General features: G+C 72.3%; 54 protein-coding genes and 1 riboswitch (2 of these 55 running past the window's edge). Of the genes, 26 read left to right on the forward strand and 28 right to left on the reverse strand.

From position 1 onward, the window contains the following. Window positions 1-35 carry the 3' end of a hypothetical protein gene (locus tag GON04_RS00775; protein WP_157396095.1) on the forward strand. The gene continues 139 nt to the left of window position 1, outside the view, so the window shows 35 of its 174 coding nt (coding positions 140-174); its start codon lies off the left edge, out of view; it ends in the stop codon at window positions 33-35. Between the two features lie 9 nt (window positions 36-44). Here GON04_RS00775 and GON04_RS00780 read toward each other — a convergent pair whose 3' ends face one another. Together GON04_RS00780 and GON04_RS00785 are read right to left on the reverse strand one after the other, a co-directional pair. Then, window positions 45-1,028 (reverse strand): Bug family tripartite tricarboxylate transporter substrate binding protein, encoded by a 984-nt coding sequence (locus tag GON04_RS00780; protein WP_157396096.1) that lies wholly within the window; start codon window positions 1,026-1,028, stop codon window positions 45-47. 72 nt (window positions 1,029-1,100) lie between these two features. Then, complete coding sequence (locus GON04_RS00785; protein WP_232532924.1) at window positions 1,101-2,009, reverse strand: LysR family transcriptional regulator; 909 nt, start codon at window positions 2,007-2,009, stop codon at window positions 1,101-1,103. A gap of 179 nt (window positions 2,010-2,188) precedes the next feature. Between GON04_RS00785 and GON04_RS00790 the strand changes: the two genes are divergently transcribed. Continuing rightward, window positions 2,189-2,632 carry a hypothetical protein gene (locus GON04_RS00790; RefSeq protein WP_157396097.1) on the forward strand — a complete coding sequence of 148 codons (444 nt, stop codon included), beginning with the start codon at window positions 2,189-2,191 and terminating at the stop codon, window positions 2,630-2,632. A gap of 15 nt (window positions 2,633-2,647) precedes the next feature. Further along, on the forward strand, window positions 2,648-2,797 hold the full coding sequence (locus GON04_RS00795; protein ID WP_157396098.1) for a hypothetical protein: 150 nt from the start codon (window positions 2,648-2,650) through the stop codon (window positions 2,795-2,797). 66 nt (window positions 2,798-2,863) lie between these two features. Here the strand turns inward: GON04_RS00795 and GON04_RS00800 are convergent, their stop codons facing one another. The 4 genes from GON04_RS00800 to GON04_RS00810 all read right to left on the reverse strand — a co-directional run bounded on the left by GON04_RS00800 (window position 2,864) and on the right by GON04_RS00810 (window position 6,940). Next, window positions 2,864-4,717, reverse strand: coding sequence for a phosphoenolpyruvate carboxykinase (GTP) (locus tag GON04_RS00800; RefSeq protein ID WP_157396099.1), 1,854 nt, complete (start codon window positions 4,715-4,717; stop codon window positions 2,864-2,866). A 373-nt stretch (window positions 4,718-5,090) separates the two neighbouring features. Beyond that, window positions 5,091-5,243 carry a hypothetical protein gene (locus GON04_RS26510; RefSeq protein ID WP_181653566.1) on the reverse strand — a complete coding sequence of 51 codons (153 nt, stop codon included), beginning with the start codon at window positions 5,241-5,243 and terminating at the stop codon, window positions 5,091-5,093. A gap of 66 nt (window positions 5,244-5,309) precedes the next feature. After that, on the reverse strand, window positions 5,310-5,714 hold the full coding sequence (locus GON04_RS00805; RefSeq protein WP_157396100.1) for a PaaI family thioesterase: 405 nt from the start codon (window positions 5,712-5,714) through the stop codon (window positions 5,310-5,312). Between the two features lie 26 nt (window positions 5,715-5,740). After that, window positions 5,741-6,940 carry a threonine ammonia-lyase gene (locus GON04_RS00810; protein ID WP_157396101.1) on the reverse strand — a complete coding sequence of 400 codons (1,200 nt, stop codon included), beginning with the start codon at window positions 6,938-6,940 and terminating at the stop codon, window positions 5,741-5,743. A gap of 158 nt (window positions 6,941-7,098) precedes the next feature. Between GON04_RS00810 and GON04_RS00815 the strand changes: the two genes are divergently transcribed. Then, a complete protein-coding gene (locus tag GON04_RS00815; protein WP_157396102.1) occupies window positions 7,099-9,393 on the forward strand; it encodes an ATP-binding protein in 2,295 nt (764 codons plus the stop codon). Window positions 9,394-9,408: 15 nt separating this feature from the next. Here the strand turns inward: GON04_RS00815 and recQ are convergent, their stop codons facing one another. Then, the gene (gene recQ, locus GON04_RS00820; protein ID WP_370530006.1) at window positions 9,409-11,259 is read right to left on the reverse strand and encodes a DNA helicase RecQ; all 1,851 of its coding nucleotides are present in this window, start codon (window positions 11,257-11,259) and stop codon (window positions 9,409-9,411) included. A 93-nt stretch (window positions 11,260-11,352) separates the two neighbouring features. On the opposite strand from recQ, the gene GON04_RS00825 reads away from it, so the two are divergent. Next, window positions 11,353-12,399, forward strand: a complete 1,047-nt coding sequence (locus tag GON04_RS00825; RefSeq protein ID WP_157396103.1) for a homocysteine S-methyltransferase family protein — start codon at window positions 11,353-11,355, stop codon at window positions 12,397-12,399. 28 nt (window positions 12,400-12,427) lie between these two features. Here GON04_RS00825 and GON04_RS00830 read toward each other — a convergent pair whose 3' ends face one another. Then, window positions 12,428-13,411, reverse strand: a complete 984-nt coding sequence (locus GON04_RS00830) for a Bug family tripartite tricarboxylate transporter substrate binding protein (RefSeq protein WP_157396104.1) — start codon at window positions 13,409-13,411, stop codon at window positions 12,428-12,430. 178 nt (window positions 13,412-13,589) lie between these two features. Then, window positions 13,590-13,664: riboswitch (S-adenosyl-L-homocysteine riboswitch) on the forward strand. A gap of 39 nt (window positions 13,665-13,703) precedes the next feature. Here GON04_RS00830 and metH point away from each other — a divergent pair. Together metH and GON04_RS26990 are read left to right on the forward strand one after the other, a co-directional pair. Continuing rightward, window positions 13,704-16,427: a methionine synthase gene (metH, locus tag GON04_RS00835; protein WP_157396105.1), complete on the forward strand. Its 2,724-nt coding sequence runs from the start codon at window positions 13,704-13,706 to the stop codon at window positions 16,425-16,427. Window positions 16,428-16,503: 76 nt separating this feature from the next. Further along, entirely contained in the window at window positions 16,504-16,950 is a 447-nt protein-coding gene (locus GON04_RS26990) for a glycine zipper 2TM domain-containing protein (protein ID WP_157396106.1), read from the forward strand. Between the two features lie 43 nt (window positions 16,951-16,993). Here the strand turns inward: GON04_RS26990 and GON04_RS00845 are convergent, their stop codons facing one another. Continuing rightward, complete coding sequence (locus tag GON04_RS00845; RefSeq protein WP_198349178.1) at window positions 16,994-17,809, reverse strand: ChbG/HpnK family deacetylase; 816 nt, start codon at window positions 17,807-17,809, stop codon at window positions 16,994-16,996. A gap of 6 nt (window positions 17,810-17,815) precedes the next feature. On the opposite strand from GON04_RS00845, the gene GON04_RS00850 reads away from it, so the two are divergent. After that, window positions 17,816-18,223 (forward strand): GtrA family protein, encoded by a 408-nt coding sequence (locus GON04_RS00850; RefSeq protein WP_157396108.1) that lies wholly within the window; start codon window positions 17,816-17,818, stop codon window positions 18,221-18,223. Here the strand turns inward: GON04_RS00850 and GON04_RS00855 are convergent. Both GON04_RS00855 and GON04_RS00860 read right to left on the reverse strand, forming a co-directional pair. After that, window positions 18,168-19,709: a glycosyltransferase family 39 protein gene (locus GON04_RS00855; protein WP_157396109.1), complete on the reverse strand. Its 1,542-nt coding sequence runs from the start codon at window positions 19,707-19,709 to the stop codon at window positions 18,168-18,170. The two genes, GON04_RS00850 and GON04_RS00855, sit on opposite strands and share 56 nt — an antisense overlap. Continuing rightward, the gene (locus tag GON04_RS00860; protein WP_458334851.1) at window positions 19,706-20,719 is read right to left on the reverse strand and encodes a glycosyltransferase family 2 protein; all 1,014 of its coding nucleotides are present in this window, start codon (window positions 20,717-20,719) and stop codon (window positions 19,706-19,708) included. The genes GON04_RS00855 and GON04_RS00860 overlap by 4 nt, the downstream gene beginning before the upstream one ends. A gap of 258 nt (window positions 20,720-20,977) precedes the next feature. Between GON04_RS00860 and GON04_RS00865 the strand changes: the two genes are divergently transcribed. Then, complete coding sequence (locus GON04_RS00865) at window positions 20,978-21,901, forward strand: YihY/virulence factor BrkB family protein (RefSeq protein WP_157396111.1); 924 nt, start codon at window positions 20,978-20,980, stop codon at window positions 21,899-21,901. Window positions 21,902-21,913: 12 nt separating this feature from the next. Here GON04_RS00865 and GON04_RS00870 read toward each other — a convergent pair whose 3' ends face one another. Beyond that, a complete protein-coding gene (locus tag GON04_RS00870; RefSeq protein WP_157396112.1) occupies window positions 21,914-23,437 on the reverse strand; it encodes a YifB family Mg chelatase-like AAA ATPase in 1,524 nt (507 codons plus the stop codon). 226 nt (window positions 23,438-23,663) lie between these two features. On the opposite strand from GON04_RS00870, the gene GON04_RS00875 reads away from it, so the two are divergent. Genes GON04_RS00875 through GON04_RS00885 form a run of 3 tightly spaced genes read left to right on the forward strand, consistent with a single transcriptional unit; the run spans window position 23,664 to window position 26,389 of the window. Further along, entirely contained in the window at window positions 23,664-24,485 is an 822-nt protein-coding gene (locus GON04_RS00875) for a TorF family putative porin (protein WP_157396113.1), read from the forward strand. Window positions 24,486-24,513: 28 nt separating this feature from the next. Next, on the forward strand, window positions 24,514-24,852 hold the full coding sequence (gene glnK / locus GON04_RS00880; protein ID WP_157396114.1) for a P-II family nitrogen regulator: 339 nt from the start codon (window positions 24,514-24,516) through the stop codon (window positions 24,850-24,852). 25 nt (window positions 24,853-24,877) lie between these two features. Next, on the forward strand, window positions 24,878-26,389 hold the full coding sequence (locus GON04_RS00885; protein WP_157396115.1) for an ammonium transporter: 1,512 nt from the start codon (window positions 24,878-24,880) through the stop codon (window positions 26,387-26,389). Window positions 26,390-26,634: 245 nt separating this feature from the next. Here the strand turns inward: GON04_RS00885 and GON04_RS00890 are convergent, their stop codons facing one another. Beyond that, the gene (locus GON04_RS00890; protein WP_157396116.1) at window positions 26,635-27,300 is read right to left on the reverse strand and encodes a hypothetical protein; all 666 of its coding nucleotides are present in this window, start codon (window positions 27,298-27,300) and stop codon (window positions 26,635-26,637) included. A gap of 91 nt (window positions 27,301-27,391) precedes the next feature. Here GON04_RS00890 and GON04_RS00895 point away from each other — a divergent pair, with 91 nt between their 5' ends. The 3 genes from GON04_RS00895 (at window position 27,392) to glcF (ending at window position 30,690) form a co-directional block, all read left to right on the forward strand. Continuing rightward, window positions 27,392-28,294, forward strand: coding sequence for an SMP-30/gluconolactonase/LRE family protein (locus tag GON04_RS00895; protein WP_157396117.1), 903 nt, complete (start codon window positions 27,392-27,394; stop codon window positions 28,292-28,294). 63 nt (window positions 28,295-28,357) lie between these two features. Then, a complete protein-coding gene (glcE, locus tag GON04_RS00900) occupies window positions 28,358-29,455 on the forward strand; it encodes a glycolate oxidase subunit GlcE (RefSeq protein ID WP_157396118.1) in 1,098 nt (365 codons plus the stop codon). Window positions 29,456-29,460: 5 nt separating this feature from the next. After that, window positions 29,461-30,690: a glycolate oxidase subunit GlcF gene (glcF, locus tag GON04_RS00905; protein ID WP_181653567.1), complete on the forward strand. Its 1,230-nt coding sequence runs from the start codon at window positions 29,461-29,463 to the stop codon at window positions 30,688-30,690. A 19-nt stretch (window positions 30,691-30,709) separates the two neighbouring features. Here the strand turns inward: glcF and GON04_RS00910 are convergent, their stop codons facing one another. The 3 genes from GON04_RS00910 to lplT are packed head-to-tail and all read right to left on the reverse strand — an operon-like array spanning window position 30,710 to window position 33,382. Further along, window positions 30,710-31,195: a glutathione peroxidase gene (locus GON04_RS00910; protein ID WP_157396119.1), complete on the reverse strand. Its 486-nt coding sequence runs from the start codon at window positions 31,193-31,195 to the stop codon at window positions 30,710-30,712. Beyond that, a complete protein-coding gene (locus GON04_RS00915) occupies window positions 31,192-32,106 on the reverse strand; it encodes an EamA family transporter (protein ID WP_157396120.1) in 915 nt (304 codons plus the stop codon). Before GON04_RS00915 ends, GON04_RS00910 begins: the two co-directional genes overlap by 4 nt. Beyond that, window positions 32,093-33,382, reverse strand: coding sequence for a lysophospholipid transporter LplT (lplT, locus tag GON04_RS00920; RefSeq protein ID WP_157396121.1), 1,290 nt, complete (start codon window positions 33,380-33,382; stop codon window positions 32,093-32,095). The genes GON04_RS00915 and lplT overlap by 14 nt, the downstream gene beginning before the upstream one ends. 128 nt (window positions 33,383-33,510) lie before the next feature. On the opposite strand from lplT, the gene alr reads away from it, so the two are divergent. Further along, a complete protein-coding gene (gene alr, locus GON04_RS00925; RefSeq protein WP_157396122.1) occupies window positions 33,511-34,608 on the forward strand; it encodes an alanine racemase in 1,098 nt (365 codons plus the stop codon). 139 nt (window positions 34,609-34,747) lie between these two features. Here the strand turns inward: alr and GON04_RS00930 are convergent, their stop codons facing one another. The 9 genes from GON04_RS00930 to hpaR are packed head-to-tail and all read right to left on the reverse strand — an operon-like array spanning window position 34,748 to window position 42,271. Then, window positions 34,748-35,662: an EamA family transporter gene (locus GON04_RS00930; protein ID WP_157396123.1), complete on the reverse strand. Its 915-nt coding sequence runs from the start codon at window positions 35,660-35,662 to the stop codon at window positions 34,748-34,750. Beyond that, window positions 35,659-36,639 carry a 2-dehydropantoate 2-reductase gene (locus GON04_RS00935; RefSeq protein WP_157396124.1) on the reverse strand — a complete coding sequence of 327 codons (981 nt, stop codon included), beginning with the start codon at window positions 36,637-36,639 and terminating at the stop codon, window positions 35,659-35,661. The genes GON04_RS00930 and GON04_RS00935 overlap by 4 nt, the downstream gene beginning before the upstream one ends. Before the next feature lie 4 nt (window positions 36,640-36,643). Continuing rightward, on the reverse strand, window positions 36,644-37,420 hold the full coding sequence (locus tag GON04_RS00940) for a class II aldolase/adducin family protein (protein WP_157396125.1): 777 nt from the start codon (window positions 37,418-37,420) through the stop codon (window positions 36,644-36,646). Window positions 37,421-37,430: 10 nt separating this feature from the next. Then, window positions 37,431-38,258, reverse strand: a complete 828-nt coding sequence (locus GON04_RS00945; RefSeq protein WP_157396126.1) for an aldolase/citrate lyase family protein — start codon at window positions 38,256-38,258, stop codon at window positions 37,431-37,433. A gap of 18 nt (window positions 38,259-38,276) precedes the next feature. Next, entirely contained in the window at window positions 38,277-39,077 is an 801-nt protein-coding gene (gene hpaH, locus GON04_RS00950; RefSeq protein ID WP_157396127.1) for a 2-oxo-hept-4-ene-1,7-dioate hydratase, read from the reverse strand. Between the two features lie 2 nt (window positions 39,078-39,079). Further along, window positions 39,080-39,490 (reverse strand): 5-carboxymethyl-2-hydroxymuconate Delta-isomerase, encoded by a 411-nt coding sequence (locus GON04_RS00955; protein ID WP_157396128.1) that lies wholly within the window; start codon window positions 39,488-39,490, stop codon window positions 39,080-39,082. Window positions 39,491-39,495: 5 nt separating this feature from the next. Then, the gene (gene hpaD, locus GON04_RS00960; RefSeq protein WP_181653568.1) at window positions 39,496-40,359 is read right to left on the reverse strand and encodes a 3,4-dihydroxyphenylacetate 2,3-dioxygenase; all 864 of its coding nucleotides are present in this window, start codon (window positions 40,357-40,359) and stop codon (window positions 39,496-39,498) included. A 2-nt stretch (window positions 40,360-40,361) separates the two neighbouring features. After that, window positions 40,362-41,819 (reverse strand): 5-carboxymethyl-2-hydroxymuconate semialdehyde dehydrogenase, encoded by a 1,458-nt coding sequence (gene hpaE, locus GON04_RS00965; RefSeq protein WP_157396129.1) that lies wholly within the window; start codon window positions 41,817-41,819, stop codon window positions 40,362-40,364. Next, on the reverse strand, window positions 41,801-42,271 hold the full coding sequence (gene hpaR / locus GON04_RS00970) for a homoprotocatechuate degradation operon regulator HpaR (RefSeq protein ID WP_157396130.1): 471 nt from the start codon (window positions 42,269-42,271) through the stop codon (window positions 41,801-41,803). Before hpaR ends, hpaE begins: the two co-directional genes overlap by 19 nt. 129 nt (window positions 42,272-42,400) lie before the next feature. Here hpaR and GON04_RS00975 point away from each other — a divergent pair, with 129 nt between their 5' ends. The 7 genes from GON04_RS00975 to waaF all read left to right on the forward strand — a co-directional run bounded on the left by GON04_RS00975 (window position 42,401) and on the right by waaF (window position 48,130). Further along, on the forward strand, window positions 42,401-43,180 hold the full coding sequence (locus GON04_RS00975; RefSeq protein ID WP_157396131.1) for an SDR family oxidoreductase: 780 nt from the start codon (window positions 42,401-42,403) through the stop codon (window positions 43,178-43,180). Window positions 43,181-43,283: 103 nt separating this feature from the next. Then, the gene (locus GON04_RS00980; protein ID WP_157396132.1) at window positions 43,284-44,021 is read left to right on the forward strand and encodes a DUF1223 domain-containing protein; all 738 of its coding nucleotides are present in this window, start codon (window positions 43,284-43,286) and stop codon (window positions 44,019-44,021) included. Between the two features lie 66 nt (window positions 44,022-44,087). Continuing rightward, window positions 44,088-45,464, forward strand: coding sequence for a DNA repair protein RadA (radA, locus tag GON04_RS00985; RefSeq protein WP_181653569.1), 1,377 nt, complete (start codon window positions 44,088-44,090; stop codon window positions 45,462-45,464). Window positions 45,465-45,489: 25 nt separating this feature from the next. Continuing rightward, window positions 45,490-45,912 (forward strand): glycerate kinase, encoded by a 423-nt coding sequence (locus GON04_RS00990; RefSeq protein ID WP_157396133.1) that lies wholly within the window; start codon window positions 45,490-45,492, stop codon window positions 45,910-45,912. 38 nt (window positions 45,913-45,950) lie between these two features. Beyond that, complete coding sequence (locus GON04_RS00995) at window positions 45,951-46,886, forward strand: branched-chain amino acid transaminase (RefSeq protein ID WP_157396134.1); 936 nt, start codon at window positions 45,951-45,953, stop codon at window positions 46,884-46,886. Between the two features lies 1 nt (window position 46,887). After that, window positions 46,888-47,115: a zinc-finger domain-containing protein gene (locus GON04_RS01000; RefSeq protein ID WP_181653570.1), complete on the forward strand. Its 228-nt coding sequence runs from the start codon at window positions 46,888-46,890 to the stop codon at window positions 47,113-47,115. A gap of 10 nt (window positions 47,116-47,125) precedes the next feature. After that, window positions 47,126-48,130, forward strand: a complete 1,005-nt coding sequence (waaF, locus tag GON04_RS01005; protein ID WP_181653571.1) for a lipopolysaccharide heptosyltransferase II — start codon at window positions 47,126-47,128, stop codon at window positions 48,128-48,130. On the opposite strand, the gene GON04_RS01010 is transcribed toward waaF, so the two are convergent. Beyond that, window positions 48,109-48,969: a LysR family transcriptional regulator gene (locus GON04_RS01010; protein WP_157396135.1), complete on the reverse strand. Its 861-nt coding sequence runs from the start codon at window positions 48,967-48,969 to the stop codon at window positions 48,109-48,111. The two genes, waaF and GON04_RS01010, sit on opposite strands and share 22 nt — an antisense overlap. Before the next feature lie 64 nt (window positions 48,970-49,033). Between GON04_RS01010 and GON04_RS01015 the strand changes: the two genes are divergently transcribed. Next, on the forward strand, window positions 49,034-50,242 hold the full coding sequence (locus GON04_RS01015; protein WP_198349179.1) for a YbfB/YjiJ family MFS transporter: 1,209 nt from the start codon (window positions 49,034-49,036) through the stop codon (window positions 50,240-50,242). Next, complete coding sequence (locus GON04_RS01020; protein WP_157396137.1) at window positions 50,232-50,846, forward strand: carboxymuconolactone decarboxylase family protein; 615 nt, start codon at window positions 50,232-50,234, stop codon at window positions 50,844-50,846. The genes GON04_RS01015 and GON04_RS01020 overlap by 11 nt, the downstream gene beginning before the upstream one ends. A 186-nt stretch (window positions 50,847-51,032) precedes the next feature. On the opposite strand, the gene GON04_RS01025 is transcribed toward GON04_RS01020, so the two are convergent. Together GON04_RS01025 and GON04_RS01030 are read right to left on the reverse strand one after the other, a co-directional pair. Continuing rightward, window positions 51,033-52,196, reverse strand: coding sequence for an ATP-binding protein (locus GON04_RS01025; protein ID WP_181653572.1), 1,164 nt, complete (start codon window positions 52,194-52,196; stop codon window positions 51,033-51,035). 6 nt (window positions 52,197-52,202) lie between these two features. Further along, the gene (locus tag GON04_RS01030; RefSeq protein ID WP_157396138.1) at window positions 52,203-52,913 is read right to left on the reverse strand and encodes a response regulator transcription factor; all 711 of its coding nucleotides are present in this window, start codon (window positions 52,911-52,913) and stop codon (window positions 52,203-52,205) included. 75 nt (window positions 52,914-52,988) lie between these two features. On the opposite strand from GON04_RS01030, the gene GON04_RS01035 reads away from it, so the two are divergent. Then, window positions 52,989-54,355, forward strand: partial view of a class I adenylate-forming enzyme family protein gene (locus GON04_RS01035; protein WP_157396139.1) — the 5' portion only. It continues 103 nt past the right edge of the window; the window shows 1,367 of its 1,470 coding nt (coding positions 1-1,367); it begins with the start codon at window positions 52,989-52,991; its stop codon lies off the right edge, out of view.

Genomic DNA, 54,355 nt, shown 5'->3' on the forward strand with positions numbered 1-54,355 from the left:
AGGCCGCCCAGGCCTGGCTGCGCGTCGTCCGCTGACGCGCCCGCTCAGAGCTTGACGCCGGCGCCCTTGACGGTGGGCGCCAGCTGGGCGACCTGCTCCTTGACGAAGCCGGCGAACGCCGCCGGGCTGACCGGCGAGGTGGCGATGCCCAGGTCCAGCATCTTCTTCTTGACCTCCGGCAACGCCAGGATCTCGTTGCAGGCGGTGTTCAGGCGCGTCACCACCTCGGCCGGCAGCCGGGGCGGCCCCGACAGGCCGAAGAAGTTGTCCAGCACCAGCTTGCGGTGGCCGGCCTCGACCACGCTGGGCACCTCGGGCACCAGCGGCGAGCGGTTGGCCGAGGTCACGGCCAGCGGCACCAGCTGGCCGCTCTTGAAGTAGGGCACGAAGGCGGTGAGCACGTCGATGCCGACCGGGATCTGTCCGCTGATGAGGTCGGTGGTCATGGGGGCACCGCCGCGGTAGGGCACGTGGACCATGTTCACGCCCAGCGTGGCCTTCATCAGTTCGCCGTAGACATGGCCGATCGAGGCCGGGCCGCCGGAGCCGAAGTCGAGCCGGCCGGCCTTCTTCGCCATCGCTTCCAGGTCGGCCAGGGTCTTCAGGCCGGACTTGGGGTTGGCCATCACCACGCAGGGCGCATTGCCGATCAGGGCGATGTGGGTGAACCCCTCGACCGGGTCATAGGGCTGCTTGTCCAGTGCGAACGGGCCGATCGAGATCGGGGTCGAGTTGGACAGCATCAGCGTGTAGCCGTCGGCCGGGGCCGCGGTCACCGCCAGCCCGCCCACGCTGCCGCCGGCGCCGGGCCGGTTGTCGACCACCACCGCCTGGCCAAGCCTGGTGGTGAGCTGCTCGGCCATGACGCGGGCGACGATGTCGCTGGCGCCGCCGGCCGGGAAGGTGACGACGATCTTGATCGGCTTGTCCGGCCAGGCGGCCAGCGAGGGCAGGGCGACGGCGGCGGCGCCGGCAGCGGCTGTGCGCAGGAAGGACCGGCGACTGGCCGGCAGGGACAAGCGGTTCATGGGGGCATCTCCTGGAAGCGCGAGGGGCAGCATCGCGCGCAAGCCGGGTCGACGCAAGCCCTGTGCCACCTGCTAGTCGCTGTGGCCGCTCTGGAACGCCTGCCGGGCCGCTGCCATCACCGCCAGCCGCAACCAGGCGTGCTCGCTGCGCTGGGCCTGGCGCAGGTGCCAGAGTGAATCGACGTGCACCGGCGGCACCTCCAGCGGCAGCTCGCGCAGCACCAGCTCCTCGGCCATGCCGGTCACGGGGACGAAGTGGCGGGGCAGCACCGTCAGCAGGTCGGAGCTGGACACGACCCGGCCGGCGGTGAAGAACTGGTTGACCGTCAGCACGATCCGGCGCTTGCGGCCGAGCGAGGCCAGCGCCTCGTCGGTGAAGCCGTACGGGCGGCCCGAGAAGCTCACCAGCAGGTGGTGGGCGGCGCAGAACCGGTCTAGCGTGAGCGGGCCCTGCGCCAGCGGGTTGCCGCGCCGCATCACGCAGACGTAGTGGCCGTCGTACAGCCGCTGGTGGTCGAACGGCGCCTTGCCGCCGGCCTGCGACTGCGCCGTCAGGTCGGCCAGCACCGCCGGGAAGAAGCCGACCGCCAGGTCGATCGCGCCCTCGTCCAGGATCGGGCGCGGGTCGCGCGTGGTCAGCGGCAGCACCCGCATCGAGATGCCGGGGGCGTCGCGCTCCAGGATGCCGACCAGCCCCGGCATCAGCGCCGCCGCCGTGGCGTCGGCCATGGCCAGGACGAAGGTGTTGGTGGCCTCCGAGGCGATGAACTGGCCGGGCGACAGTGCGCCCTCCAGCTGGCGCAGGGCGTCCGCGATCGACGGCCACAGCGCCAGCGCGCGCGGCGTCGGCTCGACCCCGTAGCCGCTGCGGGCGACCAGCTTGTCGCCCAGCGCCTCGCGCAGGCGGTTCAGCGCATTGCTGACGGCCGGCTGGGTCATCGACAGGTTGCGGGCGGCGCGGGTCAGGTTGCGCTCGGCCATGACCTGGTCGAACACCCGCAGCAGGTTCAGGTCGAGGGTGCGGAAATTGGGCACAACGGGAAGATATCAGACTTCTGAATGGTTCGTATCATGAACATCAATTTGCAAAATATCAGGGTCAACCCTAATCTATCGACCATGCACCAGCCATCCCGGCAGTGCGAAGGAGAGGAAAAAACATGACCACTGCATTTGCCCACGTTGAATACCCCGCCGTGCACCAGGGCGTGGCCCGTGCCGAGCGTGCCGCCGACATCCTGCGCGAGTTCGCCAGCGGCTTTGAAGGCGCCCGCGGCGCCGCGACGCTGCTGCTGGCGGCCGTCGTCGCCGCCCTGCTGGTGGTGGCCAACCAGCTGGTCGACACCTGGACCGAGGGCCACCTGCTGGCCGCCTGGGTGGTGATGTGGACGATCGCGTTCGCCGCCCTGGCGCTGCTGGCCACGCCGGCGCGCCGTGCCACCCGGAGCCTGCGCGACTGGCTGCGCGGACTGGGCGCCGCCCGCCGCGAAGCCGCCGCCGACCGCAAGCTGTGGGACGTGGCGCTGACCGACGCCCGCGTCATGGCCGACATCAGCCGCGCCATGAGCGCCGACGGTAGCCGCGACGTCCGCGCCTACTACTGAGCCGGGGAGGCAGCGATGGTCCTCGTGAACCTGCTGCGCCAGGCCTGGCTCGGATTGCTGGCCAGCCTGCCGGCCCGCGTCCTGGGTCGCCTGGACGGCTGGGCCCGGCACCAGGCCGAACGCCGGGCCGAGCGGCGCCTGCGGTCGCTGCAACCGCGCGGCTGACGGGCCCCGCACCCCCCAACGCAAAGGGCCACCCTCGGGTGGCCCTTTGTCATGGCGCGGCGCGCCTCAGGCGGCCAGGCGCTTCTCGATCTGCGCCTTGGTGGCGTCCAGCTCGCGCGGCAGGTGGTACTGCAGCTGCTGGAACAGCTCGGCGTGCAGCTGCAACTCCTTCTGCCAGGCGGCCTTGTCGATGCTGGTGACGGCCTGGAACTGCTCGCGCGAGAACTCCAGGCCGGTCCAGTTCAGGTCCTCGTAGGCCGGGGTCACGCCCACGATGTGGTCGGTGCCCGAGGCCTTGCCCTCGATGCGGTCGATCATCCACTTGAGCACGCGCATGTTCTCGCCGTAGCCGGGCCAGACGAACTTGCCGTCCTCGCCCTTGCGGAACCAGTTGCTGGTGTAGATGCGCGGCAGGGTGGCGCCCATCGCCTCGAGCTTCTTGCCGATGTCCAGCCAGTGCTGGAAGTAGTCGGACATGTTGTAGCCGGCGAACGCGATCATGGCGAACGGGTCGCGCCGCACCACGCCGACCTGGCCGACGATGGCGGCGGTGGTCTCGGAGCCCATGGTGGCGGCCATGTAGACGCCCTCGACCCAGTTGCGCGCCTCGGTCACCAGCGGCACGGTGGTGGAGCGGCGGCCGCCGAAGATGAAGGCGTCGATGGTCACGCCGGCCGGGTCGTCCCAGGACGGGTCGAGCGCCGGGTTGTTGATGGCGGCCACGGTGAAGCGGGCGTTCGGGTGGGCGGCCTTGGCGCCGGTCTCGCGCGCGATCTGCGGCGTCCAGTCCTTGCCGTTCCAGTCGATCAGGTGCGCCGGCGGGGTGTCGGTCATGCCTTCCCACCAGACGTCGCCGTCGTCGGTGAGCGCGACGTTGGTGAAGATGACGTTCTTGTCCAGACTGGCCATGCAGTTCGGGTTGGTCAGCGTGTTGGTGCCGGGGGCGACGCCGAAGTAGCCGGCCTCGGGGTTGATGGCACGCAGGCGGCCGTCCTGCCCGGGCTTGATCCAGGCGATGTCGTCGCCGATGGTGGTGACCTTCCAGCCCTCGAAGCCCTTGGGCGGGATCAGCATGGCGAAGTTGGTCTTGCCGCAGGCCGACGGGAAGGCGGCGGCCACGTGGTACTTCTTGCCCGCCGGGTTGGTCACGCCCAGGATCAGCATGTGCTCGGCCAGCCAGCCCTCGTCACGGCCCATCAGCGAGGCGATGCGCAGGGCGAAGCACTTCTTGCCCAGCAGCGCGTTGCCGCCGTAGCCGGAGCCGTACGACCAGATCTCGCGCGTCTCGGGGTAGTGGACGATGTACTTGGTCTTGTTGCAGGGCCAGGAGACGTCCTTCTGGCCCTGCTGCAGCGGCGCGCCGACGGTGTGGATGCAGGGCACGAACTCGCCGTTGACGCCCAGCACCTCGTACACGGCCTTGCCCATGCGGGTCATGATCTTCATGTTGACGGCCACGTACGGGCTGTCGGACAGCTCCACGCCGATGTGGGCGATCGGCGAGCCCAGCGGGCCCATGGAGAACGGCACCACGTACATGGTGCGGCCGCGCATGCAGCCGTCGAACAGCGGCTGCAGGGTGGCGCGCATCTCGGCCGGGGCGACCCAGTTGTTGGTCGGGCCGGCGTCTTCCTTCTTCGGCGAGCAGATGAAGGTGCGGTCCTCGACGCGGGCGACGTCGCTCGGGTCGGACCAGGCCAGGAACGAGCCGGGGCGCTTGACCGGGTCGAGGCGGCGGAAGGTGCCGGCGTCCACCAGCTGCTGGCACAGGCGGTCGTATTCCGCCTCGCTGCCGTCGCACCAGTAGACCGAGTCCGGCTTGCACAGGGCGACCATGTCGGCCACCCAGGCGATCAGCTTGGCGTTGCGCACCCAGGCGGGGGCATTGAGGTTCAGGCCCTTCATGGCGGGAGAGTTCATCGGCACAGGCTCCTAAGTTGAATCGTGCGGTGGGCGGGCTCGGGGGAGCCCGCGAACCGGGTTACAGAAAGGAGCTCTGGGGCTGCGGGGCCGAGCGCGCCTTTTTGAAACCGGGCTTGGCTCAGTCGGCGTGCGGCGCTGGGCGGGCGAAATGGCCGGGCCTCGGGGCGCTCCGCGGGTCGGCTGGAGTGTGTCGATTCTATGAACCGGGCGCTGCTCTGCACCTCGGACCGACCCCAATTCCATGCAAAACTTGCATGGGGTTATGCGGCCCATCCGAGCAACCTGAAGCCCAGCCGTGGGAGGCCCAGAAACGGCGAGGCCCGGACGGCTTGCGCCGTCCGGGCCTCGCGAAAACGGGGGGATGGCTCGTTCAGGCCATGTACACGGCGATGAACGCCAGCAGGAACATCAGCACGCCACCGACGACCGGCAGCACGAGCGGCATCAGCGGCACGATGGCTTCCACGCCGTCGGGCTGGTAGGGTTCGTCGCCGTGGCTGTGGTGGGTGTCGGGGCTGGACATGGCTTCCTCTGGTCGGTGGATACGGGTCGGTGGCCGCAATTTTAGCGGCCCGCCGCGACCCGGCCTTCAGAGCAGGGCGTAGGTCGTGCTGGCCCGGCAGGCGCTCTTGCCGTCCTGGGCGCCGCGGATGTCGATCTCGCCGAACGCCAGCGCCTTGCCGGCGCGCAGCACCCGGGCCTGCACCAGCGCGTCCTGGCCGGCCAGCGGGCGCAGGAAGCTGCTGTTCATCTGCACCGTGGTGCAGGGGCGGAAGGCACCGAAGTGGTTGACCAGGGCCAGCACCATCGCGGTGTCGGCCGCCGCCAGCATGGCCTGGCCGCACAGCATGCCGCCGGTGCGCGCCAGCTGCTCGCTGGCCGGCAGGCGCAGGGTCACGCTGTCGGCGTCGAAGGCCTGCGCCGTCAGGCCCAGCGCCTGCACCCAGGGCGCGAAGTAGGCGGGCAGCGCCGCCTGCAGCTGGTCGAGTGTCATGGCGGCCGATGATAGGCCGCGCCCGTCTACTGGCTTTCGGCCTGGAAGCCGGCCCCGCGCAGCGCCTGCAGCACCGCCTCGATGTGCTCGGGGCCGCGGGTCTGGATCACCAGCTCGATCTCGACGTTCTGCGCCGCCAGCATGGTGAAGGCGCGCTGGTGGTGGACCTCGTTCACGTTGGCGCCGGCCTCGGCCACGGTGGCGGTGATGCGTGCCAGCGAGCCCGGCACGTCGCGCGCGCACACCCGCACCCGCGCCAGCCGGCCGTTGCGCACCATGCCGCGCTCGATGATGGCCGCCAGCAGCAGCGGGTCGATGTTGCCGCCGCCCAGCAGCAGGCCGACCGTGCGGCCGGCAAAGCGCGCCTTGTCCTTCATCAGCGCGGCCAGCCCGGCGGCGCCGGCGCCCTCGACCAGCGTCTTCTCGATCTCCAGCAGCAGCACGATGGCGGCCTCGACGTCGCCCTCGTCGACCAGCACGATGTCGTCGACATGGCGCTCGATCAGCGCTGCCGGCACCCGCCCCGGGGTGCCGACCGCGATGCCCTCGGCGATGGTGCTCTGGCCCTGCGGCAGGCTGGCGTGCTTGAGCAGGTTGTACATGCTGGGAAAGCGCAGCGTCTGCACGCCGATCACCTCGATCGCCGGCTTGACCGCCTTGGCCGCCACCGCCATGCCGGCGATCAGGCCGCCGCCGCCCACCGAGACCACCAGCGTGTCGAGCTCGGGCACGTCCTCCAGCATCTCCAGCGCGGCCGTGCCCTGGCCGGCGACGATGGCCTCGTCGTCGTAGGGATGGACGAAGGTCAGCTGTTCGCGCTCGGCCAGCTCGAAGGCATGGGCACGCGCCTCGTCCAGCGTGTCGCCGTGCAGCACCACCTGGGCGCCGAAGCTGCGCGTCCCCTCCACCTTCACCCCCGGGGTGAAGCGCGGCATCACGATGACGGCGCGCAACCCCAGCCGCTGGGCGTGGTAGGCCACGCCCTGGGCGTGGTTGCCGGCGCTCATGGCGATGACGCCGCGCCGGCGCTCCTCGTCGCTTAGCTGGACCAGCTTGTTGCAGGCCCCCCGTTCCTTGAAGGTGGCGGTGAACTGCAGGTTCTCGAACTTGAGGAACACCCGCGCCGTGGTCAGTTGCGACAGGGTCTTCGATTCCACGCAGGGCGTGCGCAGCACCTGGCCCTGCAGGCGCTGGGCCGCGGCCCGGATGTCGGCGAGTTGGAGCATGCGGCCATTGTGGGGTGTGTGGGGCGGCCGCCAGCCGTCGAGCCAGCGGCGCACTTCCACGCCACGCGGGTCAAGCGCCTTCCCACGGCACCGAAAGGCGCGTTATCGTCGGCCCTGACGTCCCGGGGGCGGGACGCGACTACTGCCCGGAGCCGCCCATGGCCAAGCGAACCGTCGATGCGCAGGTGCTTCCCTCCCCGGGGCTGCGGGACGCGCCGGTGCTCGACCTCATGTGTTCGCACTTCGTGCTGACGCTGGCGGCCAAGCAGGGCGGCAAGTTCAACGTGCGGCGCGACCTCAATGGCCTGCTGGCGCTGGCCGGGCGCCATCTGGTGTGGCCGGCGCCGGCACTGGCGCGCCTGCGCGAGTTCCTGGGCCGGCGTTGCAAGGACAACGAGTTCTGGCGCGGCCACGAAGGGCTGTCCACGCCCGAGTTCCTGGAGCGGCACGGCGTCTGGCGCGGCCCCTACGAGGAAGGCACGCTGTTCTTCTACCTGGACGAATACGCGAAGGACCAGCCCAAGGACCTGCTGTCGGTGCTCACCGTCACCGGCGACTGGCTGACGCATGCGCTGAAGAAGCAGTCGACCCTGGTCGAGAAGAACATCGACGCCCTGTCCGGCCTGCTCCAGCTCAACCGCGCCGAGCGCGCCCTGCTGCTGTACGGCACCCTGGCGCGCTACCAGCGCGACCTGCGCAGCATCCTCGTCGAGTTCAAGGTGAACAACGCGCCCGAGGCCTACGCCGCCATCGCCGAGATCGCCGGCGTCAGCGCCGCCGACGTCGGCGAGGCGCTGCGCGCCGGCTCGCGGCTGGAACGCATCGGGCTGGTGGAGAACCTGATCTCCGAGCACAACATCACCGACCTGGCCGACCTGATGAAGGTCAGCGAGAAGCTGCCGCCGGTGCTGATGCGCGAATACCGCGACCAGAGCGAGCTGATGGCGGTGTTCACCCGTCCCTGCGCCAAGAGCGCGCTGGCGCTGGCCGACTTCGGCTTCGTGCAGGAAGACGCCCAGGTGCTGTGCGCGCTGCTGCGCAACGCCGTCGACCGCAAGGAGGCCGGCGTCAACGTGCTGCTGTACGGCCCGCCCGGCACCGGCAAGACCGAGCTGGCCAAAGTGGTGGCGCAGGCCGCGGGGCTGGAGCTGTTCGAGGTCGAATACGCCGACCGCGACGGCAATTCCTTGAGCGGCCGGGATCGCTACCGCTCGCTGCAGATCGCCCAGGTGTTCCTCAAGGGCAGCGCGCAGGCGGCGCTGCTGTTCGACGAGGTCGAGGACGTGTTCCCGCCCATCTCCAGCGAAGCGGCGCAGCTGATGGCGCGCGCCGAGCAGGTGGCGGCGCCGGCCACCGGCAGCGTGAGCGGCAAGGCCTGGGTCAACCAGATCCTGGAGACCAACCCGGTGCCCACGCTGTGGGTGACCAACCGCATCGAGCAGATCGACCCGGCGTTCCGGCGCCGCTTCGCCTACCACCTGGAGCTGAAGTCGCCGCCGCCCGGCGCGCGCGAAGGCCTGGTGCGCAAGACGCTGGAGGGCGTGCCGGTGTCCGACGCCTTCGTCGCCAAGCTCACCGAGCGCAAGGGCCTGACGCCGGCGCAGATCCGCACCGCGGTGCGCTTCGCCGGCCTGGCGGCCGGGCCGGCCCCGGTCGAGGACCTGATCGAGCGCCAGCTGCGCAACGCCGACCAGGCGCTGGGCAACCGGGCACCGGCCGGCCAGCGCCCCAGCGTCACCACCTACGACCTGGCGATGCTGAACGTCGAGAGCCGCTTCGAGGTGCCGCGCATCGTCGAGGCGCTGAAGGCGCGCGGCCACGGCACGCTGTGCTTCTACGGTGCCCCCGGCACCGGCAAGACGGCGCTGGCCGAACACATCGCCCGCCGCCTGGACCGTCCGCTGCTGGTCAAGCAGGCCAGCGACCTGGTGAGCAAGTTCGTCGGCGAGACCGAGCAGAACATGGCGGCGATGTTCCGCGAGGCCCAGGCCGAGAAGGCGGTGCTGCTGCTGGACGAGGCCGACAGCTTCCTGCAGGACCGGCGCGGCGCCCAGCGCACCTACGAAGTGACCGAGGTCAACGAGATGCTGCAGCAGATGGAGCGCCACGCCGGCATCTTCATCTGCACCACCAACCTGCTCGACCGCATCGACCAGGCGGCGCTGCGCCGCTTCACCTTCAAGATCCGCTTCAAGCCGCTCACGGCGGTGCAGCGCGAGGCGATGTTCGTCACCGAGGCGCTGGCCGGCGACGCCGCCCGGTTCACGCCGGAGCTGCGCGCGCGCCTGCACCGGCTCGACCAGCTGTGCCCGGGCGACTTCGCGGCGGTCAAGCGCCAGGGCGAGATCCTGGCCACCGGCTTCGAGCCCGACGAGTTCCTCGACCAGCTGGAGGCCGAGCACCGCATCAAGCCCGAGGTGCGCGAGGCGCGCGCCATCGGTTTCCTGCCCTGAACGGGCGCGGTCCGCTCAGGCCGCCGCCAGCACCCGCAGCACCTCGTCGCCGTAGGCCTCGAGCTTGCGCGCGCCGATGCCGCTGACGCCCTGCAGGTCCTGCACCGACTGCGGCGCCAGCGCCGCGATGGCGGCCAGCGTGGCGTCGTGGAAGATGACATAGGCCGGCAGGTTGTGCGCCTTGGCCACCTCGGCCCGCCAGGCCTTCAGCGCCGCGAACCGGACCTGGCCGGCGTCGTTCAGGCCGGTGGCCGCCGCCGGCGCGGCGCCGCGTGTGCCGGCCCGGCGCGTGCGGCCACCGCCCTGCGAGACCGATTCGCGCAGCAGCACCTGGCGCTCGCCCTTGAGGACGGCGCGCGAGCCGTCGGTCAGGCGCAGCGTGTTGTAGGCCTCGGCATCGACCGCCAGCGCGCCGACGGCGATCAGCTGGCGCAGCACGCCGCGCAGCTGCGCCTCGCTGAACTCGGCGCCGATGCCGAAGGTCGATACCTCCTGGTGGCCGAACTGCGCCACCTTGTCGGTCGCCTTGCCGCGCAGGATGTCCATCAGGTGGCCGGCGCCGAAACCGATGCCGCTCTTTTGCTGCACCCGGTAGATGGTGGACAGCAGCTTGCGCGCCGCGTCGGTGCCGTCCCAGACCTGCGGTGGCGCCAGGCAGTTGTCGCAGTTGCCGCAGGGCGTCGACGGCTCGCCGAAGTAGCCCAGCAGCCGCACCCGCCGGCAGTCGGTCGCCTCGGCCAGCGCCAGCAGCGCATCGAGCTTGCCGCGCATCACCTGCTTGTACTCGTCGGCCGCCGGGCTCTCGTCGATCATGCGGCGCTGGTTCACCACGTCCTGCAGGCCGTAGGCCATCCAGGCCTGCGAGGGCAGGCCGTCGCGCCCGGCGCGGCCGGTCTCCTGGTAGTAGCCCTCGATGTTCTTGGGCATGTCCAGGTGGGCCACGAAGCGCACGTCGGGCTTGTCGATGCCCATGCCGAAGGCGATGGTGGCCACCATGACGACGCCGTCGTCGCGCAGGAAGCGGTCCTGGCTGCGCTGGCGCACCGCGGCGTCCAGGCCGGCGTGGTAGGGCAGGGCGTCCAGGCCGCGCTCGCACAGCAGCTGCGCGGTCTCCTCGACCCGCTTGCGCGACTGGCAGTAGACGATGCCGGCGTCGCCCTCGTGCTCGGCCTCCAGGAACCGCAGCAGCTGCTGGGTGGGCTCCTTCTTCTCGACGATGCGGTAGCGGATGTTGGGGCGGTCGAAGCTGCTGACGAACTGGCGCGCCTGCTGCAGCTGCAGCCGCTCGACGATGTCGGCGCGGGTGAGGGCGTCGGCGGTGGCGGTGAGCGCGATGCGCGGAACGCCCGGGAAGCGCTCGTGCAGCACCGACAGGCCGCGGTACTCGGGCCGGAAGTCGTGGCCCCACTGGCTGACGCAATGCGCCTCGTCGATCGCGAACAGGGCCAGCTGGCCGCGCGCCTGCAGGCCGTCGAGCAGGGCCTGGAAGCGCGGCGTCGTCAAGCGCTCGGGCGCCGCGTACAGCAGCGTGATCTCGCCGCGTGCCAGCCGCCGCTCGACCGCCTGGGCTTCCTCGAAGGTGAGCGAGGAGTTGAGGAAGGCGGCCTCGACGCCGGCCTCGTGCAGGGCGCCGACCTGGTCGTGCATCAGCGCGATCAGCGGCGAGACGACCACGGTGATGCCCTGGCCGGCGCGCTGGCGGGCGATGGCCGGCACCTGGTAGCACAGCGACTTGCCGCCGCCGGTGGGCATGAGCACCAGGGCGTCGCCGCCGGCGATGACGTGGGCGACGATGTCGGCCTGCGGTCCGCGGAACCGCTCGTAGCCGAACACTTGCTGGAGGATGGACGAGGCGATGGTGGACACGATGGCCCGATTCTCCCTGCTGGCCTTCGGTGCAACGCCCGCTCCCTACAATCGGTGCACCGATTCCCCGGCCGCGTGCCGTCGTTCCGCCCCATGAAGCCCCACCCCTACACCCGTGGCCAGGCCCTCCCGGACCTGCTGGACCAGCGCATCCTCATCCTGGATGGGGCGATGGGCACCATGATCCAGCGCTTCAAGCTGACCGAGGCCGACTACCGCGGCGCGCGCTTCCAGGGCCACGCCAAGGACCTGAAGAACAACAGCGACGTGCTGGTGCTCACCCGCCCCGATGTCATCCGCGACATCCACGAGGGCTACCTGGCGGCCGGCGCCGACATCATCGAGACCAACACCTTCGGCGCCAACACCATCGCGCAGGACGACTACGGCCTGGGCCCGCTGGCGCGCGAGATGAACGTGGCCGCCACCCGGCTGGCGCGGCAGGCGGCCGACAAGTTCTCCACGCCCGACAAGCCGCGCTTCGTCGCCGGCGCGCTCGGCCCGACGCCGCGCACCGCCAGCATCAGCCCGGACGTCAACGACCCGGGCGCGCGCAACGTCGACTTCGAGCAGCTGCGCGCGGCCTACCACGAGCAGGTCGAGGGCCTGCTCGAAGGTGGCGCCGACCTGCTGCTGGTGGAGACCATCTTCGACACGCTCAACGCCAAGGCGGCGCTGTTCGCGATCGACGAGGTGTTCGAGCAGACCGGCGAGCGGCTGCCTCTCATCATCAGCGGCACCGTCACCGATGCCTCCGGCCGCATCCTGAGCGGCCAGACCGTCACCGCCTTCTGGTACAGCGTGCGCCACGCCCAGCCGCTGGCCATCGGCCTGAACTGCGCCCTCGGCGCGGCGCTGATGCGGCCCTACATCCAGGAGCTGGGCAAGGCGGCGCCCGACACCTTCATCAGCTGCTACCCGAACGCCGGCCTGCCCAACCCGATGAGCGAGACCGGCTTCGACGAGACGCCCGAGGTCACCTCGCGCCTGCTGCACGACTTCGCCGCCGAGGGGCTGGTGAACATCGTCGGCGGCTGCTGCGGCACCACGCCCGACCACATCGGCGCGATCCGCGAGGCGGTGCAGCCGCTGCCGGCGCGCAGCCGCCAGCGCGCGTTCTTCTACCGCGAAGCGGCCTGAGCGCTGGCCGCCGGGCCGGCGGCGCGCCTCACTGCGGCTGGTAGCCGCTGGTCTTGATGATCTTCGCCCAGGCCTGGGTGTAGGCGCGTTCGCGGCTGGCCAGCTGCTGCTGCGGCATGTAGCCGACCGCCAGCCCCATGGCCGTGAGCTTCTCGCGCACGTCGGCCATCGCCACCACCTTGGACAGGGCCTCGCCGATGCGGTCGATCGCCGCCTGCGGCGTGCCGGCGGGCGCGAACAGGCCGTAGTAGGGCACGTCCTCGAAGCCGGCCAGGCCCAGTTCGGCGAAGGTGGGCGCCTCCGGCACGGCGGCCTGGCGGGCGTTGCCCATCACCGCCACCACGCGCAGCTTGCCGGCCTTGTGGTTCTCGATGAAGTCGGGAATCGAGCCGACACCGGCACCGATCTGGTTGCCCAGCATGTCGGCGATCATCGGCGCGCTGCCGCGGTAGGGCGCGGCCTGCAGGTCGAGCCCGTATTTCTGGCCGATCAGCTTGACCAGGAACTCGGGCACCGAGGCCGGCGCGGGCACGCCGACGTTGCCCTTGCCGCCCTGGCTACGCACCCACGCCAGGTACTCGGGCATGGTCCTGGCCGGCGTGCCGCCGGACACCGCCAGCGCATTGACGAAGGTGGCGAAGCCGGCCACGGCGACGAAGTCCCGGGCCGGGTCGAAGCCGGGCGACCTGGTCACCAGCGGCAGGATGGACACCGTGTGGTCGTGGCTGAGGAACAGCGTGGTGCCGTCCGGCGCCGCCGCCTTCAGGGCCTGGGCGGCGATCTGGCCGCCGGCGCCGGCGCGGTTGTCCACCACCACCGGGTGGCCGAGCAGGTCCTTCAGCTTCTCGGCCAGGGTGCGCGCGATGGCGTCGGTGCCGCCGCCGGGCGGGAAGCCCACCAGGATGCGGATGGCGTTGCCGGCCTGGGCCGCGGCCGGCAGCGGCAGCGCGGCGACGGCGGCAGACGCGGCGGCCAGGGCGAGCAGGCTGCGCCGGCGGTGGACGAGGGACATGGGGGGCTCCGGGAACGGGTGTAACGACCGCCCGATTTTGTCGCCAGCATGGCGCCGGGCTGGCCCCGGCTGCCAGCCTCCCGTCAGCTTGCGGCCGGGCTGGCGACACGGCGGCCGGGCGGCAGCCGCGCAAGCCCCTTGCAGCCGATCGGCGCCTGCATGGGCCGCTAAAATCGCGAATCCCAAGGAGCGTTGCAGCGGGGCGGCCCAGCCGCCGCGTCAGGCTTGGGATGCACAACGGCGCTCACCTAGCTTCCGGCCGCAGCCGGCCCCACGACCAGGTGAGCCCCCCATGTCCGCAGTACCCTCCGTTCCCCCCCTGAAGCTGGCCGGCCTGGAGCCGGTCGCCATCGGGCCCGGGGCGCTGTTCGTCAACGTCGGCGAGCGCACCAACGTCACCGGCTCCAAGGCCTTCGCGCGGCTGATCCTGGCCGGCGAGTACGAGCAGGCCCTGGCCGTGGCCCGGCAGCAGGTGGAAAACGGCGCCCAGGTCATCGACATCAACATGGACGAGGCCATGCTGGACAGCAAGGCCGCCATGGTGCGCTTCCTCAACCTCATCGCCAGCGAGCCCGACATCGCGCGGGTGCCGGTGATGGTGGACAGCTCCAAGTGGGAGGTGATCGAGGCCGGCCTGCGCTGCCTGCAGGGCAAGGGCATCGTCAACTCGATCTCGATGAAGGAAGGCGAGGCCGAGTTCCGCCGCCAGGCCCGGCTGGTGCGCCGCTACGGCGCCGCCGCGGTGGTGATGGCGTTCGACGAGAAGGGCCAGGCCGACACCTTCGAGCGCAAGGTCGAGATCTGCGGGCGGGCTTACCGCATCCTGGTCGAGGAGGTCGGCTTCCCGCCCGAGGACATCATCTTCGACCCCAACATCTTCGCCATCGCCACCGGCATCGAGGAGCACAACAACTACGCGGTCGACTTCATCAACGCCACCCGCTGGATCAAGCAGAACCTGCCCGGCGCCAAGGTGAGCGGCGGGGTGTCGAACGTGAGCTTCTCGTTCCGCGGCAACGACCCGGTGCGCGAGGCCATCCACACCGTGTTCCTGTACCACGCCATCCAGGCCGGGATGGACATGGGCATCGTCAACGCCGGCATGGTGGGCGTGTACGACGACGTCGAGCCCGAGCTGCGTGAGCGGGTCGAGGACGTGGTGCTGAACCGGCGCCCGGACGCCGGCGAGCGGCTGGTCGAGGTGGCCGAGCAGGCCAAGGGCGCGGCCAGGGACGAGGGCAAGCGCAACGAGTGGCGCCAGCTGCCGGTGGGCGAGCGGCTGGCGCACGCGCTGGTACACGGCATCACCGAGCACATCGTGGCCGACACCGAGGAGGTGTACCGCGAGGTGCTGGCGCGCGGCGGGCGCCCGCTGCACGTGATCGAGGGGCCGCTGATGGACGGCATGAACATCGTCGGCGACCTGTTCGGCCAGGGCAAGATGTTCCTGCCGCAGGTGGTCAAGTCGGCCCGGGTGATGAAGCAGGCCGTTGCCCACCTCATCCCCTACATCGAGGAAGAGAAAAAGCAGCAGGAGGCGGCCGGCCAGGACGTGCGCGCCAAGGGCAAGATCGTCATCGCCACCGTCAAGGGCGACGTGCACGACATCGGCAAGAACATCGTCACGGTGGTCCTGCAGTGCAACAACTTCGAGGTCGTGAACATGGGCGTGATGGTCCCGTGCCACGAGATCCTGGCCCGCGCCAAGGTCGAGGGCGCCGACATCGTCGGCCTGTCCGGCCTGATCACGCCGTCGCTGGAGGAGATGCAGTACGTCGCCAGCGAGATGCAGAAGGACGAGCACTTCCGCCTGAAGAAGATCCCGCTGCTGATCGGCGGCGCGACCACCAGCCGGGTGCACACGGCGGTGAAGATCGCGCCCCACTACGAGGGCCCGGTGGTCTACGTGCCGGACGCCTCGCGCAGCGTGGGCGTGGCGCAGAACCTGCTGTCGGACCAGGCGGCCAGGTTCCTGGCCGACATCCAGGCCGACTACGAGAAGGTGCGCCACCTGCACGCGACCAAGAAGCAGACCCCGCTGTGGCCGCTGGCCAAGGCGCGCGCCAACAAGACCCGCATCGACTGGAGCGGCTACACGCCGCCGGCGCCCAAGTTCATCGGCCGGCGGGTGTTCCGCAACTTCGACCTCGCCGAGCTGGCCCGCTACATCGACTGGGGCCCGTTCTTCCAGACCTGGGACCTGGCCGGCGCGTTCCCGGCCATCCTGAAGGACGAGGTGGTGGGGGCCGAGGCGGTGCGGGTGCTGTCCGACGGCCAGCGCATGCTCAAGCGGCTGGTCGAGGGGCGCTGGCTCACCGCCAACGCGGTGATGGGCTTCTGGCCGGCCAACAGCGTCAACGACGACGACATCCAGCTGTACACCGACGAGTCGCGCGAGCAGGTGGCCCTGACCTGGTACGGGCTGCGCCAGCAGACCGAGAAGCAGGCCATCGACGGCGTCATGCGCCCGAGCCGGGCCCTGGCCGACTTCGTCGCCCCGCGCGGCGTCGCCAACGACTACGTGGGCGCGTTCGCGGTGACCGCGGGCATCGGCTCGGCGGCCAAGGAGCAGTACTTCCTGCAGGACCACGACGACTACTCGGCCATCATGCTCAAGGCCCTGGCCGACCGCCTGGCGGAAGCCTTCGCCGAATGCCTGCACGAGCGGGTGCGCAAGGACCTGTGGGGCTACGCCGCCGGCGAGCAGCTCGGCGTCGACGAGCTGGTGGCGGAGAAGTACCGCGGCATCCGGCCGGCCCCGGGCTACCCGGCCTGCCCGGACCACAGCGTCAAGGGCGACCTGTTCCAGCTGCTGCAGGCGCAGGACGTCGGCATGGGCCTGACCGAGAGCCTGGCCATGACCCCGGCGGCCAGCGTCAGCGGCTTCTACCTCAGCCATCCCGACAGCACCTACTTCAACGTCGGCCGCATCGGGACCGACCAGCTGGAGGACCAGGTGCGCCGCCGCGGCGCCGAACGGGCCCAGCTCGAACGCCTGCTCGCGCCCAATCTGTGACATCCGCCACGGCGGGCGCCGCCGGGCGGTCCGCGGCCGGGCCAGCTCAGCCGTTAAGGGGATACAAGGAGTCCCCATGAACATCAAGCCCCCCACCCTGGCCGCCCTGCTGCTGGCCCTGTGCACCGCCGGTGCACCCGCGCTGGTCCAGGCGAGCGAAGCCGGCAAGCACAAGGCCGCCCTGGCCCATTGCAGCGACTGCGGCACCGTCCAGGCCGTCACCAAGGAAAAGCGCAAGGGCGAGGGCGGTGCCGTGGGCATCGTCGCCGGCGCGGCGGCCGGCGGCCTGCTGGGCAACCAGGTCGGCGGCGGCACCGGCAAGGCGCTGGCCACGGTGGGCGGCGCGGTTGCCGGCGGCTTCGTCGGCAACGAAGTGCAGAAGCACGTCACCTCCAAGGAGGTCTGGGTCACCAAGGTGAAGCTGAAGGACGGCAGTGTCCGCACCTTCGAGCAGGAGCAGGCGCCGGCCTGGAAGACCGGCGCGGTGGTCCAGGTGCGGGGCAAGAGCCTGGCCAGCCTCTGATCGCGCCGCCGCGCGCGGGGGCCGCTGGCGTGGAACGCCGGCCTCAGGTGGCGCGCAACAGCGGCGCCAGCGTGCAGCCGGCCGCGGCCAGCAGCGCCGGCAGGTCCTGGGCCAGCACGCCGTATTCGGTCAGGCGCGCGCTGGCGATCGGGTCGCCGGCAGAACCGCTGGCGTCGGCGCGCGCCGGATGGCACATCAGCACGTCACCGTCCTGCGCGCGCGCCAGCCAGCCGGCCAGCAGCGCGCGGTAGCGCGCGGCGTCGCCGCCGAAGTCGTACACGCCCAGCAGGTGGCCGCTGGTGCGCGCGCCCTGGCGCCGCGCCCGCCGCCGCAGCGCGGGGCCGCCCAGGGCCGCGATCAGGCGCGGCTTCAGGCCCGCCTCGCCGGCCGGCACCGCGGTGCCGCGCAACCAGCAGCGCGCATGGCCGCGCCGCGCCAGCTCCTCCAGCACCCGCTCGCGCACCCCGGGCAGCTGGTGCACGTGCTGGTGGCCGTCGACATGGTCGGGCGCCCGCCCCATGGCCTGCTCGAAGGCATCGAACTGGGCCCGGATCTCGGCCGCCAGCCGCTGGGCCGGCAGCCGGTGGAGGTACGCTCGGGTGATGAAGTCGCCCAGTCCATGCCGCAGCGAGCCGTCGAACGGCGCCTCGGTGAAGTCCAGGTGCAGCCCGACGTCGAGCCGGCTGGTGTCGGCCGCGCGCAGGGCCGCTGCCGCCGCCGGCCAGCGCGGGCTGCCCACCAGGCAGCTGGTGGCCGAGGCCAGTCCGCGCGCCGCCAGCTCCAGCACCGCGGCGTCCACGCCCGGGCGCAGCGCATAGTCGTCGATGCACAGCACGATCCGCCGCATGGCCGGCTTCATTCCGGCATGAAGCCGCTGCGCCGCCTGGCCACCTTCGTCGCCGTCGGCGCCACCGCCGCCGCCGTCCATTTCGCGGTGGTGGTGGCGGTGGTGGAGGCGGGGCTGGCGCCGCCGCTGGCGGCCAACGTGGCCGGCTGGCTGGTGGCCTTCCTGGTGTCGTTCGCCGGCCAGCACCGGTTCACGTTCGGCGACCGCGCGGCGCCGGTGCGGCATGCGGCCCCGCGTTTCTTCGCCCTGTCGGCGGCCGGCTTCGCCGTCAACGAGGCGGCGTACGCGCTGCTGCTGCGGCTGGCGCCGGTGCGGTACGACGTCGCGCTGGCGCTGGTGCTGGTCGGCGTGGCGGTCATGACCTACGTGCTCAGTTCGGCCTGGGCGTTCCGGCACAGGCCGCCGGCGTCGCCGCCCAGTCCCTGAGCTCCCACAGGGCCACCTCGCGGCTCGCTGCCACCGGCTGCGCGGCCGCCAGCAGCGGCCAGCGCTTGCCCAGGTCGGCCGGGCCGACCAGCCAGCTGCGGCCGCCCGGGCAGTTGCCCGGCTGGCCGAGCACGGCCGGCAGCACCAGGCGCTCGGCCACCGCCTGCGGCGCGAAGGCGCCCGCGTCGGCCAGCTCGCGGCGCCAGTTGTCGCGCGCCGTGGTCCGGGGGTCGTCCCAGCGATCGAGCACCGGCACCGGCTGGCGCAGGCGGGCGTAGAACGGCAGGTCGAAGTAGTAGCCCTCGACGAAGGCGACCGGCTGCGGCGGCCGGGCGGCGATGGCCGCGGCCAGCGGGCTGCTGCTCTTGGGCACCTGGAAGGCGGCGGCGACCACGCCCGCCAGGCACAGCACGGCCGCCAGCGGCGCGGTGGCGCGCGCCAGCCGGCCCGGCCAGCCCGGGGCATCGCGGCGGGCCTGCCAGCGCTGCGCCAGCAGGAAGGCGAACGGCGCCGCCGCCGGCAGCACGTAGCCGACCAGCTTGGAGTTGGGCAGCGAGAAGAAGCCCACGATGACCGCCAGCCAGACCCACATCAGGCGGCGCAGCGCCGGTTCCACCTCGGTGGCGGCGGCCGGACGGCGCGTGGCCAGCCAGGCCGACCAGGGCAGCCCCAGCAGCGCCAGCACGGCGGGGAAGAACCAGAACGGGCGGGCGTTGTTGAAGCCTTCGGTGGTGTAGCGGCCGAAGTGCTGGACGACGAAGAAGTAGTGCGCGAATTCGGCGAAGCGGGCCTGCATGGCCAGGAACCAGGGCGCGGCCAGCGCCAGGAACAGCAGCAGCCCCGGCAGCCAGAGCAGGCGCAGCAGCTGCAGCGGCCGCCCGGCCACCACCAGCCAGACCACCAGCACCATCCCGGGCAGCACGATGCCGATCAGGCCCTTGGCCAGCACCCCCAGGGCGGCGAACGCGTAGCCGGCCAGCAGCGCCTGGCGCCGTCCCGGCGCGCCCGGCTCGAGCAGCGCCGCCTGCGCGAAGGCCAGGATGCAGGCCGTGATGCAGCCGGCCACCAGCATGTCGAGGTTGGCGTACTGCGCCGCCACGAACACCAGCGGCAGCGTCAGCAGCACCAGCAACCAGTGGAAGGCGCCCCGTTCGCCCAGCCAGCGGCGCCCGAACAGGTAGGCCGACCCCACCAGCAGGCAGGCGCCGGCCCAGGGCGCGATGCGGCCGGCCCAGGCCACGTTGCCGGCCAGCGACAGCGCACCCGCGGTGAGCCAGTAGAACAGGGGCGGCTTGTGGAAGTAGGGCAGGCCGTTGAGGGTGGGCGTGATCCAGTCGCCCGAGCGCACCATCTCCCAGGCCACGCCGATGTAGCGGCCCTCGTCGGGCAGGGCCAGCGGCCGCAGCCAGGCGGTGCAGGCGAGCCAGGCGAACGCCGCCAGCAGCAGCGGCACGCCGGCGGGCCGGCGCCAGCGGGCCGGCGTCATCCGCCGGGTGCCTTCAGGCCGTGGCCCAGGACATCCTTGACGACGTAGATCGGGCGGCCCTTGACCTCCTCGAAGATGCGGCCGATGTACTCGCCCATGATCCCCAGCAGGATCATCTGGATGCCCATCAGCGCAGCCAGGCCGACCACGATGGTGGTCCAGCCGGACACCGGGTTGCCCCACAGCAGGTAGCTGACCGCGACCGCACCGCCGTAGACCAGGGCGGCCAGGGCGACGATGATGCCGCACACCGTGGCCAGCCGCAGCGGCCAGGTGGTGAAGGCGGTCAGGCCGTCGAGCGACAGCCCCAGCAGCTGGCGGAAGCGGAAGTGGCTGTGGCCGTGGACCCGGTCCTCGGGCAGGTAGGGCAGGGGCACGGCGTGGAAGCCGACCCAGGCGTACAGGCCCTTCATGAAGCGGTTGCGCTCGGGCAGCGCCAGCAGGGCGTCGACGACGGCGCGGTCCATCAGGCGGAAGTCGCCGCCGTCGGCCGGCACCTCGAAGCGCTCGAAGGCGTTGAGCAGGCGGTAGAAGGCGCGCGACCCCCAGCGCTTGACCGGGCCCTCGTCGGCCCGGTTGGCCTTGACGGCATAGACCACGTCGGCGCCGTCGCGCCAGTGGGCCAGCATGTCCTCCAGCAGCCGCGGCGGGTGCTGCAGGTCGGCGTCCATGCTGATCACGACCTCGCCATGGGCCTGGCGCAGCCCGGCCGTGAGTGCGGCTTCCTTGCCGAAGTTACGCGACAGCTGCACGGCGGTGAACCCGGGACAGGCCGACCAGCGGCGCATGACCTCGACCGTGTCGTCGGTGCTGCCGTCGTCGACCAGCACCACTTCCCAGTGGTCGACCAGCTTGCCCAGGCGCGCCAGCAGCAGCGGCAGCAGGGTCTCCAGGTTGCGGGCCTCGTTGCGGCACGGCAGCACCAGCGACAGGCTGGGGCGCGCGTTGCGCTTGGGTACGGCGACGAGGTTGGCGGCGGTGGTGGCGGACGGGCGCTGCGACGCCGGCAGGCGCCGTTCGGCGCCCGGCGCCAGCGGGGGTCGTTCCAGCAGGGTGTCTTGGTCGTTCACAGGGGCTTCCAGTCGGGCAGTACCGCTATGCACCGGGCACAGCGCGGCCTGCTCAGCAAAGCAGCAAGCACCGCAGGGTACCTGATCTCCGATCCCGTCTCGCAACCGACCGTTCCCGGCGGCGCGTCGGCAGCGGCCTACGGCGGGCGACGGGCAGCGCCGATGGTTGTCGCCGGCCGGCCCAACCATGCTGGGGCCATGACCCGGTTTCCAGCCGCCGCCCGGGCCGCGGCCGACCGCCTGCTGCGCCCGCTGCGGCCCCTCGTGCGCGCCGCCAACCTGTGGAGCGGCGCCGGCGGCATGCGCATGGCGGCCGCCATGTCGTTCTACGGCATGCTGAGCCTGGCGCCGCTGCTGCTGGTGATGGTGGCGATGCTGGGCTGGTGGGTGGACCGGCAGACGCTGCAGCAGACCCTGGTGCACCAGGCCGACGCCGTGGTCGGCGCGCAGGGCGCGGCGGTGATCCAGCAGGCCCTGGCCAGCGCGCGCGAGCCGGGCCAGGGGCTGCTGGCCACCGTGGTCGGCTTCGGCGTGCTGCTGTTCGGCGCCACCGGCGTGTTCGGCGAACTGCAGGAGTCGTTCGCGCGGGTCTGGTCCGACGGCGGCCCGCCGCCCCGGCCCAGCTGGTGGCACAGCGCCTCGCTGCGCCTGCGCGGCGTGGCCTACATCCTGGTGTTCGGCTTCCTGCTGCTGGTGTCGCTGGTGCTGTCCACCGTGCTGGCGGTCGCCGCCGGCTGGGCCGGCGACCGCGCCGCCCTGGAGGCGGTGCTGCGGGTGCTCAACGAGCTGGCCTCGTTCGGCCTGTGCGCGGCACTGTTCGTGGCCCTGATGCGCCTGAGCGGCGGGCCCAAGCCGGGGCTGCGCTTCCTGGTCCTGGGCGGGGTGGTGGGCGCGATCCTGTTCACCGTCGGCCGCCAGCTGCTCACGTTCTACCTGTCGACGGCGGCGGTCGTCTCGGCCTACGGCGCGGCCGGGTCGCTGGTGGTGCTGCTGATATGGATGTACTTCTCGGGCGCGGTGCTGCTGTTCTCGGCCGGCTGCGCCAAGGCGGCCGAGGAGGCCCGGGCCGAGCGCGCCGCGCGGGCAGCGCCGGCCGCGGCCGGGCCGGCCTACGCCCGCTGACCGGCCGCCCCCCTAGGCCGGCGTGGCGAGCGCGCGCCGGTACTGCACCGCCTCGGCCACGTGCGCCACCTGCACCTCGGCGCAGCCGTCCAGGTCGGCCACCGTGCGGGCGACCTTGAGCACGCGGTGGGTGGCGCGGGCGCTCCAGGCCAGGCGGCCGGCGGCGTGGTGCAGGAAGGCCGTCGCCGCGCCGTCCAGGCGGGCGTGGGTGTCGATGTCGGCGCCCTCCAGCCGCTGGTTGGCCACCCCCTGGCGCGCCAGCGCGCGCGCGCGCGCGGCCGCGCAGCGTGCGCGCACCTGCGCCGACGGCTCGCCCGGCGGCGCCCCGAGCAGCTCCTGCGGCCCCAGGGCCGGCACCTCCACGTGCAGGTCGATGCGATCGAGCAGCGGCCCCGACAGCTTGCCCTGGTAGCGGCTCACCTGGTCGGGAGCGCAGCGGCAGTTGCGGTGGGCCGCGCCGCGCCAGCCGCACGGGCAGGGATTCATGGCGGCGATGAAGTGGAAGCGGGCCGGGAACTCGGCCCGGCGGGCGGCCCGGGCGATGGTGATGTGGCCGGTCTCCAGCGGCTCGCGCAGTGCCTCCAGCGCCGCGCGCGGGAACTCCGGCAGCTCGTCGAGGAACAGCACGCCGCGGTGGGCGAGCGAGATCTCGCCCGGGCGCGGCGGCGAGCCGCCGCCCACCAGCGCCACCGCGCTGGCCGAATGGTGCGGGCTGCAGGTCGGCCGGACCGCCCAGCGGGCCAGCTCGAAGCGGCCGGCCAGGCTGGCGATGGCGGCGCTTTCCAGCGCCTCGTCGACCGACATGGGCGGCAGCAGGCCGGCAAAGCGCTGCGCCAGCATCGACTTGCCCGAGCCCGGCGGGCCGACCAGCAGGATGCCGTGGCCGCCCGCCGCCGCGATCTCCAGCGCCCGCTTGGCCGCGGCCTGGCCCTTCACGTCGGCCAGGTCGGCGTGGCGGGCCTGGCCGGCCGGCGGCTCCAGTCGCACCGCCTGCCAGCCGGCCGGCGGCGCCGCGGCGCCGGGCTGGAAGCGCCCGACCACGTCCATCAGGTGGGCGGCGCGCCAGACCCGCGCGCCCGGCACCAGTGCCGCCTCCTCCGCGCTGCCGGGGGGCAGCACGAGCTGGGTGCCGCTGGCGCCGGCGCGCAGCGCCAGGCTCATGGCCAGCGCGCCGCGCACCGGCCGCAATTCGCCGGACAGCGAGAGCTCGCCGGCGAACTCGAAGCCGTCGAGGGCCGCGCCGTCGAGCTGGCCGCTGGCGGCCAGGATGCCGAGCGCGATCGGCAGGTCGAACCGGCCCGAGTCCTTGGGCAGGTCGGCCGGCGCCAGGTTGACGGTGATGCGGCGGTCGTGCGGGAAGTCCAGGCCGCAGGTCAGCAGGGCGGAGCGCACCCGCTCGCGCGCCTCCTTGACCTCGACATCGGCCAGCCCGACCAGCGTGAAGCTGGGCAGGCCGCAGGCCAGATGCACCTCGACCGTGACTTGCGCGGCCTCGAGCCCCAGCAGTGCGCGGCTGCGCACCAAAGACAAGCTCATGCCAGGTCCCTCCCTGTTTGGGTGCGTGGCTGTCCGTGGTGCACGCCAGGAAAAACAAGAACGCACTCGGACGGTGCAAAACGGCTGGTTGAGCCGTCTCCGAGGCCCTGCAACGGCTCGCGGCACGGCCCGGCCGACAGTCGCGCCATCCCTTGTGACATTTGGCACGCGTCCTGCTTAGAGGGTCGCCAGCAACCTTTTTTTACCAAGACGGAGCGAGAACCCCATGAATTTCAAAACCACCGTGCTGCTGTCCTCATTGGTGCTGTCGGGCGCCGCCTTCGCCCAGACGAAGGCGCCCGAGCCCGACTGGACGGTCACGGGCAACGTGACGCTGGCATCCGACTACCGGTTCCGCGGCTTCACCCAGACCAACTACGGCCCGGCGCTGCAGGGCGGGTTCGACATCGCCCACAAGTCCGGCTTCTATGTCGGCAACTGGAACTCCAACGTCAAGGACACGCTGTACAACGGCGCCAGCCTCGAGATGGACTTCTACGGCGGCTACAAGGGCGAGTTCAGCGGCGTGGGCTACGACCTCGGCGCGATCTACTACTACTACCCGAAGAGCGGCAAGGACACCGCCGCCACCACCGGCCTGGGGACCAAGATCGACAACAAGGAGATCTACGCCGGCCTGTCCTACGGCCCCTTCTCCGGCAAGCTGTACTACGCGATCGACGACTACTTCCAGCTCGCCACGGTGACCGGCGAGATCGGCGGCACCGCGCTGTCGTCGACCAAGGGCACCACCTACCTCGACCTGTCGTACAGCCAGGACTTCAGCGGCTTCATCGTCGGCGCCCACTACGGCCTGCTGACCCTGAAGAACAACGGCCAGTTCACGCTGACCAGCGACGTCGGCGGCGCCAGCCTGCCCAAGAGCGTCGGCGACTACAAGCTGAGCGTGGGCAAGGACTTCAGCGGCTACATGTTCACCGCTGCCGTCGTCGGCACGTCCCACAAGGGCTATGCCGGCACCGACCTGAGCGCGACCAAGGCCGCCGGCAAGACCGGGCTGGTGCTGTCGGTCGGCAAGACTTTCTGACCCTGCCTTCCGAGGCCCTGGAGCAAGCATGAAACTCGTCACCGCCATCATCAAGCCCTTCAAGCTGGACGAAGTGCGCGAAGCCCTGTCCGGCATCGGTGTGCAGGGCATCACCGTGACCGAAGTCAAGGGCTTCGGCCGCCAGAAGGGGCACACCGAGCTGTACCGCGGCGCCGAATACGTCGTCGACTTCCTGCCCAAGGTGAAGATCGAAGCCGCGGTCGCCGACGACCTCGTCGAGCGCGTCATCGAGGCGGTCGAGGCCGCCGCCCGCACCGGCAAGATCGGTGACGGGAAGATCTTCGTCTACGACCTCGAGCAGGTCGTCCGCATCCGCACCGGCGAGACCGGCAAGGACGCTCTCTAAGCAGTCAACTGAGGAAAAGACAACCATGAGAAAGCTACTCGCTTCCCTCGCCCTCGGGCTGGGTCTCCTCGGCGGCAGCGTGGCGGCCCTGGCGCAGACCCCTGCCGCGCCGGCCGCCGCGGCCGCTCCCGCCGCCGATGCGAGCGCTCCCGCTGCAGGCACGGCGGCTGCGCCGGCCGCGGCCGCTGCCGCCGCGGCACCCGCCGCAGCCGCGGCGTCGGCGCCGGTCCCCAACAAGGGTGACACCGCCTGGATGACCGTGGCCACCGCCCTGGTCATCTTCATGACCATCCCCGGCCTGGCCCTGTTCTACGGCGGCCTGGTGCGCAGCAAGAACATGCTGTCGGTGCTGATGCAGGTGTTCGTCGTCACCGCGCTGATCTACGTGCTGTGGGCCCTGTACGGCTACAGCGTGGCGTTCACCGGTGGCAGTCCGTTCATGGGCGGCTTCAGCAAGGTGTTCCTGGCCGGCATCACGCCCGACTCGGTGGGCGCGACCTTCAGCAAGGGCGTGGTCATCCCCGAGCTTACGTTCGTCGCCTTCCAGGCCACCTTCGCCGCCATCACCTGCGCGCTGATCGTCGGCTCCTTCGCCGAGCGCATCAAGTTCTCGGCCGTGCTGCTGTTCTGCGTCATCTGGTTCACGTTCAGCTACCTGCCGATCGCCCACATGGTCTGGTACTGGGACGGCCCGGACGCCATCACCGACGCCAAGACGCTCGACACCGTGACGGCCGCGGCCGGCTGGCTGTGGGCCAAGGGCGCGCTCGACTTCGCGGGCGGCACCGTGGTGCACATCAACGCCGGTGTCGCCGGCCTGGTGGGCGCCTACGTGATCGGCAAGCGCGTGGGCTACGGCAAGGAAGCCCTGGCGCCGCACAGCCTGACCCTCACCATGGTCGGCGCCGCGATGCTGTGGGTGGGCTGGTTCGGCTTCAACGCCGGCTCCAACCTGGAAGCCAACGGCGTCGCCGCCCTGGCCTTCGTCAACACGCTGCTGGCCACCGCCGCCGCCACCCTGTCGTGGATCTCGGGCGAGGCACTGTCCAAGGGCAAGGCCTCGATGCTGGGCGCCGCCTCCGGCGCCGTCGCCGGCCTGGTGGCCATCACCCCGGCCTGCGGCTTCGTCGGCCCGATGGGCTCGATCGTGATCGGCCTGCTGGCCGGCCTGGTCTGCCTGTGGGGCGTCAACGGCCTCAAGCGCCTGCTGGGCGCCGACGACTCGCTGGACGTGTTCGGCGTGCACGGCGTGGGCGGCATCCTGGGCGCGCTGATGACCGGCGTGTTCGCCTCGCCGTCCCTGGGCGGCATGGGCGTGTACGACTACGTGGCCAACAAGGTCAACCCCGACTACTCGATTGGCGGCCAGGTCTGGATCCAGCTGCAGGGCGTGCTGACCACCATCGTCTGGTCGGCGGTGGTGGCCTTCGTCGCCTACAAGATCGTCGACCTGGTGGTCGGCCTGCGGGTCACCGAGGAAGAAGAGCGCGAAGGCCTCGACATCTCCTCGCACGGCGAATCCGCCTACAACCGTTGATCGGGCTGCCGCGGCGGCAGCGCCGAGGCAGGCTTGTCAAGCAAGAGTCTCCTTTGGATGTTCGGCCCGCTTCGGCGGGCCTTTTTTTTGGGCGCCACTCGCAAAACGCTGCGCGTTTCGCGAGTGGCTCTACAAACAGTTGACCCTGGACCGGCGGAGCCGGATCAGGGTCAAAGGGTGTTCGCGCTGCAATGCATTCCGCGCGAACGGCTCGCCGGCTACGCCGGCCTGGCTGAATCCAGCGCTTATTCCAGGACGTTGAAGGTCAGGGTGACGGAGGTGGGCGTGCGCTCGATGCGGACGTCCTCGGCGTCGGCCATGGCGTCGATCTCTTCCCAGCGCAGGGCGCGGTAGGGCGGATCGCCGGCCGGCGGGACGTCGGCCTGGCTGGGGCGCAGCTCGATCGTGAGGCGGGCCGCGTACTCGTCGGCGGTGGCGCTGAGCACCAGGTCGGCGGGCGCCTTGGCCGCGTCGGTGAGGGCGAGCAGGCTGCCGGCCAGCAGCATGCGCACCGCCGTGCGGCCCACCGGCTGCGGCAGCGCCTGCACCTCGCTGCGCAGGGCAAAGCCGCGAAAGCTCAGGTTGCTGCGCAGCAGCTCCAGGCATTCTTTCGCGGCGGCGTCCACGGACAGCGTGGCGGCCGGGTCGGGCGCCAGCCAGGTGATCACGTCCAGGCAGGCGTCGACGGCGGCGCGCGAATAGGTGTTGACCTTGTGCACGCCGTCGTGCAACTGGGCCAGGTCGGGCTCGGGCTGGCGCAGCCGGCGCGCCATCACCTCGGTGACCATGCCGATCGGCTGCAGGTGCATGACCAGCTGGTGGCGCATGCCGGCGGCCAGGCGGCGCAGCAGCGCATAGCGGGCCGATTCGACCCGCAGCAGGCGGGCTTCGGGAGGGCTGGAGGCAGTCATCGGTGGTCCATGGTAGCGACTCGTCGCCCGCGGCGGGACTCATCGGCAGACGCTGCGGGCAGAATCGCCGCTCACTTCGACGGAGCACGTGATGGAGCGCTGGCAGCCCGTGGTGGACGCCGCCGACCAGCTCGGCGAGTCGCCGTTCTGGCACCCGCACGAGCGGCGGCTGTACTGGATCGACATCCCCGGCCGCCGGCTGCGGCGGGTCGACCCGGCCGATGGCCGCGTGGACAGCTGGCCGGTGCCGCAGGATCCCGGCTGCATCGCGCCGGCGCGCAGCGGCGGGCTGGTGGTCGCGCTGCGTGATGGCATCTACCGCGCGCGCCGCTGGGGCGGCGACCTCGAGCTGCTGCAGCCGGCGCCCTACGACGCGGCCACCACGCGCTTCAACGACGGCAAGGCCGACCCGCGCGGCCGCTTCTGGGCCGGCACGCTGTTCGAGCCCAAGCATGCGGCACGCGCCGAGCTGTTCAGCCTGGAGGCCGGCGCGGCCCTGGCGCGGCTGGCCGGCGAGGCCACCACCGGCAACGGGCTGGCCTGGTCGCCGGCCGCCGACACCGTCTACTGGGCCGACACCCAGGCCCATGCCGTGCGCGCCTGGGACTGGGACGCGGCCGGCAACCGGCTGGCGCGCCCGCGCCTGTTCCACCAGTTCGCGCCCAAGCCGGCCGGCTGGCAGCCCGGCCAGCCGGGCTATGGCGGCCGTCCCGACGGCGCGGCGGTCGACCGCGACGGCAACTACTGGTGCGCGCTCTACGAGGGCGGCCGGCTGGTGCAGCTGTCGCCGGCCGGCACGCTGCTGCAGGAGCTGGCGACGCCGATGCCCTGCCCCACCATGCCGTGCTTCGGCGGCGACGACCTGCGCACGCTCTACCTCACCAGCGCCGGCAACCGGCCGGCGGCCGAACGGGCGCACTACCCGCTGTCCGGCCGGGTGGTGGCGACCCGGGTCGCGGTGCCGGGGCTGGCCGTCAATTTCTTCAGCGACTGACGGCAAAAAACTTCAGGGGCTGGCCGCCTGGCCGGCTCGGCGGCGGCGCTTACCATCGGGCGCATGGAAGCCGCCCTCACTGCCTGCATCGAGCGCATCCGTGCGGCGGCCGCGGCCGGCACGCCGCTGCGCCTGCGTGGCGGCGGCAGCAAGGATTTCTACGGCGACCGCCTGGAGGGCGAGCTGCTCGACACCCGCGGGCTGGCCGGCATCCGCAGCTACGAGCCGAGCGAGCTGGTGGTCACGGTGGGGGCCGGCACGCCGCTGGCCGAGCTCGAAGCCGTGCTGGCCGGGCGCGGCCAGTGCCTGCCGTTCGAGCCGCCACGCTTCGGCGGCGCGCCCACGGTGGGCGGCATGGTGGCGGCCGGCCTGTCCGGGCCGGCGCGCGCCAGCGTGGGCGCGGTGCGCGACTACGTGCTGGGGCTGTCGCTGGTCAACGGCCAGGGCGAGCTGCTCACGTTCGGCGGCCAGGTGATGAAGAACGTCGCCGGCTACGACGTCTCCCGGCTGATGGTCGGCGCGCTCGGCACGCTGGGCCTGCTCGTCGAGGTGAGCCTCAAGGTGCTGGCGCGGGCGCCGGCCGAGGCGACGCTGGCGTTCGAGCTGTCGCAGGCGCAGGCCCTGCAGCGCCTGAACGCCTGGGGCGGCCAGCCGCTGCCGCTGAACGCCAGCAGCTGGCACGAGGACAGCGGCCGCGGCACGCTGCTGCTGCGCCTGCGCGGCGCGGTGGCCGCGGTCGACGCCGCCTGCCGCACCCTCGGGGGCGAGCGCCCGGACGCTGCCGCCGCCGCGGCGCACTGGCAGGGCTGCCGCGACCAGCAGCTGCCCTGGTTCGCCGCCCGCGCCGGGCGCGACCTGTGGCGCCTGTCGGTGCCGCAGACCGCGCCCGTGCTGGAAGGGCCGGAGCCGCCGCTGGTCGAGTGGCATGGCGGCCAGCGCTGGCTGGCACTCGATCCGGCCGATGCGGCCGGCGCCGAGCGGCTGCGCCGGACCGCGCTGGCGGCCGGCGGCCATGCCACCCTGTTCCGCACCGCCACTGCCGGTGCGCAGCGGCGCTTCCAGCCGCCGGCGCCGCCCCTGGACCGGATCCAGCGCGAACTCAAGCGGCAGTTCGACCCGGCCGGCATCTTCAACCGCGGCCGCCTGGCCCCCGAGTTCTAGTCCCCGTGCAGACCCACCTGTCCCCCGAATTCGCCGGCACCGCCGACGGCCAGGACGCCGAGGCGATCCTGCGCAAGTGCGTGCACTGCGGCTTCTGCACCGCCACCTGCCCGACCTACCAGCTGCTCGGCGACGAGCTCGACGGCCCGCGTGGCCGCATCTACCTGATCAAGCAGGTGCTCGAGGGCGAGCAGCCGACCGGGAAGACCCAGCTGCACCTGGACCGCTGCCTCACCTGCCGCAACTGCGAGAGCACCTGCCCGAGCGGGGTGCAGTACGGCCACCTGGTCGACATCGGCCGCCGCATCGTCGAGGCCAAGGTGCCGCGCGGCGCCGGCGAACAGGCGCTGCGCTGGAGCCTCAAGGAGGGGCTGACGTCACCGCTGTTCGGGCCGGCGATGAAGCTGGGCCAGGCGGTGCGCGGCCTGCTGCCGGGCGTCCTCAAGGCCAAGGTGCCGGCGGCGCAGCCGGCCGGGCGCTGGCCGACGCGCAGCCATGCGCGCAAGGTGCTGATGCTGGCCGGCTGCGTGCAGCCGTCGATGGCGCCCAACATCAACGCCGCGACCGCCCGCGTGCTCGACGCCGCCGGCATCCAGGCGCTGCTGGCGCCGGCCGCCGGCTGCTGCGGCGCGGTGAAGTTCCACCTGAACGACCAGGCCGGCGGCCTGGAGCAGATGCGGCGCAACGTCGACGCCTGGTGGCCCTGGGTCGAGCGCGGCGAGATCGAGGCCATCGTCATGAACGCCTCCGGCTGCGGCGTGACGGTGCGCGAGTACGGCCACCACCTGAAGCACGACCCGCAGTACGCGGACAAGGCGGCCCGCATCAGCGGCCTGACGCGCGACCTCAGCGAACTGCTGCCGGCGATCGCCGGCGCGCTGCAGGGCAAGGTGCGCGCGCCCGAGGGCGTGCTGGCGTACCACCCGCCGTGCACGCTGCAGCATGGCCAGAAGCTGCGCGGCGGGGTCGAGACCCACCTGCAGGCGCTCGGCTTCGACGTGCGCGTCGCGCCGAACGAGGCCCACCTGTGCTGCGGCTCGGCCGGCACCTACTCCGTGCTGCACCCCGACATCGCCGGCCAGCTGCGCGACCGCAAGCTCGGCCACCTGGGCGCGCTGGCGCCGCGCGCCGTCCTGTCGGCCAACATCGGCTGCATCACCCACCTGCAAAGCGGCACCGCCACCCCGGTGCGGCACTGGGTCGAGGTGCTGGACGAGGCCATCGTCGCGGCCTGAGCCGGCCCCGGCGCGGCGCTCAGGCCGCCAGCGCCGCCTCGATGTCGGCGGCCAGCGAGGCCGGTGCGTCCTGGGGCGCGTAGCGCCGGATCACGCGGCCATCACGGCCGACCAGGAACTTGGTGAAGTTCCACTTGATGCCGGTGGTGCCCAGCAGGCCCGGCGCTTCCCGCGTCAGCCACTGGTAGAGCGGGTCGGCGCCGCCGCCGTTGACCTCGATCTTTTCCATCATCGGGAAGTCGACGCCGTAGTTGCGCTGGCAGAACTGCGCGATCTCGGCGTTGCTGCCCGGGTCCTGGGCGCCGAACTGGTTCGACGGGAAGCCCAGCACGACCAGGCCGCGCCCGGCGTACTGCTGGTGCAGCGCCTGCAGGCCGGCGAACTGCGGGGTGAAGCCGCAGGCGCTGGCGGTGTTCACCACCAGCAGCACCTGGCCTTCGTACTGGCGCAGCGGCACGGCCTGGCCGTCGATGCGGCGGACCTCGAAATCGTAGGCGGTGGTCATGCGGCCGATTGTGCGCGGGCCGGCCTGGCGGGCCCGGGGGCCGCCCAGGCCGACCATGCGGCCGCCGCGAGAATCAGCGCCCCGCCGGTCCAGGTGCGCGCCGCGAGCTCGGCCGCGCCGGCCGCGACCGAGGTGGCGCTGGCGAACAGCACCTCGGACAGCATCACCAGCGCCGTGGTCTGGGCCGGCAGCCGCGAGGCCCCGTATTGCAGCGCCGCATTGCCGACCAGGAACCCCAGGCTGAGCAGCAGGCCCACGCCCAGCGCCGGCAGCGGCAGCGCCGCCGGCGCGGCCACCGTGCCCTGCGCCAGCCCGACCAGGGCGGCGCCGCCGGCGGCCAGCGCGCCACCGGCGAACATGGTGGCGACCCGGGTGACGGCCGGGGCCGCCTGCAGCCGGCGCAGCAGGATGTTGGTGAGCGCGAAGCTGAAGCCGCCCAGCAGCGCGAGGAGGTCGGCCAGGCTCTCCGGCACCGGCCACGGCGTGCCGGGGGTCTGGAGGATCGTCACCACGCCGGCCAGTGCCACGCCCAGCCGCAGCAGCGCCGCCGGCGTCGGCCGCTCGCCCAGCAGCGGCCAGGCGAGCAGGACGCTCCAGGCCGGCATCAGGTAGAACAGCAGCACCACCCGGACCACGTCGCCGACGGTCACGGCCCAGTTGAAGCCGACGTTGGTCAGGCCGGCGGCGACCAGCAGCAGCCACAGCTGCGGCTGGCCGGCGGCGCCGCGCCAGGCCCGCGGCCACAGCGCCAGCAGGACGGCCAGCGACAGCACGTAGATCGCCGCGGTGGCCCACAGCGGGTGCAGGCCGTGCTGGTGCAGGTGGCGGAACGGCCACCAGGAGACGCCCCAGACGAACGCGTTGACGACCAGGGCGAGGGCGGCGGTGGCGCGGCCGTCAGGCCCCGCCATGGCCGGTGTCCTGGCGGGCGATGCGCAGCAGGTGATCGAGTTCCTCGCGGTGCTTCACGAGGTTGCTGGCGTGCCAGCGCTGGATCAGCCACATGGCGCCGGCCACCACCACCCCGAACACCGTGATGGCGCCGAAGGCCGACAGGCCCAGCCCGGCCGACAGGCTGTAGAAGGCACCCAGGCCGAGGATGCAGGCCTGCTCGTTGAAGTTCTGCACCGCGATCGAGCGGCCGGCGCCCATCAGGTTGTGGCCGCGGTGCTGCAGCAGCGCGTTCATCGGCACCACCAGGAAGCCGCCCAGGCCGCCCAGCAGGATGAGGAAGGGCGCCGCCACCCAGACGTTGCCGATGAAATTCATCAGGATGACCAGCAGGCCCATGGCGATGCCCATGGGCATGACGCTGGTGGCGCTATCCAGCCGCATGCGGGCCGAGGCGAGGACGGCGCCCACCGCCGTGCCCAGCGCCACCACGCCGGACAGGCTGGAGGCCTGGGTGGTGCTGTAGCCCAGGGCGGCGGCGCTCCAGGCCAGGATGATGTAGCGCAGGTTGCCCGAGACGCCCCAGAACAGGGTGGTGGTGGCCAGCGAGATCTGCCCCAGCTTGTCGCGCCACAGGCGCGAGTTGCAGGTCCAGAAGTCGGGCACCAGTTCCAGCGCGTTGCGCGGGATCGGCCGCATCTCGACCCCGGTGTGCGGGATGCGCGTGTTGAACCAGGCGGCCACCGCGTAGACCAGGATCAGCACCGCGATGGCCGCTTCGGGCGCCGTGTCGACCCCGGTGTCCATCATCGGGAAGTCCATCGCCAGCAGCCGGCCGGCGACCGCATGGCCCACCAGCTGGCCCCCGAGCAGGATGCCCAGGATGATGGAGGCGATGGTCAGGCCCTCGATCCAGCCGTTGGCCTTGACCAGCTGCGAGGAGGGCAGCAGCTCGGTGAGGATGCCGTACTTGGCCGGCGAGTAGGCCGCCGCGCCCAGGCCGACGATCGCGTACGCCATCAGCGGGTGGGTGCCGAACAGCATCAGCAGGCAGCCCACGACCTTGATCGCGTTGCTCAGGAACATGACCTTGCCCTTGGGCAGCGCATCGGCGAAGGCGCCCACGAACGGGGCCAGCACGACGTAGAACAGCGCGAACATGGGCACCAGCGCGGCGCGCTGCCATTCGGCGGCGCCGCCCGATTTCAGCAGTTCCACCGCGGCGACGAACAGCGCGTTGTCGGCGAGCGACGAGAAGAACTGCGCCGCCATGATGGTGTAGAAGCCGCGCTTCATTGTTTGGGCATGGTGCCCGGCGGCGGGCGCGATGCGGGGAAATTGACTGCTGCTGCCTCCAAGCCGACGGGTTATATCACGGGCGGTAATGCCAAAATCCTCGTCTTTCCCCTGAGCCCAGCCGCCCGATGCCGCGCCCGATCCTGGCCACCATCCATCCCCAGGCCCTGCGCCACAACCTCGATCGCCTGCGCCGCGCAGTGCCCGACGCCAAGCTGTGGGCAGTGGTCAAGGCCAACGCCTACGGCCACGGCATCGAGCGCGTGTTCGAGGGCCTGCGCGCCGCCGACGGCTTCGCGCTGCTGGATCTGCAGGAGGCCGAGCGGGTGCGCGCCCTCGGCTGGCGCGGCCCCATCCTGCTGCTCGAAGGCGTGTTCGAGGCGCGCGACCTGGAGCTGTGCTCGCGCCTGCAGCTGTGGCACGTGGTGCACTGCGAAGAGCAGATCGACATGCTGGCCGCGCACAAGACCCAGCAGCCGCACCGCGTGTTCCTGAAGATGAATTCCGGCATGAACCGGCTCGGGTTCCCGTCGGCCCACTTCCGCACCGCCTATGCGCGCCTGCAGGCGCTGCCGCAGGTCGACGAGATCTCGCTGATGACGCACTTCAGCGACTCCGATGCCGCGCGCGGCATCGCCCACCAGCTGAGCGCCTTCGCCGAGGCCAGCCGCGACCTGCCGGGCGAACGCTCGCTGGCCAACAGCGCCGCCGTCCTGCGCCATGGCCGCGACCCCGCGGTGCGGGCCGACTGGGTGCGCCCGGGCATCGCCGTCTACGGCAGCGCGCCCGACTTCCCCGAGCACGACACCGCGCACTGGCAGCTGCAGCCCACCATGACCCTGGCCAGCCGCATCATCGGCGTGCAGCAGCTGCAGCCGGCCGACACGGTGGGCTACGGCTCCAGCTTCGTGGCCGACGCGCCGCTGCGCATCGGGGTGGTCGCCTGCGGCTATGCCGACGGCTACCCACGCCACTGCACCACCGGCACCCCGGTGCTGGTCGACGGCGTGCGCACCCGGCTGGTCGGCCGGGTCAGCATGGACATGGTCACGGTCGACCTGTCGCCGGTGCCTGCCGCCGGCATCGGCAGCGAGGCGGTGCTGTGGGGCCGCTCGTCCTGCGGCGCCGTGCTGCCGGTCGACGAGGTGGCGCGCGCCGGCGGCACCGTGGCCTACGAGCTGCTGTGCGCGCTGGCACCGCGGGTGCCGGTGGTGGTCGAAGCCTGAAGGCGGACACCCGCACGCAGACGACGCAGAAGAAAGGACCGAACGCGCGGGCGTCGATCCACGGATCGCCTCTGCGCCTTCTGCGCAACCTTCGCGTCTTCTGCGGACGGTGTCTTGTGCGAACGGGTGTTCGGCTCCCTCAGCGCTTGCGCAACCCCAGCACGACGACAGCGCCGACCACGACCAGCGCGCCGACCACCTGGATCGGCGCGATGGACTGGCCCAGCACCAGCCAGCCGAGCACCAGCGCGAACACCGGCTCGACGTTCATGATGGCCGAATTGCCCACCACGCCCAGTTTGGGCAGCACGGTGAACATGATGGTGAAGGCGGTGCCGTAGAGGAAGGTGAGGGCGGCCAGCCCGCCCCAGCCGGCGGCGGCGTCGGGCAGGTGGAAGCCGCCCTGCACGCCGACGGTGGCCAGCGCCACCAGCGCGGCGCAGCCCATGGTGGTGGCGGTGCGCACCCGGCCGTCGACGTCGCCGGCCTCGTGCTGGGTGAGCACCAGCGCCAGGCCGAAGGTGGCGCCGGCCGCCAGCGCGAACGCCACCCCGGCGCCGATGCGACTCCACTGGCCGGCGGCGCCGAGCCCGGAGGCGGCGCCCAGCACGTCGAGCGCCAGCGCCAGCCCGAACAGGATCACCGACATCGCCAGCAGCGTCGCCGGCTCGGGCTTGTGGCGGTAGACCAGCGCCGACCACAGGGCGGTCCAGATCGGGTAGGTGTTGAAGGCCAGCAGCGCCAGCGCCACCGGCAGCCGCGCCACCGCCGAATACAGGCACAGGCTCTGGACGCCGATCAGCAGGCCGATGGCCGGCAGGAAGCGCCGCTGGCGCGTCGTGAAGCGCACCCGCACGCCCTGCAGCGCCAGGAGGGCGACGATGACGCCGGCCGTGACGGTGCTGCGGAACACCACCGCGGTGGCGACATCGACCCCGTGGTTGAACGCGATGCGCGCCGCCACGTGGTTGGCGCCCATCATCAGCGCGATCAGCAGCAGGGTGGCGAAGGCGGCGCCGCTGAGCGCGCGGCCGGACGGCAGGACGGCCGTCATGCCGGGTACAGCCCGTGCACGCGCGCGTGCAGCCGCGCCAGCCCGAGCAGCACGTCGGTGTACGGCGTCGCCACGCCGGTCAGCTGCCCGAGCTCGCGCACCACCGCCACCAGGGCGTCGAGCTCGACCGGCTTGCCGGCCTCCACGTCCTGCAGCATCGAGGTCTTGAAGGCCCCCAGCTTGCGGGTGACCTGGTGCCGGTCCTCCGGCAGCTGTTCGATCGGGATGCCGATGCGGGCGCCGATCTCGCGCGCCTCCAGCATCACGCTGGAGATGAAGCCGCGCACCAGGTCGTCGGCCATGATGCGGTCGGTGGTGGCGCCGGTGATGGCGCTGACCGGGTTGACGGTCATGTTGCCCCACAGCTTGTACCAGGCGTCGCGCTGGATCTGCGGCGACACCACCACCTCGTGGCCGGCCCGCTGCAGCAGCGCCGCCAGCGCGGACAGCCGCTCGCTGGCGCCGCCGGCCGGCTCGCCGACGATCAGCGTGTTGCCGAAGTGGTGCCTGACGCATCCCGGTTCGGTCAGCGCGCAGCTGGCGTGGACCACGCAGCCGATGATCTGGCGGCCGGGAATGGCCTGCGCGATGCGGCCCTCGGGGTCGACGGTGCGCAGCCGGGTGCCGGCCAGCGGGCCGCCGAAGCCCTCGAAGAACCACCACGGCACGCCGTTCATCGCCGTCAGGACCCGGGTGTCGGGGCCCAGCAGCGGGCCGATGGCCTGCGCCACCTCGGCCAGCGCCGGCGCCTTGACGGCGACCACCACCAGGTCCTGCACGCCGAGCTCGGCCGGGCTGCTGCTGGCGCGCACCGGCGCCGCCTGCAGCTGCCCGCCTTCCTCCAGCCGCAGCCCGTGGCGCTGCAGCGCCTGCAGCGTCGCGCCGCGCGCGACCACGCTGACCTGGGCGCCCGAGCGCGCCAGCCGGGCGCCGATCCAGCCGCCGATGGCACCGGCGCCGTAGATGCAAACCTTCATGGGATCAGGACTGGTAGGAGGGGTCGAGGCGGTCGATGCGGCGGGTGAGGGCGTCGAAGACGTCCTGGCCGGCGCCGAACTGCTGGTCGAACTGGAACGAGTCATGGGTGGTCTTGGCCGCCACCGCTTCGGGCACCGCGAGCGCCGGCCCGAGGGCGGCCTGGGCAAGCTGGATCTCGCAGGCGCGCTGCAGCGTCCACAGGCGCACGAACGCCAGCGGCAGCGTCGCCGCCCAGGCCAGCAGGCCGTGGTTGCGCAGGATCACCAGCGGCTTGTCGCCGATGTTGCGCAGCAGCCGGGGCGCCTCGTCGGCGTGGATGGTGATGCCCTCGAAGTCGTGGTAGGCCACCAGGCCGTGCAGCTGCGCCGAGTAGAAGTTGTTCTGCGCCAGCCCGGCGGCGGTGCAGGCCACCGCCAGGCCGGCGGTGGTGTGGGTGTGCATGACGCAGTGGGCGTCGGGCAGGGCGCCGTGGATCGCCGCGTGCACGGTGAAGCCGGCCGGATTCACCGGCCAGGGGCTGGCATCCAGCTTGTGGCCCTGCAGGTCGATCTTGAGCAGGTTGCTGGCGGTCACCTCGCCGTAGTGCAGCCCGAACGGGTTGATCAGGAACTGGCGCTCGCCACCGGTCACGCTGTCGGGCAGGCGCACGGTGATGTGGTTGTAGATCATCTCCGTCCAGCCGAGCAGGTCGAAGATGCGGTAGCAGGCGGCCAGCTGCACCCGGGCCTGCCATTCGTCCGGGTGCATCGCGGCCGGGCCCGGCCGGAGGACGGCGTTCATGGCGGCTCCGTCAGGCGTACGGGTTGGCGCCGGGGGCGGGCGTCGGCGCCGGCGCCGCCGCGCGGCCCTTGAACTTGGCCACCAGCGCCGCGGTGCCGCGCACCAGGATGCTGTTGTCCAGGCCGACGGCGACGAACAGCACGCCCAGGTCGATCCAGCGCTGCGACTGGGCATCGTCGGTCGACAGGATGCCGGCCGCCTTGCCGGCCTGGTTGATGCGGGCAACGGCGCCCTCGATGGTGCGCAGCACCTCGGGGTGGGCGGCGTTGCCGACGTGGCCGAGCGAGGCCGACAGGTCGGCCGGGCCGATGAAGACGCCATCGACCCCGTCCACCGCCAGGATCGCATCCAGGTTGTCCAGCGCCTGCTGCGTCTCCATCTGCACCAGCAGGCAGACCTGGTCGTTGGCTTCCTTGCCGTAGTTGGGATGGCGGCCCCAGCGCGAGGCGCGGGCGCCGGCCATGCCGCGCACGCCCTGCGGCGGGTAGCGCATGCTGCGCACGAGCTCGCGCGCCTGTTCGGCGGTGTCCACCATGGGCACCAGGAGGGTCTGCAGGCCGAGGTCGAGGTACTGCTTGATCAGCATCTGGCCGACATACCCGTGGCCCATGGCGACGCGGCCGATGGCGTGCGTGCCCGGGTAGCCGGCGATGATCTGCGCCGCCTGCAGGGTGCTGTTGAGGTCGTTGGGCGTGTGCTCGCCGTCGATCAGCAGCCAGTCGAAGCCGGCGCCGGCGCAGATCTCCGAGGCATAGGGACTGGCCAGGCCCTGCCAGAGGCCGATCTGCACGCGGCGCTCGCGCAGGGCTTGCTTGAACGGGTTGACGGGTGTCTGCATGGGGTGTCCCCTCGAAGGCTAGTGGAACTGGAAGTCGAGGCGGCCGAGCGGGCCGTAGTCGGCCTCGAAGCGGTCGCCGGCGCGGGCCGCGACCGGACGGGTGAACGAGCCGGCCAGCACCACCTCGCCGGCCTGCAGGCTCTCGCCCCAGGGCGCGAGCTTCATCGCCAGCCAGGCCACCCCGATGGCCGGATGGCCCTGCACGCCGGCCGCCAGCCCGGTCTCCTCGACGGCGCCGTTCTGGCGCAGGATGGCGCCGACCCACGGCAGGTCGATGGCGCGCGGGGCGACGCGGGTGCCGCCCAGCACGATGCCGGCGTTGGCCGCGTTGTCGCTGATGGTGTCCTGCACCTTGCGCATCGCCCGCGTGTGGCGGTCGAACTGCTCGATGCGGGCGTCGATGATCTCGAAGGCCGGGGTGACGTAGTCGGTGGCGTCCAGCACGTCGTCGATGGTGACCTTGCAGCCTTCGAGCGTGCGCTTGAGCACGAAGGCCAGTTCCACCTCGACCCGCGGCGCGATGAAGCGCTGCGCCGGGATGGGGCCGGGCTCGAAGAACATGTCGTCCAGCAAGGTGCCGTAGTCGGGCTCGTCGATCTGGCTGGACAGCTGCATGGCGCGCGAGGTCAGCCCGATCTTGTGGCCGCGCACCGTGCGGCCGGCGGCGATCTTGTGCGCCACCCAGGCGCGTGAGACGGCGTAGCCGTCCTCCACCGTCATGCCGGGGAAGCGCTTGGAGAAATGCTCCACCTGCACCCGGGTGCGCTCGGCGGTGTCCAGTTCCTGCGCCAGCTGCGCGATGTGGTCGGGCGTGAACATGGTCAGGTCTGGCTGGCGAAGTGGGGATGCAGCGTGCTGTGCTTGCCGTCGTAGACCTGGCCCGGACTCTCGTCGACCTGCACCGTCAGGCCCACCAGGCCCTGCTCGAACAGCGGCGCCAGGTGCGCCTTGGCGGCGGCCAGCACGGCGTCGCCGGCGCCCTGCTTGACCGCGTCGCTGCGGCCGCTGGCCATGCGCAGGTTCAGGTACAGGAAGGCGTAGTCGCCCTTGCCGTCGGCCACCGCGTAGTGCGCCGCCGGATAGGCCAGCACGCGGGTGCCGCCGGTCGGGAACACCTGCCGGCCGGCTTCGTCGCGCACCTGCAGCATGGCGTCGGCCAGCGTGCGGCACAGCGCGCCCATGTCGGTGCGGGCGTCGACGTTGGGGGTGTAGAGGATGACGAGGTGCGGCATGGGGGTCAGGCGGCAAGCGGGGTGACGGGGAAGATGGCGTTGATCTGGCCGGTGCCCGAACTGCCGAAGTAGGGCGTCACGATCTCGACCGGGGCCTGGTAGCGGTCCCAGCCCAGCAGTCCCAGCAGCATCGCGGTGTCGTGCATGTCTCCTTCGCCCCAGCACTTGTCGGCATACATCGGCAGCATGCCGATGAAGGTGGCCCAGTCGCCCTGCTGCCACAGCTGCACCACGCGACGATCGACCTGCTCGAGGAAGGGGTCGTAGACCTTGTGCATGAACTCGGGCGCGCGGCCATTGTCGGCGAAGTGGTGCGACAGTGACCCGCTGGCGAACACCGCCACCGTGCCGTCGTAGTGGTCCTCGATGGCGCGCCGCACCGCGGCGCCGAAGCGCCCGGACTCGTGCAGGTCGTGCCAGTCGCACCAGCCGCTGATGCTGATGACCTTGTAGTGCTGGTCGGCGTTCATGTAGCGCATCGGCACCAGGGTGCCGTACTCCAGCGACAGCGTGGTGTCCGAGTGGGCGCGGGTCTTGACGCCCATGGCGTTCGCCGCGTCGGCGATCAGGTGGCCCAGCCCGGGGTTGCCCGGGTAGGCATAGGGCAGGTTCTTGATGAAGTGGGGCAGCTCGTTGCTGGTGTAGACGCCCTCGAACGCCGGCCCGCAGTTGATGTGGTATTCGCTGTTGACCTGCCAGTGCACATCGAACACCACGATGGTGTCCACGCCGAGCGTGCGGCAGCGCCGGTCGATCTCCTGGTGCCCGGCGATGGCGGCGTCGCGGCAGCCGAAGTGCGGGCCGGGAAACTCCGACAGGTACATCGACGGCACGTGGGTGATCTTGGCGGCGAGGGCGAGGGTGCCCATGGTCAGGCTCCCCAATGGGGGATGTGGTGACTGCCGAGCGAGACCGCGATGTTCTTCGGCTCCAGGAACACCTCGTGGCTCCAGGTGCCGCCCTCGCGGCCGGTGCCCGAGGCCTTGGTGCCGCCGAACGGCTGGCGCAGGTCGCGCACGTTCTGGCTGTTGACGAAGCACATGCCGGCCTCCACCGCCGCCGCCACCCGGTGGGCGCGGCCGATGTTCTCGGTCCACACGTAGCTCGACAGGCCGTACTGGGTCGCGTTGGCGATGCGGATCGCGTCGGCCTCGTCGTCGAACGGAATCAGGCAGGCGACCGGGCCGAAGATCTCGTCCTGCGCGATCTGCATCCGGTTGTCGACGTCGGCGAACACGGTGGGCAGCACGTAGTTGCCCTTCTTCACCCGGTCCGGCAGCAGCGGGGCATCGAGCCCGCCGCACAGCAGCGTGGCGCCTTCCTTGGGCCCGAGCTCGATGTAGCGCCGCACCTTGGCCAGGTGGCCGGGCGAGATCATCGGGCCGACGATGGTCTTGTCGTCGCGCGGGTCGCCCACCGTGATGCGCTTGGCGCGCTCGACGAACTTCTGCACGAAGTCGGGGTAGGCCGACTTCTGCACCAGGATGCGGCTGCCGGCGGTGCAGCGCTCGCCGTTGTTGGAGAAGATCATGAACACGGCGGCGTCGAGCGCGCGCGCCATGTCGGCGTCGTCGAAGATGACGAACGGCGACTTGCCGCCCAGCTCCATGCTGAACTTCTTCAGGCCGGCCTGCTGCACGATGCGGTTGCCGGTGGCGGTGGAACCGGTGAACGAGATCGCCCGCACGTCGGGATGCCGCACCAGCGGCTCGCCGGCGTCCTTGCCGTAGCCGTGCACGATGTTCAGCACCCCGGCCGGGATGCCGGCTTCCAGCGCCAGCTCGCCCAGCCGGGCGGCGGTCAGCGGCGACAGCTCGCTCATCTTCAGCACGGCGGTGTTGCCGAACGCCAGGCAGGGCGCGGTCTTCCAGGTCGCCGTCATGAACGGCACGTTCCACGGCGAGATCAGCGCGCAGACGCCGACCGGGTGGAACAGCGTGTAGTTCAGGTGGGTGTCGGTCGGGTAGGTGTGGCCGTCGACCCGCACGCACATCTCGGCGAAGTAGGCGAAGTTGTCGGCCGCGCGCGGCACCAGCTGCTTGCCGGTCTGGGCGATCACCTGGCCGGTGTCGTCGGTCTCGGTGCGCGCCAGTTCCGGCACGTGGGCGGTGATCAGCTCGCCCAGCCGGCGCACCAGCCGGGCCCGCTGCGGCGCCGGCAGCGCCGCCCAGGCCGGGAAGGCGGCCTTGGCGGCGGCGACCGCGGCGTCCACTTCGGCCGCGCCGCCGCTGGCCACCTCGGCCAGCACCTCCTGGGTGGCCGGGTTGACGGTCTCGAAGTAGTCGCGGCCGGCGACGGTCTTGCCGCCGATCAGGTGGTCGATGCGCATGGGTCTCCTTCCGCGGTCCGCACGCCGCCCTCCAGGGCGATCACGGCGTCCAGCAATTGGTACAGGTGTTCCAGGTTGGCGGCGCCGAGCGAGCGCTCCATCCAGGCGTAGTGGGCCTCGACCGTGTGCGACAGCTTGTCGACCAGCCGGCGGCCCTTGGCGGTGGCCTCCACCACGCTGCGGCGCTGGTCGGCGGGGTCGCGCTCGCGGCGCACCAGGCCGTCGCGCTCCATTCGCGCCAGCACGCCGGTCAGGCTGGGCCCGGAGATGAAGGCCTCGCGCGCCACCCGGCCGGTCTCGACGGTGCCGTGCTCGCCCAGCACCCGCAGCACCCGCCACTGCTGGTCGGACAGGCCGTGGCCGCGCAGGCTCGGCCGGGTGTGGACCATGACGGCCTCGCGCGCCTGCAGCAGCAGGCGGGGCAGGTTGCGGTGCTTGAACGAGGTCGCCATGGGCTCGGGCAGTTATTTCACATATTAAATGATTGGCTGCACCCCGGCAATCGGGGATTGCCGCCGGGCCGGCGGCGGGGGGTCTGGGTACAGTGGCGCAGCACTTCCAACCTTCCAAGCCCAACCGACATGGACCTCCACATCGCCGGCCGCAAGGCCATCGTCTGCGCTTCCTCGCAGGGCCTGGGCCGGGCCTGCGCCCTGTCGCTCTCCCGCGAGGGCGTCCAGGTGTTCGTCAACGGCCGCACAGAAGACAAGCTGCGCGCCACCGCCGCGGCGATCCAGGCCGAGACCGGCCACCCGGTGGTGCCGGTGGTGGCCGACATCATGACCGAGGCGGGCCGCGCCACCCTGGTGGCCGCCTGCCCCGACGCCGACATCCTGGTCAACAACAACGCCGGCCCGACGCCCGGCAAGTTCGAGGACTGGGCGCGCGAGGATTACCTGCAGGTGTTCGAGCAGAACATGCTGCCGGCCGCGCTCCTCATCCGCGCGCTGCTGCCCGGCATGCGGGCGCGCCGGTACGGCCGCATCGTCAACATCACCTCGGCGATGGTGAAGTCGCCCAATCCGCACCAGGGCCTGTCGACCGCGGCGCGCACGGCGCTCACCGCCCTGTGCAAGGCGATCTCGCGCGAGGTGGTGGTGGACAACGTCACCATCAACAACCTCTTGCCCGAGCGCATCGACACCGGCCGCCAGCAGTACCTGATCGAGCGCCAGGCCAGGATCGACGGGACCACGCTGGAGGCGGCGCGCGCCAAGCTGGTCGACACCATCGCCGCCAAGCGCTTCGGCCGGCCGGAAGAGTTCGCCGACCTCTGCGCCTACCTGTGCAGCGAGCAGGCCTCGTTCATCTGCGGGCAGAACATCCAGGTCGACGGCGGCTCCTACCGCGGCATCGTCTGAGCGGGGGCTTGGCGCCGGCGCGCTGCCGGTTTCGGCGGGCCGGCGTGTAATGGCGGCGCGTGCCGCGCGACCCACGCGCACCCGCCACCTTCCGGAGCCCGCCATGCCCCTGCGCCTGCGCCTGCGCCACCTCATCCTGGGCGCCGCCCTGCCGCTGTCCGCCGCGGCGGCGGCCGCCAGCTGCGAGGCGGTCTCGCGGCCGCAGCTCACCCCGGTGATCGAGCTGTACACATCCGAGGGCTGCAGTTCCTGCCCGCCGGCCGACCGCTGGCTGAGCGGGCTGAAGCCGGCGGCGGCCCAGGGCCGCGTGGTCGCCCAGGCCTTCCACGTCGGCTACTGGGACAACCTCGGCTGGGTGGACCGCTTCGCGCTGGCCGCCGCCACCGCCCGCCAGCGCGAACTGGCGGCCGCCAACCAGCTGCGCTCGATCTACACGCCGCAGCTGGTGCGCAATGGCCGCGACTGGCGCGACTACGACTCGGCCCTGCTCACCCGCGCCGAGCCGGCCCGCGCCAGCATCCGGCTGCTGCAGCGCGGCCCCGACCTGTTCGAGGCCACGGTGGTGCCGACGGCGCCGGACCAGCCGTGGGCGGCCTACTGGACGCTCACCGAGCATGGCCATGCGAGCAAGGTCAGGGCGGGCGAGAACGCCGGCGCCGAGCTGCGCCACGACTTCGTGGTGCGGCAGTACGTGCCGGCCGGCACCCGCACCGGCACCCAGCAGCTGCAGCTGCGCACCATCGCGCGCGACGGCGACGCACCGCGCAGCGCCAACCTGGTGGTGGTCGACCCGGCGACGCTGCAGCCGCTGCAGGCCCTGAGCCTGTCCTGCCCGGGCTGACCGGCCGGGCGCATCTCCTGCGCCCGCAGGGGGCCGCGGCGCGGGGCCTCGCCTACACTGCCGCGCGTGGCCAAGGACAAGACGACTTACAGCTGCAGCGACTGCGGCGGCAGCACACCCAAGTGGCAGGGCAAGTGCCCGCACTGCGGTGCCTGGAACACCCTGATCGAGACCGTGGCCGAGGCGCCGGCGGCGCAGCGGCACCGCTTCGCCGCGCTGGCGCCGACCGCCGCGGTGGCGGTGCTGGCCGACATCGAGGCGGCCGAGGTGCCGCGCACGCCCACCGCCATCGACGAACTGGACCGGGTGCTGGGCGGCGGCATCGTCGCCGGCGGCGTGGTGCTGATCGGCGGCGACCCCGGCATCGGCAAGTCCACCCTGCTGCTGCAGGCGCTCGACGGGCTGCAGCGCGCCGGCGTGCCGACGCTGTACGTCACCGGCGAGGAGTCGGGCGCGCAGGTGGCGCTGCGCTCGCGCCGGCTCGGGCTGGAGCGCTCCCAGGTGCAGGTACTGGCCGAGATCCAGCTGGAGAAGATCCTGGGCACCCTGGCGTCCAGCCAGCCGGCGGTGGCCGTGATCGACTCGATCCAGACCGTCTACTCCGACCAGCTCACCTCGGCCCCGGGCTCGGTGGCCCAGGTGCGCGAGTGCGCGGCCCACCTCACGCGCGCCGCCAAGGCCAGCGGCACCACCATCGTGCTGGTCGGCCACGTCACCAAGGAAGGCGCGCTGGCCGGCCCGCGGGTGCTGGAGCACATGGTCGACACGGTGCTGTACTTCGAGGGCGACACCCACTCCAGCTTCCGGCTGGTGCGCGCGATCAAGAACCGCTTCGGCGCGGTCAACGAGATCGGCGTGTTCGCCATGACCGACAAGGGCCTCAAGGGCGTGGCCAACCCGAGCGCCATCTTCCTGTCGCAGCACGCCGAGCCGGTGCCCGGCAGCTGCGTGCTGGTCACCCTGGAGGGCACGCGCCCGATGCTGGTGGAGATCCAGGCCCTGGTCGACAGCGGCGGGCCCAGCCCGCGCCGGCTGTCGGTCGGCCTGGAGCGCGACCGGCTGGCGATGCTGCTGGCGGTGCTGCACCGGCATGCCGGCGTCGCCTGCATGGACCAGGACGTGTTCGTCAACGCCGTCGGTGGGGTGCGCATCAGCGAGCCGGCGGCCGACCTGGCGGTGATGCTGGCCATCACCTCGTCGCTGCGCGGCAAGCCGCTGCCCAAGGGCTTCATCGCCTTCGGCGAGGTCGGCCTGGCCGGCGAGGTGCGGCCGGCGCCGCGCGGCCAGGAGCGCCTGCGCGAGGCCGCCAAGCTCGGCTTTTCGGTGGCGGTGGTGCCGCGCGCCAACGCGCCCAAGAAGGGCAGCCGCGACCTCGAGGGGCTGGTGATCCACCCGGTCGACCGCATCGAGGAGGCGCTGGAGATCGTCCGCGGGCTGGGCTAGGGCGGGGCGGCGACAATCGCTGCCCATGAATTTCCAACGCATCCTGGTTCCCCTGGCCGGCGTCGCCGTGGCCGTGCTCGCCTGGCGCGCCTACGGCTGGCCCGGCGTCGCCATCGCGCTCACCGGCATTGTCATGTGGGCGCTGCTGCACTTCACCCGCCTGACCCAGGTCCTCAAGCGCGCCGGCGAGCGGCCGATCGGCTACTGCGACAGCGCCGTGATGCTCAACGCCAAGCTGCGCCCCGGCCTGACGCTGCTGCACGTGATCGGCATGACGCGGGCGCTGGGCGAGCAGCTCTCGCCCAAGGACGCCCAGCCCGAGGTGTACCGCTGGACCGACGGCTCGGCCTCGCACGTCACCTGCGACTTCGCCCACGGCAAGCTGGCGCGCTGGGAGCTGCACCGGCCCGATCCGGGCGCCGCCGGGGGCGCGGGGCCCGACCGGTAAAATCGCCGGTTTCCCCGATTACCCGAAGGACCGATTCCATGAGCGTCATCCCCTCCATGGCCGACCGCGACGGCAAGATCTGGATGGACGGCGAGATGGTGGACTGGCGCGACGCCAAGATCCACGTGCTGACCCATACGCTGCATTACGGCTGCGGGGCGTTCGAGGGCGTGCGCGCCTACAACACCGTCGACGGCACCGCCATCTTCCGGCTGCAGGAGCACACCGACCGCCTGTTCAACAGCGCCAAGATCCTGCGCATGCAGCTGCCCTTCAGCAAGGAGCAGGTCAACGAGGCGCAGAAGGCCGTCGTCAAGGCCAACAAGCTGGAGAGCTGCTACATCCGTCCGCTCACCTGGATCGGCTCGCAGAAGCTGGGCGTCAGCCCGAAGGGCAACACCATCCACCTGATGGTGGCGGCCTGGGCCTGGGGCGCCTACCTGGGCGAGGAGGGCATGAAGCGCGGCATCCGCGTCAAGACCTCCAGCTACACCCGCCACCACGTCAACATCACGATGACGCAGGCCAAGGCGGTGTCCAACTACAGCAACTCCATCCTGGCCAACATGGAGGCCCTGGACGACGGCTACGACGAGGCGCTGCTGCTCGACAGCTCGGGCTTCGTCAGCGAGGGTGCCGGCGAGAACGTGTTCGTGGTCAAGGACGGCGTGGTCTACACGCCCGACCTGTCGGCCGGTGCGCTCAACGGCATCACCCGCAACACCGTGCTGCACATCTGCAAGGACCTGGGCATCGAGCTGGTGCAAAAGCGCATCACCCGCGACGAGATCTACATCGCCGACGAGGCCTTCTTCACCGGCACCGCCGCCGAGGTCACGCCCATCCGCGAACTCGACCGGGTGCAGATCGGCATCGGCTCGCGCGGCCCGGTCACCGAGAAGATCCAGTCGGCCTTCTTCGACATCGTCAACGGCCGCAACCCCCAGTACGCCCACTGGCTCACGAAGGTCTGAAGTGAACGCTCCCGCCCGCAAGGAAGCCGTCGTCGAACTGCTCGCCAAGGACCTCAACGGCAACGGCGGCATCTTCTGCCCCAGCCCGGTCGCCGGCATGCAGCTGTGGAACACCCACCCGCGCGTGTTCCTGGACATCACGCACGGCGGCGGCGGCGCGGCCAAGTGCCCGTACTGCGGCACCGTCTACAAGCTCAAGGCCGGCGAACAGGCTGGCGGCCACCACTGACCCCTGCGCCGTGACGCGCACGCTGGTCATCGCCCCGCAGTGGATCGGCGATGCGGTGATGACCGAGCCGCTGCTGCGCCGGCTGCATGCGCGCGGCGAGCAGCTCACGGTCGGCGCCGTGCCCTGGGTGGCGCCGGTCTACCGGGCCATGCCCCAGGTCGGCGCCGTGGTCGAATTCCCGTTCCAGCACGGCGGGCTGCAGTTCGCGGCCCGGCGCCGGCTGGCGCGCGAACTGGACGGCCGCTTCGACGCCGCCTACGTGCTGCCCAACTCGCTCAAGAGCGCGCTGCTGCCGTTCCTGGCCGGCATCCCGCGCCGGGTGGGCTACCTCGGCGAGGCGCGGGTCGGACTGCTGACGCACCGGCTGCGCAATCCCAAGGGCAAGCCGCCGATGGTGGCGTTCTATTCGGCTCTCAGCGGCGACACCGCGGGGCTGGAGCAGGACGTGCCGCGGCTGCAGCTGGCCGCCGCCGCCATCGACGGCGCGCTGGCGCAGCAGGGGCTGGCGCGCGGCGGCTACCTGGTGTTCGCGCCGGGCGCCGAATTCGGCCCGTCCAAGCGCTGGCCCGAGGCCCACTACGCGCAGCTGGCCGCCGGCCAGGCGCTGCCGGTGCTGCTGCTCGGCTCGGCCAAGGATGCGCCGGTGGCCGAGGCCATCGTGCAGGCGTCCGGCGGCCGGGCCCGCAACCTGGCCGGCCGCACCGGCCTGGCCGAGGCCTTCGCCTTGATCGCTGGCGCCCGCGCCATGGTCAGCAACGACTCGGGCCTGATGCACGTGGCGGCCGCCTTCGGCGTGCCGCAGGTGGCCCTGTTCGGCTCCTCCAGCCCGCTGCACACGCCGCCACTGAACGAACACGCGCAAATCCTGTGGCTCAAGCAGGACCCGGCCTACCAGCCGCCGCTGGACTGCGCGCCCTGCTTCCAGCGCGAGTGCCCGCTGGGCCACCACCGCTGCCTGGTCGACCTCGGCCCGGCCCGGGTGGCGCAGGCGCTTCAGGCCGCCAGCAGGTCCTGAAGCCGCGCCAGCGCCGTCGACGGCGCGCCGTTCCAGACCAGGTGGGTGCGGTTGCGCCGGATGCGCGCCGGCAGCTCGTGCTGCCGCACGTCGCCGGCGCTGCGCAGCGCCGCCAGCAGCGAGCGCGGCACGATGGCGAAGCCGGTGCCGGCGGCCACGCAGGCGATCATGGCCTGGTAGGACGCGAACTCCAGCGTGCGCGCCGGCATCACCGCCGCCGCCCCCAGCCAGTCCTCGATGCGCTTCCTGTACGAGCAGCCGTTGGCGAACGCGATCAGGGTGCGGCCGGCCAGGTCCTGCGCGCGCCGCACGGTGTCCAGTTCGCGCGGCGTGACCAGCACCAGCTCCTCCTCGTAGACCGGCTGCGACGCCAGCCCGGGGGCGGTGAACGGCTCGGAGACGAAGGCGGCCTCGAGCTCGAAGCCGGCGACGCGCTGGACCAGCGCGCCGGTGGTGCCGGTGGCCAGCTCGACCACCACGCCCGGGTGCTGCTGGTGGTAGCGCGCCAGCAGCGGGCCGAGCCGGCTGCCGGCGGTGCTCTCGAGCGAGCCGATGCGCAGCACGCCGCGCGGCCCCTCGGTGCGCAGCGCCGTCTCGGCCTCGTCGGCCAGCCGGAACAGCCGCTGGGTGTAGGACAGCAGCAGTTCGCCCTCGGGCGACAGCACGATGGAGCGGCCCTGCTTGCGGAACAGGGTGCGCCCGAGCCGCTGCTCGAGCTGCTTGATGCGGGTGGTGACGTTGGACTGCACCCGGCCCAGCTTGCCGGCCGCGCGGATGATGCCGCCCTCCTGCACCACGGTGCGGAAGATCTCCAGCGAGTCGAGGTCGAGTGTTCTCATGGGGAGAATGGTCCTTCACGAAAATTCATTTGTGGGCCGACTCCATTCTCGGTGTAATCGCGCCGTGAGTCCCCATCGCACCACCCCTGCCGCCCCGCTGCCGCCCTGGATGATCGGCCTCGCCGGGCTGCTGTCGCTGGCGGTCGCGATGGGCATCGGGCGCTTCGCGTTCACGCCGCTGCTGCCGCTGATGCTGCAGGCCGGCCAGCTCGACGTGGGGGCCGGCGGCTGGCTGGCCGCCGCCAACTACGTCGGCTACCTGGTGGGCGCGCTCACCGCCTCGCGCACCGGCTGGCCGGCCGCCCGGCTGGCGCTGGTCGCGCTGGTCGGCACCGCGCTACTGACGGCGGCGATGGCGCTCGGCGGCCCGGTGCCCTGGCTGGCGGCCTTGCGGCTGCTGGCCGGGATCGCCAGCGCCTGGGCCTTCGTCGCCACCAGCATCTGGTGCCTGGCCGCGCTGGCGGCCCACGGCGCCACGCCCTGGGCCAGCGCCCTGTACGCCGGCGTCGGCCTGGGCATCGCCGTGGCCGGGCTGGACTGCCTGGTCGGCGCCAGCGCCGGTTGGAGCGCCGACGCGCTCTGGATCCAGCTCGGCGTCCTGGCCGCGCTGCTGGTCGCGCCGGTGGCCTGGGTGCTGGTCCGCCTGCCGGCGGCGCCGACCGGCCGCGCGGCCGGCGCGCCGGCCCCCCTGCCGGCCGGCAGCCGCGGGCTGGTCGCGGCCTACGCGATGCTCGGCTTCGGCTACATCCTGCCGGCGACCTTCCTGCCGGCGATGGCGCGCACGCTGGTCGACGACCCGCGCCTGTTCGGCCTGGCCTGGCCGGCCTTCGGCGCCACCGCCGCGCTGTCGACGCTGGTGGCCGCGCGCGCGCTGCGGCGGCTGCCGCGGCTGCAGCTGTGGGCCGCCGCGCACGTGCTGATGGGCCTGGGCGTGCTGCTGCCGAGCCTGTGGCTGACCGGCTGGTCCATCGCCGCCTCGGCGCTGCTGGTCGGCGGCACCTTCATGGTGGTGACGCTGGCCGGCGTGCAGGAGATCCGGGCCCGCGCGCAGGGCGACGCCACCCGCCTGGTGGGCTGGATGACCACCGCCTTCGCGCTCGGCCAGATCGCCGGCCCGGTGGCCTCCGCCCTGCTGCTGCGGCTGGCGCCGGCGCATGGCCTCGACCTCGCCCTGCAGGCCGGCGCGGCCAGCCTGTTCGCCAGCGCCGCCTGGCTGTGGCGCGCCGCACCCTGTCCCGCTTCCCCTTCGCCGGAGACCCTCCATGCCCGCTGACACCACCGCCCCCGACTTGCGCCAGGGCTCCGCCACGCCCTGGCGCGAGCGCATGCCGCTGCCTCCATCCGAGGCCATGAGCGAGGCCCAGCGGGCGGCGGCGCAGGCGCTCATCGACGGCCCGCGCAAGGGCGTCTACGGCCCGTTCCTGCCCCTGCTGCGCAGCCCCGAGCTGCTCGACCGCGTGGCCCGCATGGGCGAGTACCTGCGCTTCGGCAGCGTGCTGCCGGCGCGGGTGCGCGAATTCGCCACCTGCATCGCGGCCCGCCATGCCGGCAACCAGTTCGAGTGGCACATGCATGCACCGCTGGCCCAGCAGGCCGGCGTCGAGGCCGCCGTGCTGGACGCCCTGCGCCAGGGCGCGCGCCCGGCCGGGCTGGCCGGCGACGATGCGCTGGTGCTGGACTTCAGCGGCGAGCTGCTGCACCAGCACGGCTGCAGCGAGCCGACCTATGCCCGGGCGGTCGACCGCTGGGGCGAGCAGGGCGTGGTGGAACTCACCGCGCTGCTCGGCTACTTCGTGCTGGTGTCCTGGGTGATGAACGTGGCCCACACGCCGGCGCAGTCAGCGGCCGGCGCGGCGCTGCCGCCGTTCCCGCTCTGACCCGGCCGCGGCGGCCAAAAAAGAACCGCCCCGTCGGGGCGGCTGCGAGGGATCCCGGCTGGGATCCGCTGGGGAGACCGCTCTCCCCGGGGCCGGGCCATGGCGCGTGACAGCGTCGGAACGGACTTTAGTGGCGTGCCCGCGCGGCGGGCGGCGGCCTTACAAAACGGAACAAAGGCGCCCGGCTCACAACGGCAGTTGCAGCACGAAGCAGGCGCCACCGCCGGCGCGCGCCTCGCAGTGCACGCTGCCGTGGTGGCGCTGGGCGATCGAGCGGACCAGCGCCAGCCCCAGCCCCACGCCGCCTTCGCGCTCGCTGGCCCCCGGCAGGCGGTAGAACGGCTCGAAGATGCGCTCGCGCTGCTCGGGCGGCACGCCCGGCCCGCGGTCGCAGACCTGCACCACGGCGCGCCCGCTGTCGCGCCGCACCGCCACCTCGACCGGCCCGTCGGTGTAGCGGCGCGCGTTCTCCAGCAGGTTGCGCACCGCCCGGCGCAGCAGCTTGGACACCCCCTGCGCCACCACCTCGCCGCCGGCCTCGTCGGCCGCCAGCTCGGCCCCGGCGCGCGCGCATTCCTCGGCGACCAGGCCCAGCAGGTCGACCGTCTCGACCGTGCCGACGTCGCTGGCGCGGGCGTCCAGCCGGCTGGCCAGCAGGATCTCGTCGATCAGCTGGTCGAGCTCGCCGATGCTGCGCAGCATCTCGTCGCGCTGGGCCGGGGTGGGTGCGCCCTCCATCAGTTCCAGGCCCATGCGGATGCGCGCCAGCGGCGAGCGCAGCTCGTGCGAGGCATTGGCCAGCAGCGACTTGTGGCTGCGCAACAGCGTCTCGACGCGCTCGGCGGCCTGGTTGAAGCGATGGCCCAGGAACGCCACCTCGTCGTGGCCGCTGACCTCGACCCGCGCGCCCAGGTCGCCCTGGCCCCAGCGCTCGACGCCGCTGCGCAGCGTCTCCAGCCGCTTGGTCAGGCGGCGGATGATGGGATAGGTGGCGATCGCGACCGCCAGCGCCGTGATGCCCAGCATCCACAGCAGGCCGGTGTTGCCGCGCGGCCAGGGCCGCGGCGGCGGGCGTTCGCCGGGGCCGCGCGGGCGCGGCGGCAGCTGCACGACCACCGTGCTGCCGTCGTTCATGGCGACCTGGAACTCGACCCCCTGGCCGGGCGAGCGGATCGGACGCGTGCGCGCCTGGCCCAGGATGTCGCCGTCCTCGCTGCGGATGATGACGTCGCGCGGCGGCGCCTGGTCGGCCGTCAGCCGTACCAGCCAGCCGAACGCGAAGGTGAGCACGAACACGCCGGCCACCACGGCCAGCCAGATGCGCAGGTAGAGCGGGAAACGCAGCTTCACACCGCGTCAGTCCTGCTGCTTGGCGAACACGTAGCCGACGCCGCGCACGGTGAGGATGCGCTTGGGGTTCTTGACGTCGGCCTCGATGGCGGCCCGGATGCGGCCCATGTGCACGTCGATCGAGCGGTCGAAGGCCTCCAGCTCGCGGCCGCGCACCGCCTCCATGATCTGGTCGCGCGTGAGCACGCGGCCGGCGCGCTCGGCCAGCGCCACCAGCAGGTCGAACTGGTAGGAGGTCAGCTCGCAGGTGTTGCCGGACACGGTGACGGTGCGGGCGTCGCGGTCGATCTCGAGCGAGCCGAAGCGCAGCCGCTTGGCCGGGGGCGGCGCGCCCTCGCCGCGGCGGCGCAGGATGGCGCGGATGCGCGCCAGCAGCTCGCGCGGCTCGAACGGCTTGGGCAGGTAGTCGTCGGCGCCCAGCTCGAGGCCGACGATGCGGTCCATCGGGTCGCCCTTGGCGGTGAGCATCAGCACCGGCACCCGGCCGGCGTCGCCGGGCATGGCGCGGATGCGGCGGCAGACCTCGAGGCCGTCGAGGTCCGGCAGCATGAGGTCGAGCACCACCAGGTCGGGGAGCGCGCCGGGCGGCTCCTGCAACAGGCCCAGTCCGGCGGTGGCATCGGCGGCCTTGGTCACGGTGAACCCGGAGCGCTCGAGGTACTCGCCGACCATCTGCGCAAGGCGCGCATCGTCTTCGATCATCAGGAGGTGCTGCATGGGGGCATGGTAATCACGCCCGCAGCTTCGCGGGCGCGCCGCAAGCCGCCTTGTCGCGGCGGTAAAGTTAGGTAAATGGCCCAAGCGTCCACGTTGCCGGAGCTGCTCGCGCTGCAGGCGCGCGGGCGCGGCGATGCGCCCGCCCTGCAGTTCGGCGACCAGACCATCGGCTATGCGGAACTGGCCGCGCGCGCCGACCGCATGGCCGCGCTCCTGGGCAACACCTGGGGCGTGCGCCCGGGCGAGCGCATCGCCTGGCTCGGCCTGAACCACCCGCAGCAGCTGGTGCTGCTGTTCGCGCTGGCGCGCCTGGGCGCGGTCCTGCTGCCGCTGAACATCCGGCTGGCCGTGCCGGAGTGGCAGGCCGTGCTGGCCGACTGCGGCGCGGCGCGGCTGCTGCACGACGCCACCTTCGCCGTCCCGGCGCAGGCGCTGGGGGCCGCCGGCGGACTGCCGGTCCATCCGCTGGAGACCCTGGACGGCGCCGGTGGCGGGCCGCCGCCGGACCGGGCGGCGCCCGACGTTCCGCTACTGCTGGTCTACACCTCCGGCACCAGCGGCCGCCCCAAGGGCGCGCTGCACACCCAGGCCAACCTGCTGGCCAACATGGCGATGGCGGCGGCGGTGCAGCAGCTCACGCCGCCCGACCGGGTGCTCACCGTGCTGCCGCTGTTCCACGTCGGCGGTCTGTGCATCCAGACGCTGCCGGCGCTGGGGGCGGGCGCGACCGTGCTGCTGCAGCCGCGCTTCGCGCCCGACGCCACCTTCGACGCCATCGAGCGCCAGCGGCCGACGCTCACCCTGCAGGTGCCGGCGACGATGAAGGCGCTGGTCGACGACCCGCGCTGGCCGGCGGCGGACCTGGGCAGCCTGCGCGCCGTCTGGGCCGGCTCCAGCCTGCTGCCCGAGCCGCTGGTGCAGGCCTTCCATGCGCGCGGGCTGCCGGTGTGCAACGTCTATGGCGCCACCGAGACCGGGCCGTTCTCGATCGCCCTGCCGCCGGCGCAGGCCGTCGGCCATGTCGGCTCGTGCGGCTGGCCGGCACCGGGCGTCGAGGTGCGGCTGGCGGGGCTGCAGCAGGGCGTGGGCGAGGTCTGGCTGCGCGCGCCCAACGTGGTGCAGCGCTACTGGCCCGACCAGCCGGCCACCGATGGCGAGGGCTGGTTCCACACCGGCGACCTGGCGCGCCAGGCCGGCGACGGCAGCTACACCATCGTCGGCCGGGCCCGGGACCTGATCATCTCGGGCGGCGAGAACATCCATCCGGCCGAACTCGAGGCGCCGCTGGCGGCGCACCCTGACGTGCTCGAGTGCGCAGCCTTCGGCCTGCCCGATGCGGACTGGGGCGAGGTGGTGGCGATGGCGGTGGTGCTGCGGCCGGGCGCCGCCTGCACCGACGCGCAACTGCGCGAGCACCTGGCGCAGCGGGTCGCGCGCTACAA

The organism is Ramlibacter pinisoli, from assembly GCF_009758015.1.
Classification (GTDB): Bacteria; Pseudomonadota; Gammaproteobacteria; order Burkholderiales; family Burkholderiaceae_C; genus Ramlibacter; species Ramlibacter pinisoli.

Excerpts from the sequence above, each read along its gene's own strand:
- GON04_RS00780 (WP_157396096.1), bottom strand. The coding sequence starts at position 1,028 with ATGAACCGCTTGTCCCTGCCGGCCAGTCGCCGGTCCTTCCTGCGCACA.
- GON04_RS00785 (WP_232532924.1), bottom strand. The coding sequence starts at position 2,009 with ATGGCCGAGCGCAACCTGACCCGCGCCGCCCGCAACCTGTCGATGACC.
- GON04_RS00790 (WP_157396097.1), top strand. The coding sequence starts at position 2,189 with ATGACCACTGCATTTGCCCACGTTGAATACCCCGCCGTGCACCAGGGC.
- GON04_RS00795 (WP_157396098.1), top strand. The coding sequence starts at position 2,648 with ATGGTCCTCGTGAACCTGCTGCGCCAGGCCTGGCTCGGATTGCTGGCC.
- GON04_RS00800 (WP_157396099.1), bottom strand. The coding sequence starts at position 4,717 with ATGAACTCTCCCGCCATGAAGGGCCTGAACCTCAATGCCCCCGCCTGG.
- GON04_RS26510 (WP_181653566.1), bottom strand. The coding sequence starts at position 5,243 with ATGTCCAGCCCCGACACCCACCACAGCCACGGCGACGAACCCTACCAG.
- GON04_RS00805 (WP_157396100.1), bottom strand. The coding sequence starts at position 5,714 with ATGACACTCGACCAGCTGCAGGCGGCGCTGCCCGCCTACTTCGCGCCC.
- GON04_RS00810 (WP_157396101.1), bottom strand. The coding sequence starts at position 6,940 with ATGCTCCAACTCGCCGACATCCGGGCCGCGGCCCAGCGCCTGCAGGGC.
- GON04_RS00815 (WP_157396102.1), top strand. The coding sequence starts at position 7,099 with ATGGCCAAGCGAACCGTCGATGCGCAGGTGCTTCCCTCCCCGGGGCTG.
- GON04_RS00825 (WP_157396103.1), top strand. The coding sequence starts at position 11,353 with ATGAAGCCCCACCCCTACACCCGTGGCCAGGCCCTCCCGGACCTGCTG.
- GON04_RS00830 (WP_157396104.1), bottom strand. The coding sequence starts at position 13,411 with ATGTCCCTCGTCCACCGCCGGCGCAGCCTGCTCGCCCTGGCCGCCGCG.
- metH (WP_157396105.1), top strand. The coding sequence starts at position 13,704 with ATGTCCGCAGTACCCTCCGTTCCCCCCCTGAAGCTGGCCGGCCTGGAG.
- GON04_RS26990 (WP_157396106.1), top strand. The coding sequence starts at position 16,504 with ATGAACATCAAGCCCCCCACCCTGGCCGCCCTGCTGCTGGCCCTGTGC.
- GON04_RS00845 (WP_198349178.1), bottom strand. The coding sequence starts at position 17,809 with ATGAAGCCGGCCATGCGGCGGATCGTGCTGTGCATCGACGACTATGCG.
- GON04_RS00850 (WP_157396108.1), top strand. The coding sequence starts at position 17,816 with ATGAAGCCGCTGCGCCGCCTGGCCACCTTCGTCGCCGTCGGCGCCACC.
- GON04_RS00855 (WP_157396109.1), bottom strand. The coding sequence starts at position 19,709 with ATGACGCCGGCCCGCTGGCGCCGGCCCGCCGGCGTGCCGCTGCTGCTG.
- GON04_RS00865 (WP_157396111.1), top strand. The coding sequence starts at position 20,978 with ATGACCCGGTTTCCAGCCGCCGCCCGGGCCGCGGCCGACCGCCTGCTG.
- GON04_RS00870 (WP_157396112.1), bottom strand. The coding sequence starts at position 23,437 with ATGAGCTTGTCTTTGGTGCGCAGCCGCGCACTGCTGGGGCTCGAGGCC.
- GON04_RS00875 (WP_157396113.1), top strand. The coding sequence starts at position 23,664 with ATGAATTTCAAAACCACCGTGCTGCTGTCCTCATTGGTGCTGTCGGGC.
- glnK (WP_157396114.1), top strand. The coding sequence starts at position 24,514 with ATGAAACTCGTCACCGCCATCATCAAGCCCTTCAAGCTGGACGAAGTG.
- GON04_RS00885 (WP_157396115.1), top strand. The coding sequence starts at position 24,878 with ATGAGAAAGCTACTCGCTTCCCTCGCCCTCGGGCTGGGTCTCCTCGGC.
- GON04_RS00890 (WP_157396116.1), bottom strand. The coding sequence starts at position 27,300 with ATGACTGCCTCCAGCCCTCCCGAAGCCCGCCTGCTGCGGGTCGAATCG.
- GON04_RS00895 (WP_157396117.1), top strand. The coding sequence starts at position 27,392 with ATGGAGCGCTGGCAGCCCGTGGTGGACGCCGCCGACCAGCTCGGCGAG.
- glcE (WP_157396118.1), top strand. The coding sequence starts at position 28,358 with ATGGAAGCCGCCCTCACTGCCTGCATCGAGCGCATCCGTGCGGCGGCC.
- GON04_RS00910 (WP_157396119.1), bottom strand. The coding sequence starts at position 31,195 with ATGACCACCGCCTACGATTTCGAGGTCCGCCGCATCGACGGCCAGGCC.
- GON04_RS00915 (WP_157396120.1), bottom strand. The coding sequence starts at position 32,106 with ATGGCGGGGCCTGACGGCCGCGCCACCGCCGCCCTCGCCCTGGTCGTC.
- lplT (WP_157396121.1), bottom strand. The coding sequence starts at position 33,382 with ATGAAGCGCGGCTTCTACACCATCATGGCGGCGCAGTTCTTCTCGTCG.
- alr (WP_157396122.1), top strand. The coding sequence starts at position 33,511 with ATGCCGCGCCCGATCCTGGCCACCATCCATCCCCAGGCCCTGCGCCAC.
- GON04_RS00930 (WP_157396123.1), bottom strand. The coding sequence starts at position 35,662 with ATGACGGCCGTCCTGCCGTCCGGCCGCGCGCTCAGCGGCGCCGCCTTC.
- GON04_RS00935 (WP_157396124.1), bottom strand. The coding sequence starts at position 36,639 with ATGAAGGTTTGCATCTACGGCGCCGGTGCCATCGGCGGCTGGATCGGC.
- GON04_RS00940 (WP_157396125.1), bottom strand. The coding sequence starts at position 37,420 with ATGAACGCCGTCCTCCGGCCGGGCCCGGCCGCGATGCACCCGGACGAA.
- GON04_RS00945 (WP_157396126.1), bottom strand. The coding sequence starts at position 38,258 with ATGCAGACACCCGTCAACCCGTTCAAGCAAGCCCTGCGCGAGCGCCGC.
- hpaH (WP_157396127.1), bottom strand. The coding sequence starts at position 39,077 with ATGTTCACGCCCGACCACATCGCGCAGCTGGCGCAGGAACTGGACACC.
- GON04_RS00955 (WP_157396128.1), bottom strand. The coding sequence starts at position 39,490 with ATGCCGCACCTCGTCATCCTCTACACCCCCAACGTCGACGCCCGCACC.
- hpaD (WP_181653568.1), bottom strand. The coding sequence starts at position 40,359 with ATGGGCACCCTCGCCCTCGCCGCCAAGATCACCCACGTGCCGTCGATG.
- hpaE (WP_157396129.1), bottom strand. The coding sequence starts at position 41,819 with ATGCGCATCGACCACCTGATCGGCGGCAAGACCGTCGCCGGCCGCGAC.
- hpaR (WP_157396130.1), bottom strand. The coding sequence starts at position 42,271 with ATGGCGACCTCGTTCAAGCACCGCAACCTGCCCCGCCTGCTGCTGCAG.
- GON04_RS00975 (WP_157396131.1), top strand. The coding sequence starts at position 42,401 with ATGGACCTCCACATCGCCGGCCGCAAGGCCATCGTCTGCGCTTCCTCG.
- GON04_RS00980 (WP_157396132.1), top strand. The coding sequence starts at position 43,284 with ATGCCCCTGCGCCTGCGCCTGCGCCACCTCATCCTGGGCGCCGCCCTG.
- GON04_RS00990 (WP_157396133.1), top strand. The coding sequence starts at position 45,490 with ATGAATTTCCAACGCATCCTGGTTCCCCTGGCCGGCGTCGCCGTGGCC.
- GON04_RS00995 (WP_157396134.1), top strand. The coding sequence starts at position 45,951 with ATGAGCGTCATCCCCTCCATGGCCGACCGCGACGGCAAGATCTGGATG.
- GON04_RS01010 (WP_157396135.1), bottom strand. The coding sequence starts at position 48,969 with ATGAGAACACTCGACCTCGACTCGCTGGAGATCTTCCGCACCGTGGTG.
- GON04_RS01020 (WP_157396137.1), top strand. The coding sequence starts at position 50,232 with ATGCCCGCTGACACCACCGCCCCCGACTTGCGCCAGGGCTCCGCCACG.
- GON04_RS01030 (WP_157396138.1), bottom strand. The coding sequence starts at position 52,913 with ATGCAGCACCTCCTGATGATCGAAGACGATGCGCGCCTTGCGCAGATG.